The 57671-nt window shown below is 51.6% G+C and carries 35 protein-coding genes, 2 tRNA genes, 3 rRNA genes and 1 pseudogene (1 of these 41 cut by a window edge); 18 read left to right on the top strand and 23 right to left on the bottom strand.

What is annotated here, in order from left to right; genetic code table 11:
• Positions 1-94 precede the first annotated feature (94 nt).
• The 11 genes from hrpA to AADEFJLK_RS03165 all read left to right on the top strand — a co-directional run bounded on the left by hrpA (position 95) and on the right by AADEFJLK_RS03165 (position 19831).
• Complete coding sequence (gene hrpA / locus AADEFJLK_RS03215) at positions 95-4024, top strand: ATP-dependent RNA helicase HrpA (RefSeq protein ID WP_103973271.1); 3930 nt, start codon at positions 95-97, stop codon at positions 4022-4024.
• A gap of 160 nt (positions 4025-4184) precedes the next feature.
• Positions 4185-6014: a biosynthetic arginine decarboxylase gene (speA, locus tag AADEFJLK_RS03210; RefSeq protein WP_103973270.1), complete on the top strand. Its 1830-nt coding sequence runs from the start codon at positions 4185-4187 to the stop codon at positions 6012-6014.
• Between the two features lies 1 nt (position 6015).
• A complete protein-coding gene (locus AADEFJLK_RS03205) occupies positions 6016-6882 on the top strand; it encodes an NAD(P)-dependent oxidoreductase (RefSeq protein ID WP_103973269.1) in 867 nt (288 codons plus the stop codon).
• Positions 6883-7259: 377 nt separating this feature from the next.
• Positions 7260-8791, top strand: a 16S ribosomal RNA gene (locus tag AADEFJLK_RS03200).
• Positions 8792-8854: 63 nt separating this feature from the next.
• Positions 8855-8931: transfer RNA gene (locus AADEFJLK_RS03195), tRNA-Ile, on the top strand.
• A gap of 44 nt (positions 8932-8975) precedes the next feature.
• Positions 8976-9051 (top strand) — tRNA-Ala (locus tag AADEFJLK_RS03190).
• A 334-nt stretch (positions 9052-9385) separates the two neighbouring features.
• A 23S ribosomal RNA gene (locus AADEFJLK_RS03185) occupies positions 9386-12266 on the top strand.
• Between the two features lie 129 nt (positions 12267-12395).
• Positions 12396-12511, top strand: a 5S ribosomal RNA gene (rrf, locus tag AADEFJLK_RS03180).
• The 16S, 23S and 5S rRNA genes sit together here with 2 tRNA genes alongside, the layout of an rRNA operon.
• A 342-nt stretch (positions 12512-12853) precedes the next feature.
• Positions 12854-16804: a two-partner secretion domain-containing protein gene (locus AADEFJLK_RS03175; protein WP_170065021.1), complete on the top strand. Its 3951-nt coding sequence runs from the start codon at positions 12854-12856 to the stop codon at positions 16802-16804.
• Between the two features lie 21 nt (positions 16805-16825).
• Positions 16826-18235 (top strand): FecR family protein, encoded by a 1410-nt coding sequence (locus AADEFJLK_RS03170; RefSeq protein WP_103973267.1) that lies wholly within the window; start codon positions 16826-16828, stop codon positions 18233-18235.
• Between the two features lie 36 nt (positions 18236-18271).
• On the top strand, positions 18272-19831 hold the full coding sequence (locus tag AADEFJLK_RS03165; protein WP_103973266.1) for a ShlB/FhaC/HecB family hemolysin secretion/activation protein: 1560 nt from the start codon (positions 18272-18274) through the stop codon (positions 19829-19831).
• Positions 19832-20049: 218 nt separating this feature from the next.
• Here AADEFJLK_RS03165 and AADEFJLK_RS03160 read toward each other — a convergent pair whose 3' ends face one another.
• Together AADEFJLK_RS03160 and AADEFJLK_RS03155 are read right to left on the bottom strand one after the other, a co-directional pair.
• Positions 20050-20514: a cyclic nucleotide-binding domain-containing protein gene (locus tag AADEFJLK_RS03160; RefSeq protein ID WP_088619451.1), complete on the bottom strand. Its 465-nt coding sequence runs from the start codon at positions 20512-20514 to the stop codon at positions 20050-20052.
• A gap of 389 nt (positions 20515-20903) precedes the next feature.
• Positions 20904-22577 carry a formate--tetrahydrofolate ligase gene (locus AADEFJLK_RS03155; protein WP_103973265.1) on the bottom strand — a complete coding sequence of 558 codons (1674 nt, stop codon included), beginning with the start codon at positions 22575-22577 and terminating at the stop codon, positions 20904-20906.
• 178 nt (positions 22578-22755) lie between these two features.
• Between AADEFJLK_RS03155 and erpA the strand changes: the two genes are divergently transcribed.
• Entirely contained in the window at positions 22756-23151 is a 396-nt protein-coding gene (gene erpA / locus AADEFJLK_RS03150; RefSeq protein WP_428839015.1) for an iron-sulfur cluster insertion protein ErpA, read from the top strand.
• 42 nt (positions 23152-23193) lie between these two features.
• Here erpA and AADEFJLK_RS03145 read toward each other — a convergent pair whose 3' ends face one another.
• The 4 genes from AADEFJLK_RS03145 to AADEFJLK_RS03130 all read right to left on the bottom strand — a co-directional run bounded on the left by AADEFJLK_RS03145 (position 23194) and on the right by AADEFJLK_RS03130 (position 29229).
• Complete coding sequence (locus tag AADEFJLK_RS03145) at positions 23194-24303, bottom strand: anhydro-N-acetylmuramic acid kinase (RefSeq protein ID WP_103973264.1); 1110 nt, start codon at positions 24301-24303, stop codon at positions 23194-23196.
• Positions 24303-25889, bottom strand: coding sequence for a peptidoglycan DD-metalloendopeptidase family protein (locus tag AADEFJLK_RS03140; protein WP_249027959.1), 1587 nt, complete (start codon positions 25887-25889; stop codon positions 24303-24305). The genes AADEFJLK_RS03145 and AADEFJLK_RS03140 overlap by 1 nt, the downstream gene beginning before the upstream one ends.
• A 123-nt stretch (positions 25890-26012) precedes the next feature.
• A complete protein-coding gene (locus AADEFJLK_RS03135) occupies positions 26013-26786 on the bottom strand; it encodes an SHOCT domain-containing protein (RefSeq protein ID WP_103973263.1) in 774 nt (257 codons plus the stop codon).
• A gap of 268 nt (positions 26787-27054) precedes the next feature.
• On the bottom strand, positions 27055-29229 hold the full coding sequence (locus AADEFJLK_RS03130) for a glutamine synthetase III family protein (RefSeq protein ID WP_103973262.1): 2175 nt from the start codon (positions 29227-29229) through the stop codon (positions 27055-27057).
• Positions 29230-29628: 399 nt separating this feature from the next.
• Here AADEFJLK_RS03130 and AADEFJLK_RS03120 point away from each other — a divergent pair, with 399 nt between their 5' ends.
• From AADEFJLK_RS03120 to AADEFJLK_RS03105, 4 genes are all read left to right on the top strand, one after another.
• Positions 29629-32871, top strand: coding sequence for a glycoside hydrolase family 15 protein (locus AADEFJLK_RS03120; RefSeq protein WP_088619443.1), 3243 nt, complete (start codon positions 29629-29631; stop codon positions 32869-32871).
• The gene (glk, locus tag AADEFJLK_RS03115) at positions 32868-33851 is read left to right on the top strand and encodes a glucokinase (protein WP_088619442.1); all 984 of its coding nucleotides are present in this window, start codon (positions 32868-32870) and stop codon (positions 33849-33851) included. The genes AADEFJLK_RS03120 and glk overlap by 4 nt, the downstream gene beginning before the upstream one ends.
• Before the next feature lie 176 nt (positions 33852-34027).
• Entirely contained in the window at positions 34028-34306 is a 279-nt protein-coding gene (locus AADEFJLK_RS03110; protein WP_103973261.1) for a hypothetical protein, read from the top strand.
• A gap of 38 nt (positions 34307-34344) precedes the next feature.
• Positions 34345-34998 (top strand): SOS response-associated peptidase, encoded by a 654-nt coding sequence (locus tag AADEFJLK_RS03105; protein ID WP_103973260.1) that lies wholly within the window; start codon positions 34345-34347, stop codon positions 34996-34998.
• A 155-nt stretch (positions 34999-35153) separates the two neighbouring features.
• Here AADEFJLK_RS03105 and AADEFJLK_RS03100 read toward each other — a convergent pair whose 3' ends face one another.
• The 7 genes from AADEFJLK_RS03100 to rluC all read right to left on the bottom strand — a co-directional run bounded on the left by AADEFJLK_RS03100 (position 35154) and on the right by rluC (position 41715).
• Positions 35154-36230, bottom strand: a complete 1077-nt coding sequence (locus tag AADEFJLK_RS03100) for an alkene reductase (protein WP_088619440.1) — start codon at positions 36228-36230, stop codon at positions 35154-35156.
• 169 nt (positions 36231-36399) lie between these two features.
• Entirely contained in the window at positions 36400-37743 is a 1344-nt protein-coding gene (locus AADEFJLK_RS03095) for an ATP-binding protein (protein WP_088619439.1), read from the bottom strand.
• 9 nt (positions 37744-37752) lie between these two features.
• Entirely contained in the window at positions 37753-38427 is a 675-nt protein-coding gene (locus tag AADEFJLK_RS03090) for a response regulator transcription factor (protein WP_103973259.1), read from the bottom strand.
• Between the two features lie 17 nt (positions 38428-38444).
• The gene (locus tag AADEFJLK_RS03085; RefSeq protein WP_103973258.1) at positions 38445-38729 is read right to left on the bottom strand and encodes a PepSY domain-containing protein; all 285 of its coding nucleotides are present in this window, start codon (positions 38727-38729) and stop codon (positions 38445-38447) included.
• A 410-nt stretch (positions 38730-39139) separates the two neighbouring features.
• Entirely contained in the window at positions 39140-40111 is a 972-nt protein-coding gene (locus tag AADEFJLK_RS03080) for a S49 family peptidase (protein ID WP_088619436.1), read from the bottom strand.
• 4 nt (positions 40112-40115) lie between these two features.
• Positions 40116-40769 carry an HAD family hydrolase gene (locus AADEFJLK_RS03075; protein ID WP_103973257.1) on the bottom strand — a complete coding sequence of 218 codons (654 nt, stop codon included), beginning with the start codon at positions 40767-40769 and terminating at the stop codon, positions 40116-40118.
• Complete coding sequence (gene rluC / locus AADEFJLK_RS03070) at positions 40753-41715, bottom strand: 23S rRNA pseudouridine(955/2504/2580) synthase RluC (RefSeq protein WP_088619434.1); 963 nt, start codon at positions 41713-41715, stop codon at positions 40753-40755. Before rluC ends, AADEFJLK_RS03075 begins: the two co-directional genes overlap by 17 nt.
• A gap of 529 nt (positions 41716-42244) precedes the next feature.
• On the opposite strand from rluC, the pseudogene AADEFJLK_RS03065 reads away from it, so the two are divergent.
• Positions 42245-44516 (top strand): annotated as a pseudogene (locus AADEFJLK_RS03065) (Rne/Rng family ribonuclease); the annotation flags it as partial.
• A gap of 790 nt (positions 44517-45306) precedes the next feature.
• Here the strand turns inward: AADEFJLK_RS03065 and AADEFJLK_RS03060 are convergent.
• The gene (locus AADEFJLK_RS03060; RefSeq protein WP_103973256.1) at positions 45307-47898 is read right to left on the bottom strand and encodes a bifunctional diguanylate cyclase/phosphodiesterase; all 2592 of its coding nucleotides are present in this window, start codon (positions 47896-47898) and stop codon (positions 45307-45309) included.
• Positions 47899-48089: 191 nt separating this feature from the next.
• The gene (locus AADEFJLK_RS03055; protein WP_103973255.1) at positions 48090-49319 is read right to left on the bottom strand and encodes a nucleoside recognition domain-containing protein; all 1230 of its coding nucleotides are present in this window, start codon (positions 49317-49319) and stop codon (positions 48090-48092) included.
• Between the two features lie 296 nt (positions 49320-49615).
• Between AADEFJLK_RS03055 and AADEFJLK_RS03050 the strand changes: the two genes are divergently transcribed.
• Positions 49616-50197, top strand: a complete 582-nt coding sequence (locus tag AADEFJLK_RS03050; protein ID WP_088619430.1) for a bacteriohemerythrin — start codon at positions 49616-49618, stop codon at positions 50195-50197.
• 45 nt (positions 50198-50242) lie between these two features.
• On the opposite strand, the gene AADEFJLK_RS03045 is transcribed toward AADEFJLK_RS03050, so the two are convergent.
• From AADEFJLK_RS03045 to AADEFJLK_RS03005, 8 genes are all read right to left on the bottom strand, one after another.
• Positions 50243-50704 carry a YaiI/YqxD family protein gene (locus AADEFJLK_RS03045; RefSeq protein ID WP_088619429.1) on the bottom strand — a complete coding sequence of 154 codons (462 nt, stop codon included), beginning with the start codon at positions 50702-50704 and terminating at the stop codon, positions 50243-50245.
• A 69-nt stretch (positions 50705-50773) separates the two neighbouring features.
• On the bottom strand, positions 50774-51952 hold the full coding sequence (locus AADEFJLK_RS03040; RefSeq protein ID WP_170065020.1) for a M20 aminoacylase family protein: 1179 nt from the start codon (positions 51950-51952) through the stop codon (positions 50774-50776).
• Positions 51953-52024: 72 nt separating this feature from the next.
• Positions 52025-53605: an HD domain-containing phosphohydrolase gene (locus tag AADEFJLK_RS03035; protein ID WP_103973254.1), complete on the bottom strand. Its 1581-nt coding sequence runs from the start codon at positions 53603-53605 to the stop codon at positions 52025-52027.
• Positions 53606-53802: 197 nt separating this feature from the next.
• Positions 53803-54654, bottom strand: coding sequence for a class I SAM-dependent methyltransferase (locus AADEFJLK_RS03030; RefSeq protein WP_103973253.1), 852 nt, complete (start codon positions 54652-54654; stop codon positions 53803-53805).
• Positions 54655-54681: 27 nt separating this feature from the next.
• Entirely contained in the window at positions 54682-55947 is a 1266-nt protein-coding gene (locus tag AADEFJLK_RS03025) for a calcium-binding protein (RefSeq protein ID WP_146054498.1), read from the bottom strand.
• Positions 55948-56112: 165 nt separating this feature from the next.
• Positions 56113-57246, bottom strand: a complete 1134-nt coding sequence (dapE, locus tag AADEFJLK_RS03015) for a succinyl-diaminopimelate desuccinylase (RefSeq protein WP_103973250.1) — start codon at positions 57244-57246, stop codon at positions 56113-56115.
• On the bottom strand, positions 57243-57593 hold the full coding sequence (locus tag AADEFJLK_RS03010) for a Spx/MgsR family RNA polymerase-binding regulatory protein (protein WP_088619424.1): 351 nt from the start codon (positions 57591-57593) through the stop codon (positions 57243-57245). The genes dapE and AADEFJLK_RS03010 overlap by 4 nt, the downstream gene beginning before the upstream one ends.
• 6 nt (positions 57594-57599) lie before the next feature.
• Positions 57600-57671, bottom strand: partial view of a hypothetical protein gene (locus tag AADEFJLK_RS03005; protein ID WP_088619423.1) — the 3' end only. Its footprint extends 171 nt past the window's final position; the window shows 72 of its 243 coding nt (coding positions 172-243); the start codon falls outside the window, past its right edge — the gene reads right to left on this strand; its stop codon occupies positions 57600-57602.

Here is a 57671-nt window from a genome sequence, read left to right as displayed (position 1 = left end):
TTAAGCCTTAATTTTTGCTAAAGAAGTCGTTAACGTATTTTCGCTTTTCCCTTCCTTATCTTTCCACCCCACAGCAGCACCCACTACCTATTTAATGTCCAGCAACGAACTTATCCAACAACTCACCCGCCAGTTACCTCTGTGTCTGAACCAAGACCGCCACGCGCTGAAACGGCAGTTAGACCGTTTCCGTCAGGATGCCAAGAAAGGCAAGCCGATAGACGGGGCTTTGGCGGCGCTGGCTGGCCGTATCGATAACTCGGTGGCGTTGCGTAACCGCCGCCTTGCCAGTATCCCGCCGCTGAATTTCCCCGATTTGCCCGTTACGGGTAAGAAGGATGAGATTGCCGAGCTGATTAAAAACCATCAGGTGGTGGTGGTGTGCGGGGAAACGGGATCGGGAAAGACCACGCAGTTGCCGAAAATCTGTTTGTCGATTGGCCGGGGAGCGGCGGGATTTATCGGCCATACCCAGCCGCGCCGGATTGCGGCGCGGACGGTGGCGGATCGGATTGCCGAGGAATTGGGCGAAACGATTGGCAAGTCGGTGGGCTATAAAATCCGTTTTAATGACAAAACCCATGCCGAATCGTTGGTTAAGCTGATGACGGACGGGATTTTGCTGGCGGAGTCGCAAAATGACCCGTATCTGAACCAGTACGACACCATTATTATTGACGAGGCGCATGAGCGCAGTCTGAATATTGATTTTTTGATCGGCTATATGAAGTGGCTGTTGCCGAAACGCCCGGATTTAAAGCTGGTCATTACGTCGGCGACCATTGATACCAAACGGTTTTCCGAACATTTTGATAATGCGCCGATTATTGAGGTGTCGGGGCGGACGTATCCGGTGGACATCCGTTATCGCCCTATTGAGCAAAAGGACGAGGACGAGGAAAACGATGAGACCACTGATGATTTGCAGAATGCGATTCTCGATGCGGTCGATGAACTGACCCGCGATTTGCGCGGCGATATTCTGATTTTTTTAAGCGGTGAGCGGGAAATTAGGGAAACCACGGATTCGTTAAAAAAGCATCATCCCACCCAGTATGAGATTTTGCCGCTGTATTCTAAGCTGAGCGTCAGTGAGCAGGAGCGGGTGTTTAACCCTAAGGGTGGCAAGTTGCGCATTGTTTTGGCGACTAACGTTGCGGAAACCTCGTTGACGGTGCCGGGCATACGCGGGGTGATTGATACCGGACATGCGCGGATTAGCCGCTATAGCCACCGCAGTAAAATCCAGCGTTTGCCGATTGAGCGGGTGTCGCAATCCAGCGCTAACCAACGCGCCGGACGGTGCGGGCGGGTCGCGGAAGGGATTTGTATCCGTCTGTATTCGCGCGAGGACTATATTGCCAGGCCGGAGTTTACCGAGCCGGAGATCATGCGCACTAATTTGTCGGCGGTCATTTTGCAGATGGCGGCGTTGAAATTGGGTGATATTGAGGATTTTCCGTTTATCGAGCCGCCTGATGACAAAATGATCCGTGACGGCAAGACCATGCTGCAAGAGGTCAATGCCTTGGATAAAGCGGGGCAGTTGACTGATGTCGGGCGGCAGTTGGCGAAGTTTCCGACTGACCCTAAGTTGGCGCGGATGTTGGTGGCGGCCCATGATGAAGGTTGTCTGCATGAGGTGGCGATTATTGTCGCGGCCTTAAGTGTGCAAGACCCGCGTGAAAAGCCTGCCGATAAGATGGGGCAGGCGGATGCTAAACATGCGGCGTTCCGGCATCCCGAATCGGATTTTTTGACGTTGCTGAATGTTTGGAACACTTACGAGGAACAGAAAAAGCATTTGTCGAACAGCAAATTGCGTAAATACTGTACGGATAATTTCTTGTCGTATATGCGGATGCGCGAGTGGTTTGATATTCATGCGCAAATTTTGCAGGCGGTGAAGGGGGATTTGAAGATGCACTTGAATGCCCCCGCCGTTACGCTGGCGGCGGCAGATGCGCCGCCGTTGCCTTATGAGAATATCCACCGCGCGTTGTTGACGGGGCTGTTGTCGAATATCGGTTTCCGCCATGAGCAGTACGAGTATTTGGGCGCGCGGGGTCTAAAGTTTTTCATTTTCCCTGGGTCTGGGGTGCATAAGCTGAAACCGAAGTGGATTATGGCGGCGGAGCAGGTCGAGACCAGTAAGGTGTATGCGCGGACGGTGGCGCGGATTGAACCGGAATGGATAGAGCATTGCGCGGGGCATTTGGTTAAGCATAATTATTATGACCCGCATTGGGAGAAAAAAGCCGGACGCAGTGCGGTGTATGAGCGCACCTTGTTATATGGCCTGACCTTGCAGGCGGGGCGGAAAATCCCTTATGAGCGGGTGGATGCAAAATCGGCGCGGGAGTTGTTTATCCAATCGGCGTTGGTCAGCCATGAGTACCATAGCAACGCGCCGTTTTATGTCGCAAACCAAAAGTTGCTGGAAGAAGTCGGCATGATCCAGCATAAGGGGCGGCGTGTCGATTTGGTTGAAGATGAGCTGTGGTTATATGGTTTTTATGATGCTAAGTTGCCTGCTGAGGTGGTCAATGGCATCACTTTAGACCAGTGGCGCAAGACGGTTGAAAAAACCAATCCGAAGTTCCTGTTTTTGACTAAGGAAGATTTGACCCGCGAGAAAGAGGGCTATGTTAACGAGTGGGATTATCCTGATAGCAAGAAAATCGGTAATCTGACCATTCCGCTGCAATACCGTTTTGAGCCGGGTCATGATGAGGACGGGGTGACGGCGGTGATTCCTGTGCATCAGTTAAACCAATTGTCGGCTGTGCCGTTTGACTGGTTGGTACCGGGTTTGTTGGAAGAAAAATGTATCGCTTTGATTAAAGCCTTGCCGAAAAACTTGCGCAAGCACTTTGTCCCCGTACCGGAAACCGTCAAACGCTGTTTGGAAATCGAGCCGGATTTTAAGGGGTTGTTGCAAGAATGGCTGAGTTACCGTTTGCGCAAGCTGACGGGTGAGGCTGTGCCGTTAAATGCCTGGGTGCTGGATGGGGTTACCGAGCATTTAAAAATGAATTTTCGGGTGATTGATGACCAAGGCAAGCTCTTGGATTATGGCCGTGATTTGAAGAAATTGCAGCAAAAACACGCTATCCAGGCGGTGCAAAGCTTTGATCAGATTGCCGCTGATGAGTTGAGTTACACGGGCTGTATCCAATGGGCATTTGACGATTTGCCCGATACTTATGCGTTTATCCAGCAGGGGCAGAATTTTATCGGCTTTCCGGCCATTGTCGATGAAGGCGATGCGGTGGGGGTACGGATTTTTGACACTGAGCAAAAAGCGGCGGCTGAGCATCAGGCGGGTCTATTGCGGCTGTTCCAGTTGTCGTTGCGTAAGGAATGCACTTATTTGGGCAAAAATAATCTGCAAGCCGCCGCTGCTGAACTGGCTTACCACCGTTTAGCGGCGCACCCGATCATTAAGCATGCCGTTACCGCTTCCTATAAGGAAGATATGCTGAAATTGATTTTGCAGCATGTTTTTATGGACGGGCGCATTATCCGTACCCAGCAGGCCTTTGAGCATAGCTTGCAGCAAAATAAGCCGGGGCTGATGTTGGTGGCGAATGATGCGGGTAAGTTGGCGTTGGAGGTGATGGCTTTGTACACGGTGGTTAAGGCGCAGTTACAGCGGCTGAACGCTAACGATCCGCTGGCCATCGATGTCAACGGGCAATTGGCGGTTTTGGTTTATGCAGGCTTTTTGCGCACGACCCCTTATGAGCAGCTAAAGGCTTTGCCGCGCTATCTGAAAGCGATTAGTTACCGTTTGGAGAAGCTGGATAATAACCCGCAAAAAGTCCAAGAGCTGAACCGTTATGTGTTGCGTTATTGGAAGGATGTGGAGAAAAAAGCCCCCAAAAATACTATTGTGCCTGAGCAGGAGGCTTTCCGTTGGATGCTGGAAGAGTTTCGGGTGTCGCTGTTCGCCCAGCATTTGAAAACGGCTTATCCGATTTCGGCGAAACGCTTGGATAAGGCGTGGGATGAGCGGGGTTAGGGTGGCGGCACATAATTCGGGTTGTTTGGGCTTAATTTTCTTGGCCTTGGTGTACAATGCCGCCTATTGTCTTTAGCCGACTAACCGCCGCCCTAATGTTGGCTTGGCGGGCTATCCGTCTTTTCTTGTCCATTAAAAAACCATTCATCGGAGCCAATAAGTGAACTTAAAATCCTGGACTATCCAGCAATCTGCGCAAACCTACGCCATAGATTTATGGGGTGACAGCTATTTCTCGATTAATGCGCAAGGGCATGTGTGTGTTAAGCCCAGTGCCGATAAGGATATTGCTTTGGATTTGTACGAGATTGCCGAATCGTTAAATGACAAGCAGTTGTCGTTGCCGGTGCTGGTGCGCTTTACCGACATTTTAAAAGACCGTGTTACCCGTTTGGATAATGCCTTTAAAAAAGCTTGCGCCAAGTTGGCCTATACGGGTAAGTATACGCCCGTCTATCCGATTAAGGTTAACCAACAGCGGCAAGTGATAGAAGGTATTTTGGCAGCGGATAATATCGGTCTGGAGGCAGGCAGTAAGCCGGAGTTGCTGGCAATTATGGCTTTGTCGCATCAGGGGGTGGTGGTCTGTAATGGCTATAAAGACCGTGCCTATATCCGTTTGGCGTTGATTGGCCTACAAATGGGTCTGAATTTATACCTGGTGATTGAAAAGCCGCTGGAGTTGGAACTGATTATCGAAGAGGCGGCTAAGTTGGAGATTCGGCCTTCGTTAGGGTTGCGGGTCAGGTTGTCGAGCATCAGTGCGGGCAAATGGCAAAACAGCGGCGGCGAAAAATCCAAGTTTGGCCTTCATGCTTACGAAGTCCTGCAATTGGTGGAGCGTCTTAAGCAAGCGGGGTTGCTGGATTGCTTAAAGTTGATGCACTTCCACATGGGTTCGCAAATCGCCAATATCCACGACATTAAAATCGCCTTAAAAGAAGCGGGACAATTTTATGTGGAATTACGCCGTTTAGGCGCGGCGATTCAAATTGTTGATGCGGGCGGCGGTTTAGGTGTGGATTATGACGGTAGCCGTTCGCGTCGCGAATCGTCGATTAATTATAGCCTTGACGAATATGCGCACAATATTGTCCGTAGCTTTGCCGATATTTGTGCGGAAAAACAAGTGCCGCAGCCGGATATTATCACCGAGTCGGGCCGGGCATTGACTGCGCATCACGCGGTGCTGATTACCAATGTCACCGATATTGAATCGGTCTACAGTAATGAACAGGCGGCTTTGGCCGTGCCGGACAGCCGTAATTTGGTTGAGGCTTACCATGACGCGCATTTTTATTTGTCGGAAGCCCGCGCTAAATTTGCCCGCGATAAGCTGAGCATCAATGGTTTGGCCGAAGCGGAAAATGACTACGCAATTTTCTGCCAGCAGTTGCAAAATTCCTTGAATCCGAATAATCAGAATGAAGCGGCTATTTTGCAGGAATTACATGAAAAATTGGCGGATAAGATTTTCTGTAATTTCTCCCTGTTCCAGTCTTTGCCGGATATTTGGGGTATAGACCAGTTGTTTCCTATCATGCCTATCCATCGCTTGGATGAGCAGCCGACCCGCCGCGCGGTTATCCAAGATTTAACGTGCGATTCCGATGGGCGTATCGACCAATATATTGATGGGCAAAATCTGGAAAAGACCTTGCCGGTGCATGACATTGACAGCGAGCAACCGTATTTGATCGGCTTTTTTATGGTCGGGGCGTATCAGGAGATTTTGGGGGATATGCACAATCTGTTCGGCGACACCCATTCTATCAATATCAAGCTTGACGATAAGGGCTACCATTTTTACGATTTGCAGGAAGGCGAGGATGTTTCGGAATTGCTGGATTATGTGCATATCAGTAGCGAAGAGCTGAAAACGGCGTTCCGTGCCAAGCTGGCGAATAGCCCGCTGAGTGCCCAGCAACGGCAAGATTATGAGAATGAGCTGGTGGCTGGCTTGAACGCCTATACTTATCTGGAGAAGTGATATGCAGGTGGCAATGGTCGGCCTGGGGGCAATGGGCGAAGGGATGGCGAGAAATCTCGCTAAAGCGGGTTTTTTGACGGCAGTCTATAACCGTACTGCCGCTAAGGCCGAAGCCCTTGCCAATGCGTTAGCGGTACGGGCTTACCCTACGCTTGAAACCCTTGCTGCCGATATGGATGTGGTTTTTCTGTGTGTGTCGGCGGATAGTGATGTGTTGGCGGTGGTTTCGGCGCTGGCGGCGCATCTTAAGTCTGGAGCGGTGGTGGTCGATATGTCTACCGTCAGCAGTGCCACGGCGCAACAAGCGGCGGCAATGTTGGCTATGCGGCAAGTGGCGTTTCTGGATGCGCCCGTTTCGGGGGGTGTGGAAGGTGCGAAAAACGGCACTTTGTCGATGATGGTCGGCGGTGAGGCGGCGATAGTAGGCCGTGTTAGGCCATTATTGGAGTCGATGTCCGCGCGGGTTATCCATTTGGGGGCGACAGGGGCAGGGCAGGCGACTAAGGCGGTCAATCAAGTGTTGTGTGCGGGTATTAACCAAGCGGTGACGGAAGCGCTGGCCTTTGCCCAAGCGCAACAGTTGCCGATGGAATTGGTGATAGATGCGGTGGCAGGCGGTGCGGCGGGCAATTGGTTTTTAGACCATCGTGGCAAGACGATGGTGAGCGGCAGTTTTGCGCCGGGCTTTAAGTTGGCCTTGCACCATAAAGATTTAAAAATCTGTCAGGCGATGGCGGCAATGGCGGGGGTTGAAATACCATTGGCGGCGATGACAGTCCTTGATTATCAAGGCTTAATGGCGGCTGGGCATGGTGACGAAGACATTTCCGCGCTTTACAGAATCAAGTCGGGACAACGGGATAAGTAAAAATAATAAAATAAATATTGACGAAGGGAAAAAGGTAAGTATAATAGTCGGCTCTTCACCGGAAACGTGAAGCGCCCCACGGGGCGGAAAAGGGGCGGGATGGTTGCCCCGGTGCCGTTTTGAAGCCTGCTTCAAAACGGCACGAAAAAAAAGATTTGACAAGCTGGTTTGGCTCTGTATAATAGTCGGACTTAGCCGGGGTGACAGCCCCGACGCTCTTTAACAGACCGGATCGAAATAATGTGTGTGGGTGCTTGTGGCGGCTATTGCGCAATAAAATAGCCGATACAAGACAACACGTCAATTCAAAATTTACGTTTAGTTTTCTGTCGGGACCAAGATTGGCCGCTTATCTTATTAAGTGGCAAAGCTGATTTAAACTGAAGAGTTTGATCATGGCTCAGATTGAACGCTGGCGGTATGCTTAACACATGCAAGTCGGACGAGTAGTTGCTTCGGCAATGAGAGTGGCGGACGGGTGAGTAACGCATAGGAATCTGCCCTGTAGTGGGGGATAACGTGGGGAAACCCACGCTAATACCGCATACGCCCCAAGGGGGAAAGCGGGGGACTTTCGGGCCTCGCGCTATAGGATGAGCCTATGTTGGATTAGCTAGTTGGTGGGGTAAAGGCCTACCAAGGCGACGATCCATAGCTGGTCTGAGAGGATGATCAGCCACACTGGGACTGAGACACGGCCCAGACTCCTACGGGAGGCAGCAGTGGGGAATATTGGACAATGGGCGCAAGCCTGATCCAGCAATACCGCGTGTGTGAAGAAGGCCTGAGGGTTGTAAAGCACTTTTAATGGGGAGGAACTCCTGCCGGCGAATACCCGGCAGACTGACATTACCCATAGAAAAAGCACCGGCTAACTCCGTGCCAGCAGCCGCGGTAATACGGAGGGTGCAAGCGTTAATCGGAATTACTGGGCGTAAAGCGTGCGTAGGCGGCCCGTTAAGTCAGATGTGAAAGCCCCGGGCTCAACCTGGGAACGGCATTTGAAACTGGCGGGCTAGAGTTAGGTAGAGGGGAGTGGAATTTCAGGTGTAGCGGTGAAATGCGTAGAGATCTGAAGGAACACCAGTGGCGAAGGCGACTCCCTGGACCCAAACTGACGCTGAGGTACGAAAGCGTGGGTAGCAAACAGGATTAGATACCCTGGTAGTCCACGCCGTAAACGATGTCAACTAGCCGTTGGCCCCAATTATGGGGTAAGTGGCGAAGCTAACGCGATAAGTTGACCGCCTGGGGAGTACGGCCGCAAGGTTAAAACTCAAATGAATTGACGGGGGCCCGCACAAGCGGTGGAGCATGTGGTTTAATTCGATGCAACGCGAAGAACCTTACCTACCCTTGACATCCTAAGAACCCTGCGGAGACGCGGGGGTGCCTTCGGGAACTTAGAGACAGGTGCTGCATGGCTGTCGTCAGCTCGTGTTGTGAAATGTTGGGTTAAGTCCCGTAACGAGCGCAACCCTTATCCTTAGTTGCCAGCGGGTCATGCCGGGAACTCTAGGGAGACTGCCGGTGATAAACCGGAGGAAGGTGGGGACGACGTCAAGTCATCATGGCCCTTATGGGTAGGGCTACACACGTGCTACAATGGCCGGTACAGAGGGCTGCGAACTTGCGAAAGTGAGCCAATCCCAGAAAGCCGGTCTTAGTCCGGATTGCAGTCTGCAACTCGACTGCATGAAGTCGGAATCGCTAGTAATCGCGGATCAGAATGCCGCGGTGAATACGTTCCCGGGCCTTGTACACACCGCCCGTCACACCATGGGAGTGGGTTGCAAAAGAAGTCGGTAGTCTAACCTTCGGGGGGGCGCTGACCACTTTGTGATTCATGACTGGGGTGAAGTCGTAACAAGGTAGCCCTAGGGGAACCTGGGGCTGGATCACCTCCTTACAAAGGCGCAGGCCGCCATGAGCGCCCACAACACATTATTTCGGTCAAAACGGTATGAGCCTTGGGCCTGTAGCTCAGTTGGTTAGAGCGCACCCCTGATAAGGGTGAGGTCGGAGGTTCAAATCCTCCCAGGCCCACCACCGCCGCCAGACGGCAGTGCCAGGGCCTGGATGCCACACCCCACGGGGCCATAGCTCAGCTGGGAGAGCGCCTGCCTTGCACGCAGGAGGTCAGGAGTTCGATCCTCCTTGGCTCCACCACCGGGTTACCGGCGGTCAGGGTACGGCAGGGTACAGCATAACACAAAACAAAAAAACGGACGCGCCCGACAGGCGTGGCGGGGCATGGCCCACGCAGGCCAACCCTATACGGTTTTGCCGCACCAGCGGCGGGAAAAGGCCTTATAGGATTGGTGAAAACCGATGAAACTTGGCGAAAGCCACCGCTCTTTAACAACACGGAAATCTGTAAACGCGGCACGCTTAGCGGCGCGCCGCACCAAAAGCATTAAGAACGAGCGACAGGCTCGGCCTCATGCCCCGATATCTGCGCCGCCCCCAGGGGCGGCGGCAAACAGACCCATTGGGGTTATAAGGTCAAGCGAATAAGCGCATACGGTGGATGCCTAGGCAGTAAGAGGCGATGAAGGACGTTGTAGCATGCGATAAGCCGCGGGGAGTTTGCAAACAAACTTTGATCCGCGGATCTCCGAATGGGGCAACCCACCCGCAAGGGTATCCCGCCATGAATACATAGTGGCGGGAAGCGAACCCGGGGAACTGAAACATCTAAGTACCCGGAGGAAAAGAAATCAACCGAGATTCCCTTAGTAGCGGCGAGCGAACGGGGATTAGCCCTTAAGTATGTACATTGTTAGTGGAACGGTCTGGAAAGTCCGGCGATACAGGGTGATAGCCCCGTACACGAAAACCTGTATATGTGAAAACGAGTAAGGCGGGGCACGTGAAACCCTGTCCGAATATGGGGGGACCATCCTCCAAGGCTAAATACTCCTTACTGACCGATAGTGAACCAGTACCGTGAGGGAAAGGCGAAAAGAACCGGGGAGACCGGAGTGAAATAGACCCTGAAACCGTATGCGTACAAGCAGTGGGAGCCTACTTTGTTAGGTGACTGCGTACCTTTTGTATAATGGGTCAGCGAGTTAATCTCAGTGGCAAGCTTAACCGAATAGGGGAGGCGTAGCGAAAGCGAGTCTGAACAGGGCGTTCAGTCGCTGGGATTAGACCCGAAACCGGGCGATCTAGCCATGGCCAGGCTGAAGGTCAGGTAATACTGACTGGAGGGCCGAACCCACATCTGTTGAAAAAGATGGGGATGAGCTGTGGCTCGGAGTGAAAGGCTAATCAAGCTCGGAGATAGCTGGTTCTCCTCGAAAGCTATTTAGGTAGCGCCTCGTGTATGACTGTTGGGGGTAGAGCACTGTTTCGGCTAGGGGGTCGTCTAGATTTACCAACCCGATGCAAACTCCGAATACCAACAAGTTTGAGCACGGGAGACACACGGCGGGTGATAAGGTTCGTCGTGGAAAGGGACACAGCCCAGACCGTCAGCTAAGGTCCCAAAATCTAGGCTCAGTGGGAAACGATGTGAGAAGGCACAGACAGCCAGGAGGTTGGCTTAGAAGCAGCCATCCTTTAAAGAAAGCGTAATAGCTCACTGGTCGAGTCGGCTTGCGCGGAAGATTTACCGGGGCTAAGCCTAGTACCGAAGCTACGGACCGCGCAATGCGCGGTGGTAGAGGAGCGTTCCGTACGCCTGCGAAGGTCAACTGGGAAGTTGGCTGGAGGTATCGGAAGCGCGAATGCTGACATGAGTAACGACAAAGGGAGTGAAAAACTCCCTCGCCGAAAACCCAAGGTTTCCTGCGCAACGCTAATCGACGCAGGGTGAGTCGGTGCCTAAGGCGAGGCCGAAAGGCGTAGCCGATGGAAAACAGGTTAATATTCCTGTACTGGCCATAACTGCGATGGGGGGACGGAGAAGGCTACATCAGCCGGCGGTTGGAAGTGCCGGTCTAAGCGTGTAGGAAGGCCCCTTAGGCAAATCCGGGGGGCTACAATTCCGAGGCGTGATGGCGAAGCCCTTAGGGGCGCAAGTGATGGATGCCATGCTTCCAAGAAAAACCTCTAAGCTTCAGGTTATGGGCAGCCGTACCGTAAACCGACACAGGTGGGTGGGATGAGAATTCTAAGGCGCTTGAGAGAACTCGGCTGAAGGAACTAGGCAAAATGATACCGTAACTTCGGGATAAGGTATGCCTGTAAGGTGAAGCCCCACGCGGGTGGAGCCCCAACAGGTTGCAAAAAATTGGTGGCTGCGACTGTTTAGCAAAAACATAGCACTCTGCAAACACGAAAGTGGAAGTATAGGGTGTGACGCCTGCCCGGTGCTGGAAGGTTAATTGATGGGGTCAGCGCAAGCGAAGCTCTTGATCGAAGCCCCAGTAAACGGCGGCCGTAACTATAACGGTCCTAAGGTAGCGAAATTCCTTGTCGGGTAAGTTCCGACCTGCACGAATGGCGTAACGATGGCCACACTGTCTCCAGCCGAGACTCAGTGAAATTGAAATCGCTGTGAAGATGCAGCGTCCCCGCGGCTAGACGGAAAGACCCCGTGAACCTTTACTATAGCTTGACACTGGACTTTGAACCGATTTGTGTAGGATAGGTGGGAGGCATCGAAACCGGGACGCCAGTCCTGGCGGAGCCGACCTTGAAATACCACCCTGGTTTGTTTGGAGTTCTAACCTGGGCCCGTCATCCGGGCTGGGGACAGTGTCTGGTGGGTAGTTTGACTGGGGCGGTCTCCTCCCAAAGAGTAACGGAGGAGCACGAAGGTACCCTCAGCCTGGTCGGAAATCAGGCGATGAGTGCAATGGCATAAGGGTGCTTGACTGCGAGACGGACAAGTCGAGCAGGTACGAAAGTAGGTCATAGTGATCCGGTGGTTCTGTATGGAAGGGCCATCGCTCAACGGATAAAAGGTACTCCGGGGATAACAGGCTGATACCGCCCAAGAGTTCATATCGACGGCGGTGTTTGGCACCTCGATGTCGGCTCATCACATCCTGGGGCTGAAGCAGGTCCCAAGGGTATGGCTGTTCGCCATTTAAAGTGGTACGCGAGCTGGGTTCAGAACGTCGTGAGACAGTTCGGTCCCTATCTGCCGTGGGCGTTGGAGATTTGAGGGAAGCTGCTCCTAGTACGAGAGGACCGGAGTGGACGCACCGCTGGTGTTCCAGTTGTCCTGCCAAGGGCATTGCTGGGTAGCTACGTGCGGACAGGATAACCGCTGAAAGCATCTAAGCGGGAAGCCCCTCCCAAGATGAGATCTCCCCGGGACTTAAAGTCCCCTGAAGGGCCGTCGGAGACTACGACGTTGATAGGCACGGTGTGGAAGCGCAGTAATGCGTGCAGCTAACGTGTACTAATTGCCCGTGAGGCTTGACCTTATAACACCCAATGGGTTTGTGGCCTAAGGCCTGCGCCTTCTTAATGCGAACAAAAACTTTACAGGTTTCCGGCGGCGGGCGCAAGCCCCCCGCACAGGCTTGGGGCAACCCCCCGAGCGCACCGAATTGCTTGGTGACCATAGCGAGCGTGAACCACCCGACCCCATCCCGAACTCGGAAGTGAAACCGCTTAGCGCCGATGATAGTGTGGCAGTTTGCCATGCGAAAGTAGGGAATCGCCAAGCTCCCAAAATGAAGACCCCGGCCTTTTTAAGGCCGGGGTTTTTTTTTGCCTGTGGAATGGCTATTTTTGCTTGGGTAAAATAATTGCCCAATTAGGTAAAATTTGATATTTTCTCATTAGAAATTGTTGGATAATGAATATCTTGCCTTGGCCTGGCCGGCAAAATAGTAGTCTGACATTTAACTACTTGTGCGTTTGCACACAAACTTATAAGCCACAGCAACTGGCTACGGGGATGCTAAACAGGGTCTTTTCTCATGTTTGAAAAATAGGCCTGTGTTCTGCGTATCGCTTATCTTATTGATGATCAGTTAGTCATTGCAACTTTTTCCAGGAGATCAGCTTGAAATCCATTCGGCAACCGTTAAAGCACGGCAAAACAGTATTTGGCACTTGGCTTTCTGTCCGCCAAATAGTGAATTTGGCGGTCTTGGCCGCCCTGTCTCCGCTGACCTTATATGCGAACCCGGATGGTGCGCACATTATCAGCGGCCATGTCGGAATCGACACTTCCACGCCTGGCGTGACTACCGTCACGAATAGTCCTAATGCGATTATCCAGTGGCAAAATTTTAATATTGCCCAGGATGAAATCACCCGATTTATCCAACAAAACAGTCAAAGCGCGGTACTTAACCGGATTATCGGCGAAAACCCCAGTCAAATTTTGGGGCAATTGGTTTCTAACGGCAAAGTGTTGTTGATTAACCCAAACGGCATTGTGTTTGGTGCCGATTCGGTCATTGATACCCAAGGCTTGGTCGCCTCTAGCCTAAATTTAAGTGATGAGGATTTTTTAAAGGGCAATTATCATTTTATGGCCGGGTCAAGTGCGGGGGCTATCGTCAACGAAGGCCTGATCCGTGCGGGTAAAGATGGCAATATCATTTTGATAGCCCCCTCCATCACCAATAATGGCATTATCAAAAGCGAAGGTGGGCAAATTACCTTGGCGGCTGGGCAAGAGCTGATTTTGACTAATCTGGATGACCCTGATATTCGTTTTGAGATCCAAGCGCCGGCTGATACCGTGTTAAATTTGGGCAAGTTACTGACGGAAGGTGGGGCGGTCAATGTTTTTGCCAGCACAATCAAGCATCAGGGTGAAATCAATGTCGATAGTGTCGAAGTTGATAGTCAAGGCCATGTCAGATTAGTTGCCCAACAAGAAATTACTTTGGCCGAAAACAGTAAGGTGTCGGCAAATAATAGCCATGGCGATGCGGGTACGGTGTTGCTTGAAAGCAAGACAGGCAGTGTGACGGTTGCCGGAACCGTACAGGCTGACGCGGTGGCGGGTAAAGGCGGTACGGTACAGATTTTAGGCGAACAAGTTGCCCTATTGACTAAAGCGCGGGTAGATGCGGGCGGTGGCCAGGGTGGCGGCGAGGTTTTGGTTGGAGGTGACCGGCAAGGCAAAAATGCGCAAGTCCATAATGCCCAAGCTACGTTTGTGGCGGCGGATGCCCAGATTCACGCTGATGCCAAGACTCAGGGCGATGGTGGTAAGGTGGTTGTTTGGGCGGATAAAACCACCCGTGCTTATGGGCAGATTTCCGCTAAAGGCGGTAGTCAGGGCGGTAATGGCGGTTTTGTCGAGACATCAGGGCATTTTTTGGATGCGTCAGGCATCCAGGTTGATGCTTCAGCCGCGCACGGCAAAGGAGGGCAATGGTTGCTGGATCCCAGTAACATTACTATTCAGCAACGTGGCACCGATACCCATCTGAAAGATGGCCCAAATTGGACAAACGATGGTGGCGAGGGGTGGCTAACTACCGACAGTGTGGAAGCGGCACTGAATGCGGGCACGTCGGTTAAGGTGATGACCGGGACTGACGGTAGCCAAGACGGCAATATCACGGTATTGAACCAAATCATTAAAAGTGCGGGCGGGGCGGCGACGCTGACCTTAGAGGCTCATAATGACATTACTATTGATGCGGCGATAAGGGTAGCTAAAGGCAGCGACAGTGGGGCATTAAGTGTTTGGTTGACACCGGATTCGGACAGTTCGGGCGAGGGTAGTGCGGCGGTCAACCAGCTCATCGACTTAAATGGCGGTACATTGACCTTTGACGGTAATGGTATTATCAATGGCGACCATACTGGCGTGTTAAGCAATGCCGATTTGGCTATCGTTAAAGGCGCGGTGCAAGCCGATGGCCTGTTGGTTTCGGTAGGGGAGGTCACTGTTGGCCAAGGCACGACATTAACCCTGAATCACGGTGCGATTATCGGTACGCTCAGCAATAGCGGCACGCTGAATAATAATGCGTATTTGGGTATGGAGACTTTGAACCTGTACAGCGGTGCGGTATTACAGGGCAGCGGTGTTGTCGATGTGACGCAGGCCTTTAATTTTTATGCAGGCGCAAGTTTAGCGGGGACTGGCACTTTGGTGACGGAGGCCAAGACCACCACGACGCTTAAAGATTCGGGCACACTGACGCTGGCTAAGCAATGGAATAATAAAGGCACCGTGGTTTGGCAGCAAGCGTTGACGCTAACGGGTAGCGGCACGTTTAACAATTTTTCCGGTGGGGTCATTAACATGGCTACCGACGGGGCTGGCGAAATCGCCACTACGGTTTTTAATAATGATGGTGCTGTTAATCTGTCCGGTGGCGGAAGCTTAACAATAACGGCGGCCAGTGGGCATAGCGATACCGGCAGCTATGTGGCAGATAGCGGTTCGGCGCTGTATTTTTCAAGCCAAAACCGTACATTTGGCACCGGGGCTTCGGTGACGGCTGATGCGGCTAAAGTGGTGTTTACCGATGGCGGTGAGTATCGCTTTGTCTCTGGGTCGCATTATCAGGCGGCTGAGACTGATATTGACGGGGCATCGCTGAGTTTTAAGACCGGCAGCACCTTGGTGCTGCCTATAGTCAGCATCAGCAATAATGCAAGCTTAACCAGTAAGGATGATGTTGAGATTAGCCAAAGCCTAGGGTTTTCTTCCGGGTATTTTTTGGGCAATGGTTTGTTAACGACCCAAGCAGGCTCTACCACTACCTTAGCGGATGGTTCGGCTGGGCTGTATAAAAATTGGGCCAATTACGGGCAAGTCAATTTTGGTGTGATAGCAGGGACTAACCCCCTTAATAATGGCTCGACACTGGCATCGGTCAAAAATTGGGATAACTATGGCACGATTGTCTGGCAAGGCGCAGCGGCGGATAACAATAGCTTAGCTAGCCAGATTATTTTAACTAACCAAGCCAGTGGTATCATTTCATTTACCGGTACGGGGGCGGGGAGTGTCCGGCAAATAACGTTAGGCCAGTTTAATAATAACGGCAGAGTAAATATTGCCGACGGCAGCGTCCAAATTACCAGTGACGGCGCTGACACCGGAAGTTATCATATAGCGGCGACCGGACAATTGCAGTTCCAAGACGGCACCCGCGTCTTTAAAGGGGCAAACATCAGTAGCGAGACACCGGTCAGTTTTAGCAATGATAAGGTTTTTGTTACGGGCAATACGGTACTGGATGCGCCAGAAACGGTGCTTGACGGCAGCACTTTTAATCTTTACAGCGCTTTGTCCTTAGGCAAATTGACCATGACAGGCGGATTGCTTGACAATACGGACAGTCTGACGACCAGTTCGCAGTTTTCTTGGTCGGGTGGGACGTTAGCAGGGGCTGGCCATTATCAGTTTGCTAACGGTTTTGCCTATAGTGGCGGCGTAATGGCGGCGACAGGTACGGTGCAGATTACCGATTATAGCGGCTTATTGACCTTGCCGGCGATGCCGTCCGTCAACCGCTTGACGGCTAAGTCTTCAGGGCAATTGCTGTTGACGGGCGATATTACGGCAAATGGGGGCGATAGCGCCATTGTCTTGGTTGCGGATACGCAGTTTATCAATGATGCGGGCGCGAAGCTGGCTACCCCGCATGGCCGCTGGCTAGTGTACAGCACTGCCCCGGACACTACGGTTTTGGGCGGTTTAATGGCTAAATTTAGCCATTATGGCTGTACATTCGGCAGTTTGTGCCGGGATGACGGCTTTAATGTTGCGGCGGCTATGGGTAACGGCGTGCTTTATAGCGCGTCGGCGGTACTTCCTGACGGAGCGGTAAGCCAAGAATCCGCCAAGGAACAAAATGAAACTCTGGTTTTGCTTGGCCCCTCACCATCGGGTAGCGTAGCCGGCACTTTCGGGCCGGTGAGTTCAGGCCCCGTTGTGATAGCGACTGATGGGGAGGATGACGTAAATCTGGGCAACACCGCTATAGGTGCGGTAAGAGCCGCGGGCCATAAGCCGCAGAAACAATGTAATTAACCCGTTAGGCGAAAATTTCTTATGTATACCCCTATTTCCTTCACTATCAGGCGGCTAGGTTTTTGTTGCTGGCTGGGGCTGAGCATTTCCGCCGCTATGGCTGACCCGAAAGTGGTCGGCAAAGTCAGTTTTTCGCGCGGCAGTAACGCCGCCCAGCAGCCAGGGGGTACGCCGAGGATTTTAGGTAACAATGCCGAAATTTTTGTCGGCGATAATATCCAAACAACTGAGCGTAGCTTCGTTATTATTGATTTTAATGATGGTGCTAAAGTGACTGTGCGCCCCAACAGCAATTTTAGTGTTGACCAATACGGCCAGCAGGCTGCCCACCCACAGGCGCAATTGACTTTGCATGAAGGTGGCTTGCAAACCCATACCGGAGCGCTTGCCAAACAAAATCCTGATGGCCTGCAAATTAAAACCCCCTTGGCGACAGTCAAAGCCCAGGAAGCGGATTATTCGCTACGGATTTGTGGCAAAGATTGCCAAGAAGAAAATAAGGCGGTACAAGATCAAGCCGAGCTAACTATTGTGGCGCGTATTGTTGATATTAAAGGCCAGGTATCCGCTAAAAACCTACAGGCGGGCGGCGGGGCGGTAGAGCGGCAATTGACCTTGGGCAGCCCACTTTACAGCAGTGATTCTGTGCAGAGCCAAGCCAATAGTTATGCGTTGATGGTGTTTCGTGACGGTGAGAAAATCACTTTACAGCCCAGCAGCACGCTGCGCATCGCCGAATACAGTTACCAGCGTCCAGGCCAACCTGACCATGCTTTATTCAGTTTGGCCGTGGGGGGCTTACGGGCATTGACGGGCAGTATCGGAAAAACGAATAAGGCGGCTTATGCGATTGATACGCCAGTCGGTACGATTGGTATCCGTGGCACGGGCTTTGACTTAAGCTGTATCGGCTCTTGCGTCAGTGCGTCGGCGGCCGATACGGATATGGACACGATCAGTGCCGGACAAGTCGACGGCCTTTATAGTCATGTTTGGCAAGGGGAAATTGTCGTTAAAAACACTCAAGGTGAACATGTCCTGACCGTGCCGGAAAACGGCTATATTGGCGGCCCAAACGGCGGGCTTTGGAAACTGCCCGAACTGCCCGCAACCTTGCCCGATAATCTGACCCCAAGGCCAGATAAAGATCATAGCGTTGTTGATAAGCTGTTTGTTAAGCCTTCCGAAGCTAAAGTGCCGACAGGGCTTTATGTGGATGTCCATGGTGGGCGGGTGAATTTGGAGCAGAACAATGCCCGCCATCTGGAGGTCGGCAAGGATCAAGTGGCTTACGCCGGATCGCCGGAGCGTATGGCGGTATTGCCAAAAGTGCAGCCATTCCAAGAAGATGACCCTTATTTAGAGGCGGGTGAACAAGATAATTCTGATGCCGATATGGCCGGAATCCCAGCGAATAGCTGTGATAAGTAATTTTCGGCAGTTTAACCCTTCTGCAAAAACGCATTTATGAAATTATTACTACCCACTTGTTTATCTTCAGCGTTGCTGGCCGCTGTGTGCTGTTTGTCCAGTGCCGTAACGTGGGCCGCCCCGCCGCCTGCTATCCGCTTTATGGTTAACCGCTTTAGTATCGAAGGTGCCGCACCGCTGACGGTGCAGGCGCTGGAGCGGTATTTTCAGCCCTTACAGCAACGCCAATACACCCTTAAAGAGTTGCAGGATGTCAGCAAAGGCTTGGAGGCTTTGTTGCGTGATGCGAATTTGCCGTTTTACAGCGTCATATTACCGCCACAAACGTTAGATGCAGGTACGGTTAAGTTTCTTATCAAACCTGTCGCTTTAGGCGAAGTCACGGTGCAAGGCAACCACTATTTCAGCAAAGACAATATTGTCGCCAGTTTGCCCAATCTGCAACAGGGCAAGCCGCCTGTGCCCGGCGATTTGTCGCAAGCGGTCAAAGTTGCCAATAAGCATCCTGCCAAGCAAGTCCAAGTCACTTTTAAGGCAGGGGCAAAAGCCGAGCAGGTGGATGCGAAAATTAATGTTAAAGACTTACGCCCGTATCAGGCGACTTTGAACTTAAACACTGTAGGGACTAAAAGCACGGGTAATTTTCGGCTGATCGGTGCGTTGCAGTACAGTAACCTGTGGGGCTTAGATCATATTGTTAACGCCAGTTACACGACCTCGCCCGACCATGCCGATACCGTCAAACAATACGGGGGCAGTTATAGCTTGCCGCTGTACGGCCTAAAAGGTTGGTTGAGCGCTTATTACGCCTATTCCAACGTCAATGCCGGGACAATCGCCAGTGATTTGACCGTGACCGGATCGGGGGAAATGTACGGTATCCACTACCAGCAATTTTTGCCCAAATGGGGGGCTTATGAGCAGTGGTTGGATATAGGTCTGGATAACCGCGATTTTGTCAGCGACATCCGTTTTCAGAATGTGCCTATCGGAACCCATGTCCGCAGTGTGCCTTTCAGCATCCAGTACAAGGCCGAATACCCGTGGCGTAATGCCCGGTTCGGTTATCAGGCGCAATGGGCGGGCAATACCCAATTAGGCGACCACAATAGTGCTACGGATTATACGGCGGTGCGTTCTGGGGCTTCGCCCGAATGGAATGTGTTGCGTTACGGCGCCAATATGGGCATTAATCTCCAGCAATGGCAGCTACAGACTATTTTTATCGCCCAATACACCAGCAATTCACTGATTTCCGGTGAGCAATTAGGCATAGGCGGCAGTTATGATATCCGTGGTTATCAGGAGCGGGAAACCAGTGCCGACCGTGGCGAAATTGTTAAAATTGAAGCGACTACCCCGACTTGGCAGCATGTCAATTTATTTGTGTTCTATGATTACGGGCATGGTGTGCTGCAAAGCTACACGCCTGGCCAGCGGCGGGATTGGTCGTTAAGCAGTACTGGGGTCGGGGCGGCTTGGCAATGGCAGCAAAACCTCCAGGCCAAAGTGGCTTATGCCGATGCCCTAGATGATGCGGTGTCCACCCGCGCCGGTGATGGCCGTATCCATGCCAGTATTATCTTGCGGTATTGAGGTACGCATTAGCGGGTAAAGCGGGGGATAAGAAACCTGTTTTAGCCCGTCCTATCCTTTAGCAGGCATAAAATAACATCGGCGCTTATCTGAGGCAGTTTTGAGTTGGGGATATTGTCATCCCAAAGGCGGCGGGCAAGATACCCGCGCTCCGAGACTGTATTTGCCTAGGTTATTTCATGCCCATTGTTTAATCATAACGCCAATAGCCGTATTTATTATGATTTAGGTGTGTTGTGTTCGCTCAGATACAATTCCAGTACTGTTTTGGTGCGCAGGTTGTTTTGGCGGATGCGGATGACTAAATTCATAAACAGCTCACGCAACACAAAATAACCTTTCTCTGGATATTTTTCCATAAAGCTTAACATTTGTGAGCCGTCAACCTTGGCTATTTCACAAGCTGTCAGTGCCGTGACTTCGGCGCTGCGCGGTTCGCCGTCGAACATTGCCAGTTCGCCAAAAAAATCGCCTTTCGCCAAACGCGCCAAGCCCGGCAACACCCGGTCAACTTCGCCGCCGATGCAAGTGCTGATTTGTACTTGTCCGTCCAGAATAAAGTAGACATCTTGGCTGACTTCATTTTCTTTTAAAATAATGTCATCGGGTTGATATTTGACTTTGCTAAATTGCACTGACTCAATAAAATCGGGGTCATCAAGTAAAATCACTAAATTTATCATGGCGGTGTTAACTCGTAGAAAGTGAAAAAAAGGCTATTATTAGCAATCAGGGTGATTGGCTATTATGGGAGATTATAGACCATGTTAGCCATAATGGGTGTCGGAAAAAAACAGTCGGTAACGTTAATGCGTCACAATGGCTTTCAGTGTTCAGAAAAATATAAATGATCGCGTTTTTTAAGCGGATTCTGGCGGGTTCCGTTTTGGCTAAGTCTTTTTAGCGGATGTGCTGGACGGAAAAACCAATATTCAACTGCTGCCAAATCTTATTACATACGGCGTTCTGCAAGCAATTCTTCCGTTTGCCGTCATCTCAAAAATCATTGCAATTATGCCCAAGCGGCGTATACCTACACCGCTTGGGCTATCTTACTGAAAAATAGCCTGATTTAAAACAGCCCGGTAATCCTACCGTCATCATCAATGTCGATACGTTCGGCTGCGGGTACTTTCGGCAGGCCCGGCATGGTCATCATATCGCCTGCGATGGCGACGATAAAGCCCGCGCCGTTGGCGAGCCGGACATCGCTGATTTCGACGGTATGCCCGGACGGTGCGCCTTTGCTGTTCGGATTGGTGGAAAACGACATTTGGGTTTTGGCCATACAAATCGGGAAAGTGCCGTAATCGGCTTGCCAAGCCGCCAATTGGGCTTTGACTTTGGCGTTGGCGGTGACATTTGCCGCCCCATACAGCTTGGTGGCGATGGCTTCGATTTTTTCCCATAAGCCTAAGTCTGCATCGTAGACGAAGGTAAAAGCCGGCTCGCGGTTATCGACTATCTCAGTGATAGCCACCGCCAAGCTTTCCGCCCCGGCACCGCCTTCCGCCCAATGCTTGGAAACCACGCAGGCCGCCCCTAAGGCTGCGCATTGGTTTTGCAGCAAGGCGATTTCGGCTTCGGTGTCGAAGGTGAAATGGTTGATGCAGACCACACAGGGCAGGCCGTAATGTTGGGTGATGTTGTGGTAATGGCGTGCCAGATTGGCAAAACCTTGTTGCAGGGCGATCAGATTTTCTTGGTTCAAGGCATCTTTAGCCACGCCGCCATGGAATTTTAATGCCCTGACCGTGGCGACCAAGACCACGGCGGCAGGTTTCAGGCCGGACATGCGGCATTTGATGTCGATAAATTTTTCTGCCCCCAAATCCGCGCCGAAGCCCGCTTCGGTGACGACGTAATCGGCCAGTTTTAAGGCGGTTTTGGTGGCGGTGACGGTATTGCAACCGTGCGCGATATTGGCGAACGGGCCGCCGTGGATGATGGCGATATTGTTCTCTAAGGTTTGCACCAGATTCGGCTTGATCGCGTCTTTTAATAAGGCCGCCATAGCACCGTGGGCCTTTAGGTCACGCGCATAGACAGGGGTGGTGCGGTCGGATTTATAGCCGATGACAATACGCCCTAAGCGGGCTTTTAAATCGGCGCGGCTGGTCGCCAGGCATAAAATCGCCATCACTTCGGAAGCGACGACAATATCATAGCCATCTTCACGCAAATAGCCGTTGGCGGCCCCGCCCATGCCGACCACGATATGCCGTAGGGCGCGGTCGTTCATGTCCACCACCCGTTTCCATTGGATGCGGCGTGGGTCTATGTCCAGGGCATTGCCGTGGTTGATGTGGTTATCAATCAGCGCCGACAATAAGTTGTGCGCCACACCAATGGCGTGGAAATCGCCGGTAAAGTGCAGGTTAATGTCTTCCATCGGCACGACTTGCGCGTAGCCGCCGCCCGCCGCCCCGCCTTTAACCCCAAAACACGGCCCTAAAGACGGCTCACGCAGACACATAATGGTTTTTTTGCCGATGCGGTTCATGGCATCGCCCAAGCCGACGGTGGTGGTGGTTTTGCCTTCGCCGGCTGGAGTAGGGCTAATAGCGGTGACTAAAATCAATTTGCCGTCGGTGCGGTCTGTGAGGCTGTTGATGTATTCCAGCGAGATCTTCGCCTTGTAATGGCCGATGGGGTCAAGATGTTCGGCGGCTATGCCATAGTGTTGGTGGGCAAGGCCGATAATCGGCTGCATCTTAGCTTGTTGGGCGATTTCTATATCAGACATTCTTTATCCTGAGTGGTGGGGTGTATTGCACAAAGGGCACACAGCGGGGGGCTGATAAAGCCAAGCGGTTTACACGGCTTTGCTGGGTGGCCTGAGGCATTTTACCGGACATTTTAAACGCCTATTTTACTGCTTCTGAGCTAATCTGGGGGAATTTTTCCAAGCGGGCGGGTAATTGTTGACTAAACTACTGGGTATAGTCATAATCAGGGTTGGTTTTATTGATAGAGGATGTTTATTTATGGCTGATGCAATCATTTTTACCGACAGTGCCGCCAGCAAAGTCAGTGAATTAATCGCCGAAGAAGGTAACGATAACCTGAAGTTACGCGTGTATGTTTCAGGCGGCGGCTGTTCCGGTTTCCAATACGGTTTTACGTTTGATGAAGAAGTGAATGAAGACGATACCAGCGTCGTTAACGGCGGGGTGACGGTGCTGATTGATTCGATGAGCATCCAGTATTTGGCGGGGGCGCAAGTCGATTATAAAGAAGATTTGTCGGGTGCGCAGTTTGTGATCCGCAACCCCAACGCCACCACCACTTGTGGATGCGGGTCGTCGTTTTCTATGTAGTTTCCAAGCGCAGCAGATAACGTCATTAAGGGACGTTATCTGCTAGCAAGCCGGATAAATCCCGCCTAAGACCACCGCTTTATCGGCGCCGGTCACTTCTTTCAGGTTGCCTGGCAAACGCAGTTGGGTTTGCCGTGCCAACCATGCAAAGGCCATTGCTTCGACATGGTCGGGGTGGATGCCGAAAGCGGCGCTGGACTGTACCGGGCAGGGCAGTTGTTGCGCCAACAGTTCCAACAAATAACTATTATGCGCCCCGCCGCCGCAGACGATGGCTTGGCGGGTGGCGGGGGCGTAGTGTTGGATGGCGTCGGCTAGGGTTTGGGCGGTGAGTTGGCACAAGCTGGCTTGGATGTCTTCGGGGCGGTAGCCTGTAGGGTCTGCCGACTGTTCCAGCCATGCCAAGGAGAAATACTCGCGCCCGGTGCTTTTCGGTGGCGGAAGTCGGAAATAGGGGTCGGTGCTTAAAGCCGCCAGCCAATCGGGTTGGATATGCCCTGTTCTTGCCCAAGCGCCATTTTGGTCATAGCGTTGGCCTTGGTGGCGCTCTATCCATTCGTCCATTAAGCCGTTGCCAGGACCTGTGTCAAAACCGATGACCGGATCGTGGCTGTTGCCGGGTAAGAGGGTGATGTTGCCGATGCCGCCGATATTGATAATACAGCGCGGCTCGCCAGGGACACTGAACACGGCTTGATGGAATGCGGGTACTAGCGGCGCACCCTGGCCGTTAACGGCTAGGTCTCGGCGGCGAAAATCGGCGATGGTGGTTATGCCGGTGCGTTCGGCAATGACATTAGGGTCGCCGATTTGCAGGGTAAAGGGATAGTCGCCGTCGGGGGCATGGTAGACGGTTTGGCCGTGACTACCGATAGCTGTGATGGCGGCGGCGGGCAAACGGGCTTTGGCCAGTAAGGCGTTGACGGTTTCGGCAAACAGGCCACCGAGTTGCCGGTCAAGTGCGCCGTAAGTTTTGAGCGGGACGGCGGCATCGGCGGCGCTGATAGCGGCTATGGCGGCTTTTAGCGCCGCAGGGAAGGGCTGGTATTCAAACTCGACTAATCGGCTGTGGTTGCCGCTGAAATCGACCAGGGCGGCATCAATGCCGTCAATGCTGGTGCCGGAGATCAAGCCGATGTAATAGTCAGGCATTAGCGGTAGTTGGGTTGGTTTTTGGCAAATAAGGACTTGGCTTTGGCAGAATACAGTTGCGCGACGGCGACTTTGGTCTGGTCTTTAAAGTCACGCAAAGCATAGCCATTTAAGGCCATCTCATTGCGGGAGGCGCCGGAGCTGACGGTTTCGGGGTTGCGGTGGACACCGTCGACACGGAATTCATAATGTAGATGCGGCCCGGTCGCCAAGCCGGTTTGGCCGACATAACCGATCACATCGCCCTGGCTGACGCTATCGCCTTCTAACAGGGAGCGGCCAAAGTCGGACAAATGCGCATAGACGGTTTCAAAGTGTTCTCCATGTTGGAGGATGACGACTTGTCCGTAACCGCCTTTCCGGCCCATGAAGGTGACCGTGCCGTCACCTGCGGCTTTGACGGGCGTACCGATACGAGCGGCGTAATCGACCCCTTTATGGGCGCGGATGCGGTTAAGGATGGGGTGGCGGCGGTTGGCGTTAAAATGCGAGGTGATCCGCGCATAATCCACGGGCGTACTTAAGAAGGCCTTGCGCATGGCTTTGCCTTCGGGCGTGTAATAGTTGACGTTACCGTCACGGTCTTGATAGCGCACGGCGGTCATGACACGGCCTTCGGTGACGAATTCGGCGGCGATAATCTGTTCGCCGTCTGTGCCGCTTTCGTAAAGGACGGTGAATTCGTCGCCGACATGCAGGTTAGTGGCGAAGTCGATGTCCCACGCGAAAATATGCGTCAGTTGGTCGGTCAGCGCTTCCGATAAACCGGCTTCCATCCCAGCATCCGCCAATGACGAGGTGATCACGCCGTGGGTGGTGGTGTAGTCGTGCGGGCCGTTGTCTACCGGAGGAGCGTTGTCAATGTTTTCTGACGGCTGTTTGTTCGGTAGGAACGAATGGATACGGGTGTTGGTTTCGCTAGGTTCCGCGAAGCTGTTGTTGTTAAACGAGGCCTGCATTGCGCCATTCGCGGGCGCTAGCGGTTCAAGCGCGGCCATTTCGGCGGTTTCTGGCGTGGCTAATGGATTTTGGTCAACCCATTCGGCGGGTTGTGCCAATTGGCGTTGTGCATCATCATCTGCCTCGGTTTGGAGAAATTGGTTGTTTGAGGGGATGTGCGGGATAGTGACTAAAGGCGGCACTATGGCTTCCAGATGTCGGCGGCCTGCGTTCGGAGTTCTTCTGTGGTTGAACAGGCGTTTTTGCGTATAGGGTACATCACGCATGGCATGGCCACGCTTTAGTTGCGACAGCAGTGGCCGTAAGGTATGGGCGGCTTGCGGGCGCAAGAACGCGTGTTTGGCCGGTATCAGCGCGTGGCTGCTGGGGCGGAAAGCGGCGTGTTTTAGCGTGGCGCTATGCTGGGGCACACGGGCTTGGGCATGTTTAGTCGCCGCTGCACTGGCTGTAGGGCGTGCTCGTGGCTCGCTTTGCTTAACCGCGATGACGCTATGCTTACGGCCTGGTTTGGCCACCGCTGCCGGGCTTTTTTTAGCACTGGCATGAGCGGGTTTGGCATAGCTAGACGTGCTTGCTATGACTAAACCGACACCTATCAACAATGAGGTATAAAATTTATTTTTCACGAAACGTTACGTTAAGTAGTTGAAATAATTAAGAACGCTAAGAAACATTGTTCTTCGTGGGCATTTTAAGGGTTTTATGGCATTTTACCAAGTTTTATTCATCGCCTTTGCCAACCGTTTTGCCTATAGGCGACTTAATAATTCGGCTTTTTTACTGCTGAATTCCGCATCGCTGACAATACCTTTATCGCGCAATCCGGCCAGTTTTTCAATGGCTGCAAAAATATCGCCCTCTTGTGCGGTTTGTGCCGGGGCGGTGGGCAGGGGCGGTAGGTTGGCGGTATTGCCGGACGGCGTAACGGCAACATTATCTATGGAGATGACGGGTAAGTTTTGGACATCGACCATGCCGTATTGGCTGTTGAACGTGACCGAGCTGCCGCCCGATTGTTGCTGGGAAAAGCCGCCGATTTGGTGGTCTAAGGTGTCGTAAAGGGTAACGTGGCCATTAGCTTCAATGGCTAAACGGCGGATAGAGGCAAAATACGCGTAGCGGATGTGATTTTGCGAGCCGGTGCTGTTCGGGTTCATCAAGCCCTGCGGCCACCAATTGCCGCCCGCCGAAGCGGCAAACAGGCTGACGTTTTGGCCATGGCCTTGGCTTTGGATGGTAGGGGGTTGCCAGATGGCCGTTTGGTTAGCTAAAAGCGTGGACAATTCTTGGCACAAATTGCTGACGCTGTTTTTGAGGCCATTATTGAACATATCGCCAATCATGGTCATGCCGCCGCGCATCCATTGCCCGGAACCGCCGAATTCGGGGTGGCTGAACTGGGCCATAGAGCCGTTGCCGTTTTGCACCGATTGCAACATGCTAAGCACCGCATCGACGCTAAAATGGTAACGTTGGGCGATGGCATTAATGATTTGTTGGCCTTCAGGGGTAAGTTGGGACATGGGAATTCCGCGTAAAGAGGGGTAATGCAGGTAAAATCAGTTGGGCAACTGATCCGATTGCTAGCCAGTTTAATGCAATAGCTAAGGAAAAGCACGAATTAGCGGCGCTTTTTTTCTTAAATTAGGAGGCGGCTTGACCAACCTGGGCAGTTGGGCAAGCCGTTCACTGAGGCATTTAGAGTGCGTCAGGGTTTTGGCAGTTGGTCAAACAGCCAAAGTCCTGTGCTATACAGAGGCGGGATTTCCTAGCATTGCGCCAGAGCGGTTACTACTTAATAAACAACATTTCTTGGTAAGTCGGGAATGGCCATAATTCGTCGGTGACTTCGCTTTCTAAAGCATCGGCATAACTGCGGGCTTCGTCCATCAGCGGGCGGATGGTTTGGGCGCAAAATTGCATGTGCGCTTCGGTGTCGGCAAAGTCGTGTTGGCCGATAGCGGTGCTGAGTTTGTCAACGGTTGCCATCAGAGTATTCAGTAGCGTGGAGATTTTGATCAGGGTTTCGCTGCCAAGTTCAACGCCGTTAGATTTTAAGCTGCTGATGGTGCTGGACAACTCGGCCAAGTATTTGACGACTGCCGGGTAAATGCCGGTTTTGGTCATGCTGACGACCAGTTTGGCTTCCACTTCAATCGCCAGAATATACTGCTCGGCATAAATGTCGAAACGGCTGGCCAACTCGACGGGCGACAGCACACCTAAGCCCTCAAACAATGCTTCAATCGGTTTTTCTTTCAAAACGGGCAGGGCATCGGCGGCGGTACGCAGGTTTCTTAAGCCGCGTTCTTCAACCGCCATTTTATGCCATTCGGCGGAGTAGCCGTTACCGCCAAACACGACCGCGCCATGGTTGTCGATGATTTCTTTCAATACCGCCAAAATAGCAGTATCTAAGGTTGCACCTTTAGCCAGTTCTGTTTCTAGCGCATCGGCAACCCAGTTCAGCGAATCGGCCAGCATGGTGTTCATGGCAACTAAAGGGCCGGCTACTGATTGGCCGGAACCGACCGCGCGGAATTCGAAGCGGTTGCCGGTAAAAGCGAACGGTGAGGTGCGGTTACGGTCGCCAGCGTCTTTGTTAAAGGTCGGTAGGGTTTTGATGCCCAAATCCATAATTCCGGCATTTAAGGAGCCGGTAATTTCGCCTTTGCTGATTTGCTCGAACACGTTATCGAGTTGTGAGCCTAAATAAACCGACATAATCGCTGGCGGCGCTTCGTTGGCACCTAAGCGGTGGTCATTGCTGGCGGTGGCGATGGCGGCGCGTAATAAAGGGCCAAATTTGTGCACACCCCGGATAACCGCTCCGCAGAACAGCAAAAATTGGGTGTTGGAATGTGGGGTGGAGCCTGGGTCTAATAAGTTGCCTTGGGTGGCGTTACCGACTGACCAGTTGACGTGTTTGCCTGAGCCGTTTATGCCTTTAAAAGGTTTTTCATGTAGCAAGCACACTAAGCCGTGTTTTTTCGCGGTATTTTTCAGTACCGTCATCAGCAGTTGCTGGTGGTCGGTGGCGACGTTGGCAGATTCAAAAAACGGCGCGATTTCAAACTGACCGGGGGCTACTTCGTTATGGCGGGTTTTTGCGGGGATACCCAGTTTATAGAGTTGTTCTTCGACATCCTGCATAAAGACTTGGACGCGTTCAGGGATGGCACCAAAATAATGGTCATCAAACTGTTGGCCTTTGGCGGGGGAAGTGCCAAATAATGTCCGTCCGGCCAGTAACAGATCAGGGCGACCACTGACGAAGTTGGCATCGACCAAAAAGTATTCTTGTTCCGCACCGCAACTGGAATTAACCGGAGCAATGTCGGTATGGCCCAGCAGTGACAACACCCGTTTGGCGGCTTTGTTCATGGCGGCGTTGGCGCGTAACAGCGGGGTTTTCTTATCCAGCGCTTCGCCAGTCCAAGACACGAACACCGTGGGTATGCACAGCGTCGCGCCGTTATCGGTGGTCATGATGAAAGCAGGGCTGGTGACATCCCACGCGGTGTAGCCACGCGCTTCAAACGTCGAACGGATACCGCCGTTAGGGAAAGAGGAGCCGTCCGGCTCGCCTTGTACCAGGACTTTGCCGCTGAATTCGGAAATGACCGAGCCATCGCTTTGTACGGATATGAAACCGTCGTGCTTTTCGGCAGTGGCATTGGTCAGCGGATAAAAAACGTGCGCATAATATAAAGCGCCTTTTGACAAGGCCCAGTCTTTCATGGCCAGCGCGACAACATCGGCAATGGAGACATCCAATTCCGAACTGGTTTCAACCGTTTTTTTCAATGATTTGAAAACTTCCTTAGGTAAGCTTTCTTTCATTTTATTTAAGGTAAAAACATCACTGGCCCATAAGCTGTCCAAAGAAGACGGTGCTTTAGGGGGCATCGGTTGGCGGTTGGTGATGGTTTGGATCGCTTGGATGCGTGCGGCATTTCCAGTCATTAATTTGCTCCTGATTGGCGTTGGAATTGATAAAAAGCAAAAGCAATAAGCGAACCAACTTTATAGAAGGGTTGGAATTTTTAGAAAAACACACGGCGGTGGCTGGCTTTGCTAGTAATAGGGTACGCAATGCTGGTCAAACCGTCGATTTTATGGTCTTTTTCAGTGCAATAGCCTGTTTATCTTGGTGCGTCGACACGCTGTCTGGCGTGGTGTGCTAGGGGCGGTGCAGGCTAGGCTAATGGCCTATAGGCAGAGTAAAGGTAAGGGATTACGCGCAAAAAACAGGGATGTCGGCTGCCGTCCTTGCGTCTGGCCTGATTGGGTTGGGCTTTTAAGTTTGGCATAATATCTGCATTTATTCCGTTAATCTTCCATACACCACTATAACTATAAAAGATGAAGCAATCTGTTGAGCTTGAGCAGTTAGAGCCTTATTTCCAGCAAGTACAGGATATTATCCTGAGCCGTCAACATTGGATCAGCGGTTTATTGCCTGCCAGTACGGCGGTCACCGCCCATGGCAATTATACCGATGCTTGGGTCAGGGACAATGTGTACAGCATTTTGGCGGTCTGGGGGTTGGGGTTGGCCTATAGGCGGGTTGAAGATTTGCCGGATAATCCCAATAAGGGCCGCGCTTATTTGCTGGAGCAGAGCGTGGTTAAGCTGATGCGGGGGTTGTTGGCGGCGATGATGCGCCAAGCCCCGAAAGTGGAAAAATTCAAGCACACACAAAACCCTTTAGATGCCTTACATGCCAAGTATGACACCAAAACCGGAGCGGTGGTGGTCGGTGACCATGAGTGGGGGCATTTGCAATTGGATGCCACTTCTTTATTTTTGCTGATGCTGGCGCAAATGACGGCATCTGGCCTGCGTATTGTCTTTACGATTGACGAAGTCAATTTTGTGCAAAATTTGGTGCATTATGTTAGCCGGACTTACCGCACCCCCGACTATGGTATTTGGGAGCGCGGCAATAAGATTAATCACGGCATTGCCGAGCTGAATGCCAGTTCCATCGGCATGGCGAAAGCGGCTTTAGAAGTGATGTCAGGCTTTAACCTGTTCGGTAAGGGCGGTGGGCAGGCCTCGGTGGTGCATGTCATCAGTGATGACATTGCGCGTACCCGCATTACTTTAGAATCCTTGCTGCCCCGCGAGTCCATTTCGAAAGAAGCCGATTCGGCGGTGCTGAGCATTACCGGTTTTCCGGCTTTTGCGGTCGAAAATAAGGCAATCCGTGACAAGACCGAAAAATTGATTTGCGATAAGTTACAAGGCCGTTACGGTTGCAAGCGTTTTTTATTGGACGGCCACCAAACCGTTATCGAAGACAGTAAGCGCCTGCATTATAATCCGCAGGAGCTGAAGCAGTTTATGCACATTGAGTGTGAGTGGCCGCTGTTTTTCAGCTATTTGCTGTTAAATAAGCTGTTTTCTGGCGATACTGACGCGGCGGCGGAATACCGCGCCAAGCTGGAAGGCTTGCTGGTCGAACATAACGGCCAGAAGTTGTTGCCGGAACTGTATATCGTCCCTAAAGAAGCCATTGCCGCCGAAAAAGCCCAACCCAATAGCCAAACCCGTGTGCCTAACGAAAATATCCCTTTGGTATGGGCGCAAAGCTTGTTTATTTTAGGTAGCCTGATCCAAGACGGCTTGCTCGGTATTGACGACATCGACCCCTTGGGCCGTTATAAGATGCTCAGCCAACGCCAAGACTACCGTTTGCAGATTGCTTTGGTGGCGCAGGACGGCAGTGTCCAAAATGATTTGCTGGCTTGTGGCATCCAAACCCAAACCCTCGCCGAAGTGTCGCCGATCCAAATCCGCGATGCCAGCGAACTGGCGGCGGCCTATACCCATGTCGGCCGGAATGACTGTTACGGGCTGACAGGCCGCCCGTTGCGGCAGTTACGCACCTTGTCAACTTCTAAGCTGTATAGCCTGTCCGGTGAGAAGTTGGTGTTCTTGCCGCAATTCCTTAACCAAAAAGGCTTTTATTTGGCGATGGATAACCGTTTGCTGATAGATCGCCTGCGCTTGGAATTGTCGTACATTTACAAGCATTGGGATAAGCCCAAAAATCCATTGGTGGTGATTACCATTAAGCACAATATGCTGGAAAGCTATAACCGCCAGGTGCTGATTGATTTTATCGAAGAACTGCAACAAGGTACGGTCAACCAAGTGCCGATCACCTTAGGTTTGCTTGGCGATTTTACGGCCACTTCCAATCAAGAAAAAATCAATTATCTGCATGACTTCGAGTTTTCCAAAGCCACTTGGCAGGAAAGCGAGCGGCCTTTTTTTGATGTCCTGCCGTTTGACGCGAAAGAATCCCAACCTTTAGACACACTGTTTTTAACGGTTTGGGAAATCAGTGACGATAAGGCTTTGCTGGAACAGCTTCGGGTTAACAGTAATTTGTATGTGCAATTGGAGGTGCTAAGCCAATTGGGGCTGCGCCACGGTTTGGACTACGCGCCTAAATTGACTGCCGCCGATCAGCCCAACGGCACAGTGCGGGATTTGTTGGAAGAAATTTACCAACGGGCCGGCGACCAACATGCGTGGTATGTGGTCAGGCGCTGTGCCGGCTTGCTGGGCAAATACGACATCAATCTGGAGCAGGCGGCGACCGATATTTTGGTGCGCCAGCATTTGCTGACCGTAGGCCGCGCTTACAGTGGCCGCGCCACCTTGAGCCGCCCCACCGATTCGTGGGAGATTTTGCAGATTATCCGCACCTACAATAATAACAATGCCAGCGAGCTGATTATTATCCAAGAACTGATTATCTATTTGGGCATGTTAATCAAATCCAAACCGGAGCTGTTTGCCGACATGCACACGGTCAGGGTAGGGCATATCTTGCAATTGATCTTGGTCAGGCAAAAACGCGAAACAGGCGGCACTTTAGACCAAGCGTTTAACGATATTCTGTTTTTGTCGCCTTACCAGCTTTCGCAAAAAGTCCGCGAAACCTTGGCCGATTACAGCAATACCGAAAGCCAGCTAAGCCAAGTCGAAGCCCTTAACCATGAAGGCGATTGTGCGGATTTGGGGCAGGCGCGGTTTTCTAAGGCGATGGACGCGCAAGACCATGTCGGCAATGCCGATTGGTATGACTGGCGTGAGCGGCAAGGCAGCGTCGGGCGTGAGAATGATGCCTTTTTTGCCAGTGTCTGGACTATCCTGCACCATTGCAGCGGCTTGATGATAGGTGAAAAGCTCAACAGCAAACGCCGCTTGGACAGCGAGATTATCCTCTCGCAAATGACATCGGGTGAACAAAGTTTTAAGATACATGTCAGCCATTTGCTGAACAAAATCCAGTCGCCCGTGTATCGGCAACTGACGGTGGAGGCGATTAAGGCCATTGCGTCGATTTTCCATACCAATTCGGTTTATATTAACGATACGCTAGTGACCGATGTCATTATCGGCCATGCCGTGCGGATTTGCTGGCTGCAAGCGCACCCGCTGCACCAGGACCATTACGAAGAACATGTGTCGATTGCTTGGCAAGCATTTTACCAACTGCCGCCGCATCGGGTCGCCAACGGCATTTTAGACGCGCTGGTACATTTACTCAATAATAATAGCTTACCTAAAGAAGAGGCAAACGTATGATACTGGCAGGCGATATAGGTGGAACCAAAACCGTTTTATCCTTATTAAGCAAAGACGCGGCAGGAGCCTTGGTTTGCAGGCAGGAGCAGACCTTTTCCAGTTTGGCCTATCTGGAGTTTACCGATATTCTGAAAGAATTTATCCCCCCCGGAACGGCCATCAGTTCCGCCTGTTTTGGGGTCGCCGGCCCCGTGGTCGAGCAACGTTGCCAAACCACCAACTTGCCGTGGTTACTGGACGGGGCGGCCTTAAAAACGTTGTTAGGTACCGAACACGTCAAACTGCTTAACGATTTGGAAGCGATGGCCTTGGGTATGCTGCATTTGCCGGATAGCGAGTTGCTGGAACTGAACCCTAACGCCCAAGCCCAAATCGGCAATATCGCGGTCATTGCCGCCGGTACCGGCCTCGGTGAGGCGATTTTATATTGGGACGGCAGCCGTTACCTGCCGATGGCGACCGAAGGCGGGCATTGCGATTTTGCCCCGCAAAACGAACAGCAGGATGATTTGTTGCGCTATTTGCGCCGAATCTATCCGTTGCACGTCAGTTGTGAGCGGCTGATTTCCGGCATCGGCTTTAGCCATTTGTATGATTTTTTGTGCGAACACGATTTCGCCACCGCTTGTTTGGCGGTGCCGGAAATTGATGACCACGAGGCGGGCATAGACCGTAATGCGGTGATCTCCCGTTTGGGGGTCAGCGGCGAAGATACCCTGTGCGCCGAAGCGGTGCGCCTGTTTGTCGAGTTGTACGGCGCGGAAGCGGGTAATTTGGCCTTAAAAGCCTTGGCGATAGGCGGGGTGTTTATCGGTGGCGGCATCGCCCCGAAGATTTTGCCTGTGATTGAAAAGGGCGGGTTCTTGGCGGCGTTTAAGGCTAAGGGGCGGTTTGCCGGGCTGTTGGATAAGGTGTCGGTTAAGGTGTCGCTGAATCCCCGGACACCGTTGCTGGGGGCTATTTATTATTTTGTGGATTAGGCTTTAGGCGCAGGCGAGGAGGAAGGGGGTTATTTTCTGGAATAATCGATGTTAAAGAGGCCATAACTCGGAGCGTGCCTTTGTGATTGGACAGTTTCTTGGCCAGCAACACTTGAGTGCAAGAAACCAATTTGATACTGTACCGCCATAACTGACCTAACTTATGGAGTCTTATTATGATTGGCACAATTACCGCTCTCCTGATCACCTATTGGTTTTACAAGAGTGCCGAAGCGGTAGGAAAAAACCCCTTATCTTCAGCCGGATTGGGTTTCCTGTCCTATCTGGTCCCCTGCATTGTGTGGACTTTAACCGTAACCCCTGGCTTACGCGATGCAGTTGACCATAATCCAAGCGCCTTGTCCGGCTTGTTTGTCAATTACGCGTATATTTTGGTAGGTACTGCTTGCGCCATCGGGATCAAATTCAGGCATTTTAAACAGCCTAATCCGTGAAAGCCACCCGATAAACTCAAGTGTAGGAATAAAACAATATGTGCGGGCGTTTTAATTTAATAGCCACACCGGATGAAATTATCAGGCATTTTCAATTGCAGAAACTGCCACCCTACCAATCCAGTTATAACATTACCCCCGCACAGAAAATTCTGAACATTGTCGAGTTGGAGAATAAATCCTTAAAAGCGGTCAATTTGTTTTGGGGGTTGGTGCCTTCTTGGTCCAAAGACAGCAAAAATAGCCACCACCTGATTAACGCGCGGGCCGAAACGGTCAGTGAGAAGCCTTCTTTTCGGGCGGCATTCCATAAGCGGCGTTGCTTGATAGTCGCCAGCGGTTTTTACGAATGGGCCAAACAGGAATCCGGCAAACAGGCTTTTCATATCCATCGCCAAGATCAACAGCCCTTTGCTTTTGCCGGACTTTGGGAACATTGGCAATATGAACAAGATACCTTGTATTCCTGCACGATCATCACTACCCAAGCCACACATATCATGCAACCCATCCATGAACGGATGCCGGTGATTATTCCCCCAGATTGCTATCGGCAATGGTTGGATAAATCGGCCGATGAATCACTGGCATTGCCATTGCTTAACAATCAAGCCTATGCTCAAATGGCGGCAACTCCGGTCAGCGATTGGGTAAATAATCCTAGGCATGATGATGAAAGGTGTTTGCAATAACCGCATCCCTATCCATCCGCACACAGACATGAACGGATACAAGCCCGACCTTCCGGCGGCCACGGCAACTGCCCTATAAGTTGCCGTGCAGTTGCGGTTTTTGGCAATCTCTTGCTGTGTCCGGCTAGGTAAGGACGCGGGATTTTGGCCTAATCTTAACCCGCTTCCGCCACCAAATCAGGATAATCGGTGTAGCCTATCTCAGGTGCCTGCAACCCGGAACTGTAGAACGTTTCGGTGTGATAGGGGTTGAGCGGCACGTTCAGTTGCAGGCGGCGGGGCAGATCAGGATTGGCAATGAAGTCTTTGCCAAAAGCCACCGCGTCTGCTTCTCCGGCGGCAACCACCTGTTGGGCGGTTTCGCGGTTAAAGCCCTCATTGGCGATCAAAACGCCGCCAAAGCGTTTTTTTAAGGCCGGACTGATGCGGTTTTCGCCTAGGGATTCGCGGGTACAAATAAAGGCGATGCCGCGCTGGCCTAATTGCTCGGCCACATAACCGAAGGTACTCAAGGGATCTGAATCGCCCATGGAATGGGCATCACCCCTAGGCGCAAGATGCACCCCAACGCGACCTGCACCCCAGATTGCAATCGCGGCATCGGTGACTTCCAGCAGCAAACGGGCACGGTTTTCTATTGGGCCGCCATAACTGTCATTACGTTTATTGGTGCTGTCCTGCAAAAACTGGTCGAGCAGGTAGCCATTGGCGCCATGCAGCTCGACACCGTCGAAACCGGCTTGTTTGGCGTTTTCCGCCCCTTGACGATAATCTTCGATAATCTGGGGAATTTCAGCCGTGTCTAACGCCCTTGGTATCACGAAATCCCGCAAAGGCCGCAAGAGGCTGACATGGCCTTGTGGCGCAAGGGCACTGGGTGCGACGGGCAAGTCGCCGTTGAGATAATCGGGATGGGAAACCCGGCCGACATGCCATAGCTGTAAAAAAATCCGCCCGCCTGCCGCGTGTACAGCTTTCGTTACTTTGCTCCAGCCCTCGACTTGTTCTTCCGACCAAATGCCGGGGGTATTCGGATACCCTACGCCCTGTGCGGAAACGCAGGTCGCTTCGCTTAAAATCAGTCCTGCTCCCGCCCTTTGGGTGTAATATTCCGCCATCAGCGCATTAGGCACTCTTCCGGCACTGGCGCGGCAGCGGGTCAGTGGTGCCATGATAATCCGGTTAGGCAGCGTCAGTGCCCCAACCGTGATAGGTTCAAATAGGGTAGTCATTTTTATCCTCTTGTAATGATTGGTTTTAACTTGTAAAACGTAAGCCTTTGCTCTGCCGTACCTGTTAATTTTGGCGGCGGCGCAAAAAGGCTACGGTCATCGTGGTGTTTTCGTCTTTCAATCTCGTGGAGCCACAAAAACGGATAAATAGGGGAGGGGGTAACCGGATTTAAGGGAAATACACGTTCCAGCGCATTCCGCCTAAGGCGTTACTTTTGCCGCCTTCCAGTTTGCCGCCTAACAGTGTGACTAATTCATATACCACGCTCATGCCGATGCCATGCCCGTGGATATTTTCATCCGCCCTCACTCCGCGCTTGAGAATTTCGTTATATTTGCCTAACGGAATGCCTGGGCCGTCGTCTTCGATTTGTATTTGGACGGAAAAGTTGCGGCGGTTATTGCGGACATTTAAAGACACGCTCAGTTTGACGTTCTGCCGGCACCACTTACAGGCATTGTCGAGCAGATTGCCGACAATTTCGTATAAATCGCCTTCTTCACAATAGATTAAACAGGAGTCGGGTATCGCTACGGCAATGGTAATGCCTTTGTCGAGATAGACTTTATTAAGCGATGCGGTAATCTTATTGACAATCACCGGCAAATCTACGGTTTTAATGGCTTTATGCTGGCCTTTGGCGGCCGCGCGGTGCAATTGGTACTCGACAATCTCATCCATCCGCGAAATCTGCTCTTTGACCGTGTCGGTATTGGAGCTGAATGTTTCGGCACAGCCGCGCAAAATGGCGAGCGGGGTTTTTAAGCTGTGGGCAAGGTCGGCAAGGTTGTTGCGGTAGCGTTCCAGATGCGCCCGCTCAATACTGATAAAGGCGTTCAGATTCCCTACTAAACCTTTTAGTTCGCTAGGGTAGGAGCCGTCCAAATGGGTTTTGGTGCCATGTTCTATCGCCGCCAAATCGGTGGCGATACTGCGCAACGGCTTAAGGCTCCAGCGCAACAGGGCAAACTGGATAGTCACCAAAACAATGCCGATAAACAGCAGCCAGATGCGCAAGGTTTTTTGCAGGTGTTCGATTTGATGGCTGACGAATTGGGCATCTTCGGCGACGGTAAAAATATATTCCCGCTCGACACCGGAGACGTTTTGCCACACCACGTCATAATGCAGTACATACCTGCCATGATTATCAAAGGCAAACAAGGATTCGCCGACCTTAAGCGGCGGCGGGCTGATCACATCCAAGCCTAAGCCGGAGGTAGAGCGCCACAGCACCTCGCCTTGCTTTTGCTGGACAAACCCATATAAGCCGGAACCTGGGTTACTGAAGCGCGGTTCGGGCAAATAGTCGGGCATCTTCAATTGTCCGGCATTATTAATTTCCGCCAAAGACAATAAGGAATAAATTTGCACCTGCAAGCGCTCTTGCAGCGCCTGCTCGGCGCTGTCACGGAAACCTTGCTCAAGGATAATGGCGACCAAGCCAAAGAACACGGTCAGCGCCAAGCCTTCGGCAACTAAGAGACGGAAACTTAAAGATTTTAGGCGCAAAGTTCAGGCTCAGGAAGTCAGGGGGATACGGTAGCCGCGGCCACGCAAGGTTTCTATGGGTTTACGGCTACCGTCCGGGTCAAGCTTTTTGCGTAATCGGCCTATGAACACTTCAATGACATTGCTGTCGCGGTCGAAGTCCTCATCATAAATATGCGCCGTCAATACCGATTTGGAAATCAGCTCGCCTTTACGGAACATAAGGTATTCCAAAACTTTATATTCATAAGCGGTCAGTTCCAATTTAACGCCGGCGACACTGACCTCCTGTGCGACCGTATCCAGTTCGATATTGTCATGGGTCAATACTGGATGTGCCTGCCCTGCCGAACGGCGGATCAGGGCGTTAATACGCGCCAGCATTTCTTCATAATGGAACGGTTTGACCAGATAATCATCCGCCCCCGCTTCCAGACCTTCGACTTTCTCCTGCCAGCGGCTCCGCGCCGTCAGAATCAGGATTGGGATGGTGACTTTGTTTTTGCGCAGGCGTTTAATCAGCTCAATACCCGAAAAGTCCGGCAAGCCAATATCGACCACCGCCGCGTCAATAGGGAATTCTTTGCCCATATAGAAACCGTCGGCGCCGGTATGGGCGGTATCGACCGCAAAGCCCCGTTCGGCAAAAAAGTGCTGGATCTGTTCACATAGGATCACTTCATCTTCAACAACCAGAATGCGCATAGTCTGTTAACCTAAACTTAGTTAAGTAATTGGCCGGTTTCGGCATCAAATTTATAATGGCGGATATGGCCTTGGGTGGTCAAGACCCGAATGACATGGACTTGTTTATCATCAATCTGCTCGGTTTCAGCCCCTAAGACCCGGTTATGGCTATCTTGGTTCAATTGTCTGGCGGCCAAGTCCACGGCAGCGGTTTGCGTCAGTCTGACGGGATTGGCAAAGCTATTGCTGCCCTCTTCGGCAAAACTGGCCTTACCCGCTAACAGCAAGGCCAGTATACTGATACGGATGACGTTTTTCATAAAATTTCCTGCAAATGCGAATAAAATTAAGCGGACTGCCAAGAAAGTGACCTTTCTTTGTCTATGGCTCATAGTGTATTCGCCTGACCCTGAACCTGCGCTTAATCTGCCTTACATTGCCAATAGTGTGAAAAACGCTAGCCGTTACTTAGGAACGTGCATGAAATAAAACCTGTTGTACAGGCGAAAGTACGGCAACCCCCTCCCAGCCTCCCCCTTGCCAGGGGGAGGGGCTTTTTCCTCTAACTTTCGCCTGTACGACGGGGAAGCCGTTCGCTCCCTCCCCTGCGAAGAGCGACTGCATGGATGCAGGAGGTAGAGCAACGCAGGAGCGGTTGCCGAGAGGGCTGGGGTGGGGTTGAACACGCTGAGGTGCAAAATGAACGCCTACTTAATTTTATGCACGTTCCTTAACGTAAGGACGGCGTTTGCAAGACATTGCTCAGCGCGTGTTCAAAAGACGCGCCCAACTTGCCCGCCAATTTATCGATCAGGGCTTCTTGTTGGGTGAAATCAACCCGCTTTTCGGCGCCGATAATATCGCGGGCCACCTTATCGTCATCGGAAAAATCATCGGCGATGCCATTTTTCACGCCGGCTTCGCCCGTCCAGACCAAACCGGAGAACATATCCGGCGTTTCTTTCAGGCGATTGCCGCGCCCCAGTTTAACGGCGCTGATAAATTGTTGGTGGACTTGCCCCAGCAACTCCTTCATATAGGCGGTTTCGTCTTCCTTAGGCGGCGAAAACGGGTCGAGCATGGCCTTATGCGCCCCGGCGGTCAGTAAACGCCGCTCTACGCCCAGGTTTTTCATGGCATCGACAAAACCGAAACCGTCCATCAATACCCCGATAGAGCCGATCAGGCTGGCGGGATTGACAAATATCTTATCGGTGGCGGACGCAATGTAATAGCAGCCGGATGCGCAAACGTCGCTGACTACGGCATAAATCGGCAATTGCGGATGCTCTTTCTTAATTTTGCGGATTTCGTCATAGACATAAGCGGATTGCACCGGGCTACCGCCAGGTGAGTTGGCATGGATGATGATGCCCTTGGTATGCTCGTCCTTTACCGCATTACGCAGGCTTTCAATCAAATCGGCGGCATTGGCATCTTTGCCTTCGGCAATCATGCCGACCAAGTTGATCACGGCGGTGTGTTCGCCGGAAGAGTTTTTGTCCAATTTCAGTTTGGGATAAACCGCCACGCCCAATAATACCAGGATGTAGGCGAACATTAAGGATTTAAAGAAAATCCCCCAGCGGCGGGTGGCTTTTTGTTCGTCCAGCGCGGCAAACGCCAGTTTTTCTAAAACACTGCGCTCCCAATGGGCGCTATCGGTCGGGTGTTGCGAATTGTCTTTTTCTTGATTGTCCATTAGGTTAACCTTGGATATAGTCCAGTAATTGCGTCGGTTTTTGTAGACAACGCAAAGGGTTGTATTGTTGCAAAAAATCTTCGCTATGGGCACCGCAGGCCACGCCCACTGAGGCTATCTGGGCATTTTGCGCCATTTGTAGATCATGTATGGAATCGCCGACCATTAACACCCGGTCTTTATCCACCTGCGCATGGGCGATCAGCTCATGCAGCATCAGCGGGTTAGGCTTGGAGGCGGTCTCATCGGCGCACCGGGTCGCGCAAAACAATTGCGCCGTTCCCGTCGCCGCTAATGCTTCATCTAAGCCTGCACGGGTTTTTCCGGTCGCCACCGCCAGTTGGTAGCCGTCGTCCTTAAGCTGCACCAGCATGTCGTAAACGCCGGCAAACAAATCGTCAGGGCTGATGGGTTTGGAAAAATAGGCTTTGCTGTAATGGCGTACTAGCACAGCCACTTTTTGGTCATCGGCGGCCGGGAACAAAGCCTGCATCGCCTTGTCTATGCTCAGGCCAATAACATCTTTGGCGGCTTGCCGTTCGGGAGCGCCGATACCGCACAATTCCCCCGCCTGTTGCAGGCAGTCGGCAATCCAGTCTATCGAATTGATTAAGGTGCCGTCCCAATCGAAGATGATTAAATCATAAGCGTTCTTCATAAGTTAATAAATCGTCCAGTTGTTGAGGTAAAGGGGCTGAGACGGTCAATAACGCGCCGGTGACCGGATGCGTAAATTGCAGGGTGGCGGCATGAAGGAACATGCGCTTATAGCCCCGGCTGCGGAACGCTTTATTGACGTCATCTTGGCCGTAACGCTCATCACCGACTATTGGATGCCCCAAACTGCTGGCGGCATGGACACGGATCTGATGGGTACGTCCGGTTTTAGGGGCGGCTTCGACCAAGGTGCAGTCAGGAAACAGTTTAAGCCGTCGGAACAGCGTTTCCGCCTCTTTGCCCGTTTTACTGATAAATACCATGCGTTCGCCGCCTTGGGTTTGGTTTTTTTGCAGCGGCGCACTGACCAGCAGTTTTTTGCGCAACCACTGCCCCGCCAAGAGCGCGAGATAGGTCTTTTGCACTTGGTCTTCACGGAATAGGGTATGGAGTTTTTTTAGGGCGCTGCGTTTTTTGGCGATCAGCAAGCAGCCGGAGGTGTCCTTATCTAATCGGTGTACCAACTCCAAAAACGGCGCATTCGGCCTGACCGAACGCAGACCCTCAATAATACCGGAGTTAATGCCGGTACCGCCATGTACCGCATACCCGGCAGGTTTATTGATGATCATAAACGCCTCGTCCTCAAACAACACGCTGGCCGCCAGCGCGTCTTGCAAATGCTGGCCGACAAAGGTTTCAGGGGCTTTTTCGGCTACCCGCACCGGGGGTATCCGCACTTGGTCGCCTGTTTCCAGACGGTATTTGACATCGACACGGCCTTTATTGACGCGTACCTCGCCTTTGCGGACAATACGGTAAATATGGCTTTTCGGCACACCTTTCAGAAACGTGATTAAAAAATTGTCCAAACGCTGGTCGCATTGTTCTTCGGTAATGTCGATCAGTTGGACTTTTGGGGTTCCGCCCTGTTCTGCTGTGGTCATAAGTAAATAATATCAGTATTATGGTCTGGATTGATTCTTTAAATTGCTGTAGGGCGATAAGGTTGCTATATTAAGCATGTTTTCAAAAAAAACATAACCCGCCCCACTTTGCCATGATGGCACGGGCTGGGGCAAAGCCATGCGGCTAACAGGGCAGACTCATCACGCCCGTTTGTTTAGGCCGCATAAGACAAGATTTTTTGGGTTCATCGCTCGACCCTTGATGCGCGATTTTTAAACTCCTGCTGACAACAGAATTTACCCTTAAGACTGATTTGACTTAAGTTTTTAGTATTGTGAGCGCAGGTACCGTTGCCTTCATGATTTGCAGCCAAGCTACCGACAATAATGCGCCGATAAACCAAACGCCGATAAACCAACAATAGCACGGTAAACCGCCGATTGATGGTGTTTTTTAACCACTATCGCCCACTAGGCCTATTGTCTTGATTACTCACTTTGCACTAGGAATTAAGCCCGTCTGATTAATAAAGTCTGGCCACGGAGCAGGACACTACAAGGATACACAATGAAAAGAATGCTTATCAACGCCACGCAGGCGGAAGAACTGCGGGTCGCTTTGGTAGACGGTCAAAAACTGTATGATTTTGACATAGAAGTACCATCAAAAGAACAAAAAAAATCCAATATTTATAAAGGCATCATCACCCGCGTAGAACCTAGCTTAGAAGCCGCCTTCGTCAATTACGGCGCCGACAAGCACGGCTTCTTGCCTTTTAAGGAAATCTCCCCCGCTTATCGGCACACGCCTGAAGGCGCCGAAGAAGGCCGTCGTGCGGCGGTTAAAGACCTGATTAAAGAAGGCCAAGAAATTGTCGTTCAGATTGAAAAGGAAGAGCGGGGCAACAAAGGCGCGGCGCTGACCACCTATATCAGCCTCGCAGGCACTTATCTGGTGTTGATGCCCAACAACCCGAAAGCGGGCGGCATTTCCCGCCGCATTGAGGGCGACACCCGCAGCGAATTGCGCGAAGTCATGGCCTCCTTGACCATCCCCGATAATATGGGGTTGATTGTCCGCACCGCCGGGTGCGGCAAAAATGCCGAAGAGCTGCAATGGGACTTAAATTACCTGATGCAGTTGTGGGAGTCCATTGAGCGCTCGTCCAGCGAACAAAAAGCCCCGTTTTTGGTGTTCCAAGAAAGCAACGTCATAATTCGCGCCCTGCGTGACCATTTACGCGGTGATGTCGATGAAATTCTGATCGACAATCAAGAATCCTTTGCTTTGGTGCAAAAATTCCTCAAGCAAGTCATGCCGCATTTCTTGCCTAAAGCGAAATTGTACCAAGATGCCGTACCGCTGTTTAACCGTTACCAAATTGAAGCCCAAATCGAAGTCGCCTATAACCGCGAAGTGTCGTTGCCGTCCGGCGGCTCTATCGTCATCGACCATACCGAAGCGCTGACTTCCATCGATATTAACTCGGCCCGCGCCACCAAAGGCAATGATATTGAAGAAACCGCACTGAACACTAATTTGGAAGCGGCGGAAGAGATTGCCCGGCAATTGCGTCTGCGTGACTTAGGCGGTCTGTTCGTCATCGATTTCATCGATATGATGTCCAACAAAAACCAGCGCAGCGTTGAAAACCATCTGCGTGACGCGCTCAAAATCGACCGGGCCCGTATCCAAACCGGCAAAATTTCCCGTTTCGGCTTGCTGGAAATGTCCAGGCAACGGATGCGGCCTTCGTTAGGGGATTCCACGCAAATCATCTGCCCCCGTTGCAAAGGCCAAGGCACTATCCGTAACGTCGAATCCGTGGCGTTGTCGGTGTTGCGGTTGATTGAAGAGGAGGCGATGAAAAAAAGCACCGAAAAAGTCATTGTCCACTTGCCGATTGAATCCGCTACTTTCCTGCTCAATGAAAAACGCAGTGCCATTGAGCAAATTGAGCACCGCCTGAAAGTCGGCATCGTTATCTTGCCTAGCCGCCACATGGAAACGCCTGCCTACGAGATTGAGCGTATTAAGGAAAAAGAAGCGGCACCTGACGATAAGCCTAGCTATATCCAAATTAAGGCCGAAGAGATCACTATCCCTGAATTTGCCCAGCAAATGAAGAGCAAAGTGGAGCGTCCGGTCATCCAAGAATTTGTTCATGACGTGCCTGAACCCATTGTCCAGAAAAACGAAGCGGCCAGCCTGATTAAACGCTTCTGGCATAAGCTGGTCGGTGCCGTGGCGAATGAGCCGGATAACAAAGATGCCGCACCTGCCATTGCCGACCTTGAAGAGGCCTTGCCAGCTACCGGCGAAGCCGTGCCTAGCCGTAGCCGCAACTCCAACCGTAAACGCAACCGTAACAGAAACCGTGACCGTGACCGTGAAACGGCAACTGTAGCGGCTCCGGCTATGGATGCGGACAAGCCAGAAAAAGCTGATAAACAGGACAAACCGGAATCAGCAACTCAGCCGCAACGCCAATTTAGGGGGCCTGGCCGTAATGTCAGACCGAACATTATCCTTCCCGCACCAGCGGCGGCAACCGCCCAAGTGGATGCACCGGATAAACCGGCATCCGCCGCACCAGCCCATAAAGAGCTGGCAGAGGCTAAAGGTTCGGATACATTAGTCGCATCCGCTATTGAATCCGACGACCATATCTCAGAATTATCCGCCGAAGAGCAGGCCAGCCTACGGTCGTCTTCCAGACGTTCGAGCCGCCGTGGCCCTAACCGCAGAAGACCGCGTAACCCTAATTACAAGCGCCCCGAAGACAACCATGAGGGACACAGTGATGAAGAGCCGCAACTGGCGGCGCAAGACGACTTTGAAGTGGCGGCACAGGTACACGGCGAACATTTCAGCCACTTTGACGCTAAGCCAGAAGTATCCATACCCGTTGCCGTTGCACAAGCAGAAACAGAGGTTAAGCCGGTAGAACCTGCACCTGTTATCGTCGCGGAAGCGGAGACGGCGGCTGTAACGGTTACCGACGTAACGCCCGCCGCATCAGTAACCGATACTGGCCAAGCGGCCGAAGCGGCGACTGTTGTCATCGAAACGATTAGCGAATTGGCAGTGCCTGTTGAAGCCGCCACACCTGAGCCGCTTCAACAGGCCGCTACCGCGCCTACGCCAACACCTGAGCCTGTCGAAACTGCACCAATGCCTGAGATTGTTGCAACGCCCGAAAGTGTTATATCTGAACCTGTTGCTGCCGAAGTGGCGGTAGCTGTTGCGCCTGCACCAGAGCCTGAAAGCACCGCATCTGAACCTGCCGGGGTTGATGTGCCTGTAGCGGTGGCTTCCGACGTTGTGCAGGAAGTGCCAGTCCAAGATGTGCCAGTGGCAGTCAGCGCCGAACCGCCGCTGAGCGAAATAGCTGCGCCAGCATTAGCGGCAGTCATAGCGCCTACCGAACCGGAAGCCGTGACAGAAAAGCCAGCCGATATGCCAAGCTAAGGCTACACCCGGCTCCAGCGCGTATAAAAAAGCCCGCCAAGCTTACTTGGCGGGCTTTTTTCTTATCCGGCTATGTGCCACGGTAGCCTACTGCTGACTAGGGTAAGGCAGATGCCTATCACCTTAATTGGCCGTTCCTTCCTAACCTGCTCCTGCATTTAAACAAGCCCGTTCGGTTTGCGTAACCATTTCGCCGCCAACTCTTGGGCAGGCACCGGACGGCTAAAATAATAGCCCTGAAACAATTTACAGCCTTTTTGCAACAGAAAATCCACTTGCTCCTGGGTTTCCACGCCTTCGGCAATCACTTCTAAGCCTAGGTTATCCGCCATGTGGATAATGGTCTCGACAACAATTTCATTGCTGCGGTTATCCGTCACATCATTAACAAAACTTCGGTCTATTTTTAGCTGGCTGAGCGGAAATGCGGTCAAGTATGCTAAAGAAGAGTAGCCGGTACCGAAATCGTCGATACTAATGCTCAGCCCCAGCTTTTTTAACCGGCGCATTTTTTCCACCGTTTGCAGGATATTATCAATCAGCCCGCTTTCCGTCAGTTCCAACATTAATTGCCTCGGATCAATTTGGCTATTGTTGACAATAGCCGCCACCTGCTCGACAAAATCGCTTTGCTGGAACTGTTTGGCGCTGACATTGACGGCAATATGCCTAAAGGTGAGGTCTTGTTCTGACCATCTTTTTATGTTTTGGCACGCTTCCGACAGCACCCATTGGCCTAGTTGCACAATCAATCCGGTATCTTCGGCCAAGGGAATAAACTCACTGGGGGCAATCAATCCTTGGAGAGGATGCAACCAACGGATCAAGGCTTCGGCACTGACCATCTCGCCATTGGCATCCACCTGGGGCTGGTAATACAAAGTAAACTGCTGCTCTTGCAAGGCTAGCCGCAAATTAGATTCCAATTGCAGATGCCTATCCGCCGCTTCCTGCATACTGTAATCAAAAAAGCTGATGGTATTGCGGCCTTTGGCTTTTGAGCGGTACATCGCGGTATCCGCCTGTTGTAACAGCTCTTCCGGCAAACAGACCAGTTTATTGGAAAATAAGGTAATACCTATGCTAGTAGAAAAATAATGCCCGCTATTGCTTAAATGGTACGGCTGATTCAAGTCATACAGAATTTGAGTGGCGCGGCTGATGATAATATCAGTAGCCTCATGTTGAAGGCTTGACGCGGTATTCAGTAAAATGACAAATTCATCGCCCCCGAAACGGGCGGCAGTGTCTTGTTCATTAATGCCGCTGCGCAAACGTCCGGCGACCTGCTTTAGCAACTCATCCCCCGCATGATGGCCTAACGAGTCGTTTAACCATTTAAAATGGTCAAGATCGAGAAAAAGGATGGCGAAAAAACACTCTTCCGCCTGCAAATCGGTCAACACTTGCTCAATTTTGTCTTCTAACAAGCGGCGGTTAGGCAGGTTAGTCAAAGGGTCATAAAAAGCCAATTGCTTAATATGCTCTTCAAACTTTTTTTTCTCGCTGATGTCGGTAAACATCGACACATAATTGGTCACTGCTCCGTCACTGTTCTTCAAGGCGGTAATGGACTGCCATTTGGTAAACAGCGCCCCGTCTTTGCGGCGGTCAATGACCTCGCCTTCAAAACGCCCTTCATTATCCAGCCGTTGCCATAAGTCATCATAAAACGCATCATTATGTAAGCCGGAACGCAAAATAGTCGGTTTTTTGCCGACGACCTCTTCCGCCGTGTAGCCGGTAATTTTGCTAAAGGCAGGATTTACCCGCAAAATATGGGTTTGTGCATCTGTAATCATAATGCCTTGCAGGCTATTAAAGGTGATTGCCGCCAAACGCATTTCCTCTTCATTCTTCTTCGCTTCCGTAATATCCATCCATGCCCCTATGACTTCATCATGGAGGCCATCCAGCGAGGGCAAAAAATTCACTTTATCGTATACCCAGCGGTAAGTGCCGTCCTTATGCCGGAAACGGTACTGCATATCCAAGTGCTCAAGCTCAGGCAAGCGCTGTACTTTGTCCAGCAACCCGGCTAAATCTTCAGGATGGACACGGTCGACCCATAGATAACGGTTATCGTGCCACTCTTGAGGGGTAAAACCTGTTATCGGCAAAAATGCATCGCTGACAAAGGTGTTGCGGTACAGATAGCGTAACTTATCGGTCAGTACCGAAGTATAAATAGCCGCCGGACTTAGATTGACCACTGCCTTAAAACGCTGTTCGCTTTCCTGATAAGCTTGGTTACTGGCTTGTAATAAGGTGATTGTCCGATCTAAATCCGCATTAATCCGGGTCAATTGCGCTTTGGTTTGTTGGTGGACGAAAATTTCATCCTGCAATTGTTGGTTGGCCTTAAGCAGTATGGCCGGACTGGGAATCAGCAAGGCTTTGGGGATCAGCGTCCACAAAACGACAGCCGTCCACAAAGACACCGCCGCCGTTACCGCCAGCAATATCCCTTCCAACGCATAATAGGGCTGCCAGATCATAATGACTGCAAAGACATGGGTAATGCCGCAACACAGGATAAAGCCGCTAAATAAGCGGAACAGGCCTTTAAAAACAATATCGCTACGCTTTTCGAGAAAATAGGCAATGGCCAAAGGGATGGAAAAGTACGCTAAAGCGGTCAGCAAATGCGAAGCCACCAACAGCCACAGCAACCCAGGTTGCCATAAGAAACAATAGCCGTGGGGCATAAAGCTATTAGTGGGCAATAAAAAGTCTAGCAAACTCTGCATAATAACCGTCTTCCGACTAAAATTCCATGTAGCCCATTAATAACAGAATGGCATTTAAATTCAAGTAACCAGTTCACAGTTTTAATAAAAACTTGCCCAATTAGACCGTTTTTTTGCGGCTCCCTCTTGCCTTGTTCCGAAATAGCCGATGACAAATACAAATAACAAATAATATCAAAGTATTACAGTCATTAACCAAAGAACCAATAAGCCACCACAATACTTGCCAATACGCCAGCCCCATCGGCGAGCAAGCCACAAGTAACCGCATAACGGCTATGCCTGACTCCGACCGCCCCCAAATACACCGCCAGCACATAAAACGTTGTTTCGGTACTGCCTTGGACAATACAGACCAAGCGTCCGGCAAAAGAATCCACACCCGCCGTCCGCATCGTATCGATCATCAAAGCCCGCGCCGCACTCCCGCTAAACGGCTTAATTAAGGCGGTCGGCAAGGCATCGACAAAACGCCCGTCCAGTGCCAAGGCAGCCACTGCGGTACGCAATGCCTCCGCTAACAGGGCAAAAGCCCCACTGGCACGGAACACGCCAATCGCAACCAGCATCGCCACCAAATATGGCACAATCGTCACCGCCGTTTGAAAACCATCCTTTGCCCCGTCAATAAACGCCGCGTAAGCGTCCACTTTTTTATAAGCCGCGCCGGCAATAAACGCCACGATCAGGCTAAAGAGTAAAACTTGGCTTAACAATGCCGATTGTGCCAGCATTTGCGCTTGCGGTAACGCCGAAAAATAGCCTAACAAACCGCCCACCAACACAGTCAGACCCAGTAAATACGCCAATACCACTTTATCGAGCAAATTGATTTTCTGGATAAAAGCCACCGTTAACAATCCAGTTAGTGTCGATATATAGGTCGCCAGTAAAATAGGGATGAACACATCGGTAGGATTTTGCGCCCCCAATTGCGCCCGGTAACTGAAAATCGTCACCGGCAACAAAGTGACGCTGGAGCTGTTAATCACCATAAACAGAATCTGCGCGGCACTGGCGGTGTCCGGTTTGGGGTTCAGCTTTTGTAACTCCTGCATGGCCTTAATGCCCAGGGGAGTCGCGGCATTATCCAAGCCTAACATATTTGCCGACAAATTCATCACCATCGCCGCCAACGCCGGATGGTCTTTCGGCACCTCCGGCATCAGACGGCTAAACAGCGGCGTAAGCCCACGGGTCAGCAAGCGGACAAAACCGCTTTGCTCGCCAACGCGCATAATCCCCAACCATAATGCCAACACCCCGGTCAGCCCCAAGGCAATCTCAAACGCCGCTTTGGCCTGCGCGAATAAAGCAGCCAACATCTCGGCAAATACTTGCTGGTCGCCAAAGTATAACACCTTAATTGAGGCGACAAGAAAAGCCACCAGAAAAAAACCACTCCAAATACGATTGAGCATAACAAGAACTTAGAAAAGACAGCATAATGACGGCAATTGCCCCACAAGGTTAAAGCCGCACCGATTGCTTGTAGGGATTTAATAAATTTTTAACCCTACAATATAAGGGGTAAAATAGCTTACACCAGAACTGACGCTTAAATTGGGCAATTCCCATGAAAAAATATAAATACCCAACAAGATAATATAAAAAAACTGGCAAACATTGCTTAAGTCGAAAAAACATTAAAAACCATAGTCTTATCTATCATGCACTAACATGTATGGCTGGTTGGGCACATTATTTGGAGAAGCGGATGTTAACTTGGTCAGACCATTTTTCGGTAAAAATAGAATCTGTCGACATACAACATAAAAAATTATTCGAACTACTTAACCTATTGCCCGAAAATGTGACCGAAGGGGTATGCAGACAAGCGCCGATCGATGCCATACTGACAGAATTAATGGCATACGCCGGCCAGCATTTTGTCGATGAAGAACTGCTGATGCAACATCATCACCTAGACCCCCGCCATATCAATGTTCACCGGATGGAACACAAATCGTTTATCTACGACATCCAAAACATGCAGGAACATTTGTACTCGGAAGAGGAGGTGGGGGATATTGCAGAAAAGTTGGTGAGCTTCATCACCTCATGGCTGATCTACCACATACTCGGCATAGACCGGATTATGGCGGCACAAATTTTTGCCATCCACCACGGTGCGACACCCGAACAAGCTTACGAGGCACGGCACGCCGTCAACTATGACGCAGCGACTACCCATTTAATGTTGGATTCGGTACTGGACTTATGGCACCTATCTATGGACCGTTGCCATAAACTGGAGGCTAAACTGGCCGCAGTGACGGCGGCTAAACACCCAAAATAAACAAGTCGGTAAAACAGCGTTAAACCGTTGGCTTAAAAATCTGTATCAAACCTGACCGTTAAGTTGTCGCCGGACTAAAAACCCATCTAACTGATTGGCGAAGGCCTGCACATCACGCGCACTTAAGGCGGCGGGGCCGCCGGTATCAATGCCGCTGGCCCGTAGCGTATCCATAAAATCCCGCATATTTAGGCGTTCCTTGATGGTTTCTTGGTTATAGCGTTCGCCACGCGGATTAATGGCATGACCACCCTTAGCCAGCACTTCGCTAGCCAAAGGAATGTCACCGGTAATCACCAAATCCCCCGCACTTAAGCGGCTGACGATTTCATTATCGGCGACATCAAAGCCCGAATGCACGCGTAGCATTTTGATATAACGCGACGGCGGTATCGGCAACTGTTGGTTAGCGACCAGTGTGGTGGTAATGGCAGTGCGTTCCGCCGCCCGAAATAAAATATCTTTAATCGGCTTAGGACAAGCATCGGCATCGACCCATATTTGCATGGCGACTCCCTATCAGGCAAAAAAGGCTTAACCTTGCAGGACATTAGGCGGCTTGTCAACATTTTTAAGTTATAATACCGGACATACCGTCGCCACCAATGCCACCCAATACGCTGCCCCTATCGGCAATATCGCATCATTAAAATCATAATGCGGATTATGCAGCAAACAGCTATTGGCGGACGAACCGTTGCCTATCCACAGATAACAGCCCGGCTTTTCCTGTAACATAAAGGCAAAATCTTCCGACCCCATGCTGGAAGCGGGTTGTCCGTCAACCCCCGCTTCCCCTACTATGGCAATCGCGGCTTGGCGGGCCTGCTCGGTTTCTGCGGCACTGTTCCATGTCACCGGATAGCCGGGATTTTCGGGATTGAACACAGCCGTGGCGCTGACGTTAAACGCCGCCGCAATCTGCCCGGTAAGATGGCGGAGTTGGGCGGCGATTTGCGTTTGCAGTTCCGGTTTAAAACAGCGCACTGTCCCCCTTAAGGTCACGCTATCGGGAATGGCGTTCCAAGTGTTACCCGCATGGATTTGCGTGATACTGACCACCGCCGCGTCGGCAGGGTTAAGGTGACGGCTGACAATCGTTTGCAAGGCCGTAATCAAATGTGCGGCGGCGACCACGGCATCATTGCCCAAATGCGGCATTGCCGCATGGGTGGCTTGGCCTTGCAGGATAATTTCAAAGCAATCAAAAGCCGCCATCATCGCGCCCGGCTTAACGGCAAACTGGCCGAGCGGAATATCGGGATAATTGTGCATCCCGAACACGCAATCCGCGGGAAACAACGCAAACAAACCGTCATCAATCATTGCCTTCGCCCCGGCTCGGCATTCTTCGGCAGGTTGGAAGATAAAATACACCGTACCGTCAAAATCCGGCTGTTGCGCCAGATGACAAGCCGCCCCCAACAACATCGCGGTATGCCCGTCATGGCCACAGGCGTGCATCTTGCCGTCATGGCGGGATTTATGGGCAAACCCGTTGTGTTCCTGAATAAACAGCGCGTCCATATCCGCGCGTAAGGCGATTTTTTTCCCGCCCGTGCCGGCACGCAACGTACCCACCACGCCTGTCCCGCCCAAGCCCTCATGTACATCTAAGCCAAACTCACGCAATTTAGCGGTGACAAATTGTGCGGTTTGGGTTTCCTCAAACGCTGTTTCGGGATATTGGTGCAAATGCCGCCGCCATTCGCGCATGGCGGCATGTAAATAGCTTAAAGAGAGGGTAGTCGACATGGGAAACGGAAAATTTACGGGGAAAAAGCGATCTTACCCTAAAGCAAGAACCAGTAGCTGCCAACAGCAGCCCTACTCAACATCCAACTGATAATCATCAAGAAATTTTTCGGCATAATGCCGGTAAACCTTTTGCTCAATGAACGCATCGTACAGGTCAGGATCAATATGGTTGGTTTCTTTCATTTTTTTTAAGATAGCCAAGGATTCGGACAAGGTTTTGCCTTGCTTGTAAGGCCTGTCCTTAGACGTTAAGGCTTCAAAAATATCGGCAATCGCCATGCTTCTGGCTTGGATGGACATCTGGCTACGGTACAAGCCTTTAGGATATCCCGTCCCATCCATTTTTTCATGGTGGCCGCCGGCATATTCGGGGACATGTTGCAGATGCTTAGGAAACGTGATTTTCTCCAGCATGGCAATCGTGACATCGATATGCTGGTTAATGATGCGCCTTTCCTCAGCATTCAGCGTGCCTTTGGCAATGGTCAAATTATCAATTTCATCATCGCTTAGCAAAGGCTGCATTTCGCCACCTAAGCGCCAGCTTCTGTGCTTAAAGGCGCGGATACGCTCCTGGTCTTCAGGTGGCATAAATTCCCCGCCCTTATTGGCCTGCCGGATGAAAGCCAAATCTTCATCCAGTTCGGCCAATGCCGCCAAATAGGCCTGTGTGCCGGCACTCTCCGGTGTCTGCCCTTGCTCTAAAGCCTGGATTTGTTGTTTCAGCAAAGCAATTTCCCTATCCCGCCTTACTACCTCAAAACGGGTCTCCAGCAATACTATCCGGTCAACTATCGTCTGTAATTTAGTCGCCTTATCAATGACCGATTCGGGCGTGGCGATTTTGCCGCAATCATGCAGCCAGCCGGCAATTTTAAGCTCATAGCGGTCGGCATCGGTCATGACAAAATCACGCAAATAACCGTGCCGGGTATTATGTGCCGCCTCGGCGACCATCATGGTCAATTCCGGCACCCGGCGGCAATGCTCCCCGGTATGAGGGGATTTATTGTCAATCGCCGTAGCGATCAATTGCACCAACGATTCGAACATATTTGCCAAATCGTCGATCAGACATTGCTTGGTCAGGACAATCGCCGCTTGTGATGCCAAAGCTTCGGTAATGTGTTGGGATATTTCATCAAACCCCATCACTTTATTATCGCTGGCGTTTATGGCATTGATAAGCTGCAAAATGCCGATAATGTCACCTTCATGGTTGCGCATCGGTACGGCCAGGAAAGACTTTGAATGGTATTGGTTTTGTAGGTCGAACGCTTTCGTGCCTGCAAAATCAAAGTCCTGATTATGGTAGGCATCGGCTATATTGATGGTTTTATTATGATGGAAAGAACAACTGACCACATTTTTTAAGTTTGGTGCGCCATCTTCAAAATACAAAGGAATATCCGGCATCGTCACCGGAACGCCAAAACTGCCGCCCAAATTGATGCCCAAGCTATCGGACAGCACAATAGCCATTTTTATGGCATTGCCTTCGATACTGTATAGCGTCCCCCCATCTGCACGGGTGATTTGTTTTGCCCCCTGTAAAATCATTTCCAACAGTCGGCTACTGTCCTGTTCGGCAGACAAAGCAATGCCAATATCGATGAGTTTCTCAAGCTGGCTGATAAGGTGATTGTCCATTAATATGCCCTGCCTTTTATTTTAGTCGTTAGTGACATAGGCCTATCAGAATCATAACGCGGGAGACGAGGCAGCGAAAGCGAAATTTTACCTGTGGGAATTGTAATGTCTGGATTTCACCCGCTCACCAATAATGGATTGCACCGTATCAACCAAGGGCAGGGAAACTGCCGATTGGGCAGCAAGGCTGTGCTGCTTCAATTCTTTTTAAAACCATAAACCATATAGTTCAATAAGGCCAAGCGGCTGGCGATTTCCGCCGCTAAGGTTTCGAGCACCGCGCTTTTGCTGATAATCCGGGCTTGTTGCCGAGCCAATTTTCTCAGATAACTATAAGTGGGCAAGGTGTTTACGGTGATGTCACGCTCGGTCACGCGCGTAAACGCGGTGGCTGCGGCAAGTCGCCGGTAATCGGCGGCGGAAAATTGCAAATTGCATTTGCCGTAGAATGCCCAGTCCGGCAGTTTTAGGCGGGTCAGCGGTAAGAGTTTGGTGTCGGCGACAAAATCCGATAAGGCCAAATAACCGCCGGGCTTAAGGACGCGGTAGGCTTCCTGAAAAAACTGCTTGCGGTCGGGAAAATGAAAAATACATTCCACTGCCAGCACCACATCAAACGACTGGTCGGGAAAGGGCAGGGCGCAGGCGTTGCCTTGCCGGAACGCCACTTGGTTCTGCTCGGTGGCCAGTACCGTGGCGCGGGCGCGTTGCAGTTGCCGTTCGTCCAGATTTAAGCCCACCAAGTCCATGCGCACATAACGCTCGTTGATATGGGCGATAGTGCCGCCAAACCCACAACCGACATCCAGCACGCTGAGGCCGTTGTGGATATTGCCCGCCAAGCACACTTGCGCCGACAGGGCTTCGGCGGCTTCGGCAAAGTCGTCGGTCGTCAGGGTGGCTTGCTTAGGCGTTTCCCAATAGCCCCAGTGGACGTGCCGGCCAAAACTTTTGGCTACGGCTTCGTTGCCGTCTTTGAGTAAAGCGAGCAGGTAATCAAAATAAGGCAGTTTGACGGGGGATGATGCTTGGGGTTCGGCGGGGTTCATGGTAGGTTTCCTTAGTGTGGCGGTCTGTTACACAAACACAAAGTGGCTATCGGCCAAACCTGCGGGCAGGCCTGTGAGCAGGATTTGATTGGTGGGGATGCCCGGACGGGCTTGGGCAGAACTGGTGCGCGTCGAAGAATAGAACGTAGAAGACGAACTGACGAGTAAAGCATGGGTTGCCCCAGCTTGCCAAGACACCCTATCCCTAGCGACAAAATGGAAGCCTGTATAAGACGTAGAAGACCTAGATTGGCTGATGTATTTTGTCCGCTCGTGCGAACCGTTATGGTAATAAGCTCTGCTAGAATTGATCGCCCCATCTTTTTGGGCAATAACCAGCTTATCTTCCAAGCCAAAACCGCTCAGGTCAATGGAGCTTAACGCCCAATTATTATAAGCTTTGCCGCCAAAATCAATCGTGATTGTCTGCACGCCGCTATCGAAACTACCGCCGACACGGGCGGCGGTTGCCACATCTGAAATGGTGTAAGCGCTGAAGTGAGGGATTATTTCGATATCGGTAATGGCGGCATTGACTTGCAAAACCGCATTATCTTTGGTGAAGATATGATAATTGCCGGTAATGCCGTTATCTGCCCAGCCGTTTTCCATCATCAGCGTGTTATTGGCGCTGCCGTCAACTTTTAACGTATCGCTATCGCTGCTGAGGTTAATGATGCTTTCTGCCGACACCATCAAGGTGCTGTGGCTGTCCGCCAAGCGGATGGTTTCTATATTGGTTATCGTTGGCGCATAACGTAAATCCAAGGTTTGGTTACTGGCCTTTATTTGCAGGCTATCCATGCCTGTGCCGCCATCGATGACATCACTGTTAAAGTCATCGATGGTTAAGTGGTCGTCATCTGCGCCACCCATCAAGGTATCGGCTCCTGAGCCACCTTCCAAGAAATCGTTACCCGCACCGCCTACCAAGATATTGTTGGCGGCGTTGCCGACTAGATTATTGTCCAAGCCATTACCCGTGCCATTAATAGCCGCTTTCCCTATCAGCACCAATTTTTCTACGTTGTCGCCCAATGTCCAGCTTATTGAGGAGCGGACAGCGTCAAATCCCGCCCCTAGCGTTTCTGAAACCACATCGCCGACATTATCCACGATATAAATATCGTTGCCATCGCCGCCACTTAACTGGTCGGCACCCGTTCCGCCATTCAAAACATCATTACCCAAACCACCCGTCAAAACATCGTTGTCGCCATAACCGAATATGGCATCATTTTCCGCACTACCGTTGATAATATTTGCTTGCTTATCGCCTTTTAAAATTGCCATGATAACCACCCATTTAATAAAAATGTTGCAATGTATTACACCCTGCTATGGCTTTCCCATAACATCATTAAGGTTAGCATATCCATAGGGAATTGCCACGGTAGTTAGGGAATAAATTGCTGGCCTAGAATATTGCGGTACATGATTGGCTATTTAGGGCTGTCTCTAAGCGCGGACTAACAAATTCACTAAAATTTGCTCATAAATCGCCGATAAGGTTTCCAGATCAGCCACGCCGATATGCTCGTTGATTTTGTGGATGCTTTCATTGAGCGGCCCCAATTCGATGACTTGTGCGCCAGTGGGGGCGATAAAACGCCCGTCTGAGGTGCCGCCGCCTGTGTCGTCTTTAGGTTCGTAGCCAGTGACGCTATTGATGGCGGCATGGGTCGCGGCCACCAGATCGCCGGAGGCGGTCAGGAACGGCTGTCCTGATAAGCGCCAGTCTAAGCGGTAGTTAAAGCCGAAGCGGTCGAGGATGGCACGGGTGCGTTGCTGGATGGTTTCGGCATTGAGTTCGGTGCAGAACCGTAAGTTAAATTGCACTTCCAGTTCGCCGGGGATAATGTTTTCCGCACCCGTACCGCCGTTGATGTTCGATACTTGCAGGCGGGTGGGCGGAAAAAAAGCATTACCCTGATCCCAGACTTCTTCGGTCAGGGCTTTTAAGGCTGGGGCGAAGGTATGAATAGGGTTTTCGGCCAATTCGGGGTAGGCGACATGGCCTTGGATGCCGATGACGGTCAGGCGGGCGCACAAAGAGCCGCGCCGTCCGACGCGGATAACGTCGCCGATGCGTTTGTCGCTGGACGGTTCGCCGACTAAGCACCAGGTGATTTTTTCGCCCCGCGCTTCCAGCACTTCAACGACTTTGACGACCCCGTGGGTGGCAATGCCTTCTTCATCGCTGGTCATCATGACGGCCAGCGAGCCTTGGTGGTCGGGGTGCTGTTTGAGAAAACGCTCCACCGCCGTAACGAACGCGGCGATGCCGCCTTTCATATCAGCCGCCCCGCGCCCGTACAGTTTACCGTCGCGTAGGGTCGGCTCAAACGGTGGCGAATCCCACGCCGTTAACGCGCCGGTCGGCACCACGTCGGTATGCCCCAGAAACGTCAATAAGGGTTGGCTTTGGCCGCGTCTTAGCCAAATGTTTTGGGTGTCGGCAAAATCCAGCCGCTCGGCGCTAAAACCCAATGGGGTCAGGCGTTCGGCCAGCAAATCTTGGCAACCGGCATCTTGCGGGGTGATGGAGGGGCGGCTAATCAGGGTTTTAAGCAGGTCTAAAGTGTCGCTCATAGTTCGGTTTCGTAGCGTTCGGCAGTAAAGCCGACCAGTAGTTGCACGCCGGTATCCAATACCGGACGTTTCATTAGGGTGGGGGTTGCCAAGATCAGGGCGATGGCTTTTTCTTGGTTAAGGTCGGCTTGCTGTTCGGCGGATAATTGCCGCCATGCGGTACTGCTGCGGTTAAGCAGCAGTTTCCAATCGGCACGCGCAACAAAATCATGCAGTTGCTCGGCGTTGAGGCCATCGGCGCGGACATCGTGGTAGCGGTAGGGTTTGTGGTGTTGCTCTAGCCAGCGCCGCGCTTTTTTAACAGATTGGCAGGTGGTGATGCCATATAAGGTTAAGACGGTGGTCATCTGGCATTAGAGTTGGCTGTTTAACAGTTCATCTAACGTGGGCAGTTCAGGGTCGGCTTTACAACGCACTTTGTAAAT

The sequence above is a fragment of the Methylovulum psychrotolerans genome, assembly GCF_002923755.1.
Lineage (GTDB): Bacteria > Pseudomonadota > Gammaproteobacteria > Methylococcales > Methylomonadaceae > Methylovulum > Methylovulum psychrotolerans.
Note: the sequence above shows the minus strand (reverse complement) of the source record. Positions and strands in the feature narration are given on the sequence as shown.

What these genes read in the sequence shown, in the direction of transcription:
- rluC (WP_088619434.1), bottom strand. Translation starts at nt 41,715, where the DNA reads ATGACCACAGCAGAACAGGGCGGAACCCCAAAAGTCCAACTGATCGAC.
- AADEFJLK_RS03085 (WP_103973258.1), bottom strand. Translation starts at nt 38,729, where the DNA reads ATGAAAAACGTCATCCGTATCAGTATACTGGCCTTGCTGTTAGCGGGT.
- AADEFJLK_RS03205 (WP_103973269.1), top strand. Translation starts at nt 6,016, where the DNA reads ATGCAGGTGGCAATGGTCGGCCTGGGGGCAATGGGCGAAGGGATGGCG.
- AADEFJLK_RS03155 (WP_103973265.1), bottom strand. Translation starts at nt 22,577, where the DNA reads ATGTCTGATATAGAAATCGCCCAACAAGCTAAGATGCAGCCGATTATC.
- AADEFJLK_RS03040 (WP_170065020.1), bottom strand. Translation starts at nt 51,952, where the DNA reads ATGTCGACTACCCTCTCTTTAAGCTATTTACATGCCGCCATGCGCGAA.
- AADEFJLK_RS03075 (WP_103973257.1), bottom strand. Translation starts at nt 40,769, where the DNA reads ATGAAGAACGCTTATGATTTAATCATCTTCGATTGGGACGGCACCTTA.
- AADEFJLK_RS03135 (WP_103973263.1), bottom strand. Translation starts at nt 26,786, where the DNA reads ATGTCCCAACTTACCCCTGAAGGCCAACAAATCATTAATGCCATCGCC.
- AADEFJLK_RS03035 (WP_103973254.1), bottom strand. Translation starts at nt 53,605, where the DNA reads ATGGACAATCACCTTATCAGCCAGCTTGAGAAACTCATCGATATTGGC.
- AADEFJLK_RS03120 (WP_088619443.1), top strand. Translation starts at nt 29,629, where the DNA reads ATGAAGCAATCTGTTGAGCTTGAGCAGTTAGAGCCTTATTTCCAGCAA.
- AADEFJLK_RS03050 (WP_088619430.1), top strand. Translation starts at nt 49,616, where the DNA reads ATGTTAACTTGGTCAGACCATTTTTCGGTAAAAATAGAATCTGTCGAC.
- AADEFJLK_RS03060 (WP_103973256.1), bottom strand. Translation starts at nt 47,898, where the DNA reads ATGCAGAGTTTGCTAGACTTTTTATTGCCCACTAATAGCTTTATGCCC.
- AADEFJLK_RS03030 (WP_103973253.1), bottom strand. Translation starts at nt 54,654, where the DNA reads ATGAACCCCGCCGAACCCCAAGCATCATCCCCCGTCAAACTGCCTTAT.
- hrpA (WP_103973271.1), top strand. Translation starts at nt 95, where the DNA reads ATGTCCAGCAACGAACTTATCCAACAACTCACCCGCCAGTTACCTCTG.
- glk (WP_088619442.1), top strand. Translation starts at nt 32,868, where the DNA reads ATGATACTGGCAGGCGATATAGGTGGAACCAAAACCGTTTTATCCTTA.
- dapE (WP_103973250.1), bottom strand. Translation starts at nt 57,246, where the DNA reads ATGAGCGACACTTTAGACCTGCTTAAAACCCTGATTAGCCGCCCCTCC.
- AADEFJLK_RS03045 (WP_088619429.1), bottom strand. Translation starts at nt 50,704, where the DNA reads ATGCAAATATGGGTCGATGCCGATGCTTGTCCTAAGCCGATTAAAGAT.
- AADEFJLK_RS03055 (WP_103973255.1), bottom strand. Translation starts at nt 49,319, where the DNA reads ATGCTCAATCGTATTTGGAGTGGTTTTTTTCTGGTGGCTTTTCTTGTC.
- AADEFJLK_RS03130 (WP_103973262.1), bottom strand. Translation starts at nt 29,229, where the DNA reads ATGACTGGAAATGCCGCACGCATCCAAGCGATCCAAACCATCACCAAC.
- AADEFJLK_RS03160 (WP_088619451.1), bottom strand. Translation starts at nt 20,514, where the DNA reads ATGATAAATTTAGTGATTTTACTTGATGACCCCGATTTTATTGAGTCA.
- AADEFJLK_RS03080 (WP_088619436.1), bottom strand. Translation starts at nt 40,111, where the DNA reads ATGGACAATCAAGAAAAAGACAATTCGCAACACCCGACCGATAGCGCC.
- AADEFJLK_RS03145 (WP_103973264.1), bottom strand. Translation starts at nt 24,303, where the DNA reads ATGCCTGACTATTACATCGGCTTGATCTCCGGCACCAGCATTGACGGC.
- AADEFJLK_RS03105 (WP_103973260.1), top strand. Translation starts at nt 34,345, where the DNA reads ATGTGCGGGCGTTTTAATTTAATAGCCACACCGGATGAAATTATCAGG.
- AADEFJLK_RS03110 (WP_103973261.1), top strand. Translation starts at nt 34,028, where the DNA reads ATGATTGGCACAATTACCGCTCTCCTGATCACCTATTGGTTTTACAAG.
- AADEFJLK_RS03025 (WP_146054498.1), bottom strand. Translation starts at nt 55,947, where the DNA reads ATGGCAATTTTAAAAGGCGATAAGCAAGCAAATATTATCAACGGTAGT.
- AADEFJLK_RS03170 (WP_103973267.1), top strand. Translation starts at nt 16,826, where the DNA reads ATGTATACCCCTATTTCCTTCACTATCAGGCGGCTAGGTTTTTGTTGC.
- AADEFJLK_RS03100 (WP_088619440.1), bottom strand. Translation starts at nt 36,230, where the DNA reads ATGACTACCCTATTTGAACCTATCACGGTTGGGGCACTGACGCTGCCT.
- AADEFJLK_RS03165 (WP_103973266.1), top strand. Translation starts at nt 18,272, where the DNA reads ATGAAATTATTACTACCCACTTGTTTATCTTCAGCGTTGCTGGCCGCT.
- AADEFJLK_RS03090 (WP_103973259.1), bottom strand. Translation starts at nt 38,427, where the DNA reads ATGCGCATTCTGGTTGTTGAAGATGAAGTGATCCTATGTGAACAGATC.
- AADEFJLK_RS03010 (WP_088619424.1), bottom strand. Translation starts at nt 57,593, where the DNA reads ATGACCACCGTCTTAACCTTATATGGCATCACCACCTGCCAATCTGTT.